This is a genomic window from Mycobacterium sp. (genome assembly GCF_044370595.1).
In the GTDB taxonomy this organism is placed as follows: Bacteria; Actinomycetota; Actinomycetes; order Mycobacteriales; family Mycobacteriaceae; genus Mycobacterium.
The window spans coordinates 1-57,671 of sequence record NZ_JBILVF010000003.1; the positions used below are offsets into that span (position 1 = coordinate 1).

The window sequence follows — 57,671 nt, forward strand, 5'->3', positions numbered from 1 at the left end:
CGTCGCCTACGGCACCGAGGAGCAGAAGCAACGCTTCCTTCCTCCGACGTTCCGCGGCGAAATGATCTGGTGCCAGCTGTTTTCCGAGCCGGGAGCCGGCTCTGACCTGGCCAGCCTGACCACCAAGGCCACCAAGGTCGACGGCGGCTGGCGGATCACCGGCCAGAAGATATGGACCACCGCAGCCCAGTTCTCCCAGTGGGGTGCGCTGCTGGCCAGGACGAACCCGAGCGCTCCGAAGCACAACGGAATCACCTACTTCCTTCTCGACATGAAACAGCCGGGCGTCGAGATCAAGCCGCTGCGGGAGTTGACCGGCAACGCCCTGTTCAACACCGTGTTCATCGACGACGTGTTCGTGCCCGACGAACTGGTGCTCGGCGAGGTTGACAGCGGCTGGGAGGTCAGCCGCAACACCCTTACTGCCGAACGGGTTTCGATCGGCAGCGACGAGCCGTGGTTCCTGCCCAACCTGACCAAGTTCGTTGAGTTCGTCGACGACGGCCACTTCGACCAGGTAGGCCATCACCGGGCCGGTGAACTCATCGCCGAGGGCCACGCCGCCAAACTGATGAATATGCGCTCGACGCTGCTGACCCTGGCCGGCGGCGATGCGATGCCGTCGGCAGCGATCTCCAAGCTGCTGTCGATGCGCACCGGCCAGGGCTACGCCGAGTTCGCAGTCGCGTCGATGGGTATCGACGGCGCGATCTGGGAAGAGGACTCACTTCAGGGCAGGTGGGCCGAGTTCCTCCTGGCCAGTCGCGCGACGACGATCTACGGCGGCACCTCAGAGGTCCAGCTGAACATCATCGCCGAGCGGCTGCTGGGCCTTCCGCGCGATCCCTAACGCGAATTCGATCAAGGAGATACCACCCATGAGCACGACTGCACAGACCGCATTGGTCACCGGCGCCAGCAGCGGCATCGGAGAGCAGTTCGCCCTCCAGTTGGCCGCGCGCGGAATGAATCTCGCGCTGGCCGCGCGCAGTGAGGACCGGATGCGGGCGCTGGCGGCGCGGTTGCGCTCCCAGCATCCCGGCATCGAGGTCGACGTCATCGCCGCGGATCTTGCCGTACCCGAGGGCGCCGCGGCGTTGGCCGACCGACTGGCCACCGACGGAACCCGGGTCGATCTGCTGGTCAACAACGCCGGCTTCGGATCGCACAACCTGTTCGTCGACGAGGACCCCGACAACCTTGCGCGCCAGATTCAGCTCAACTGCTCCTCCCTGGTCACCCTGACCTCGCGGCTGCTGCCGGCCATGCTCGAACGCGGCCGGGGCGGTGTGCTCAACGTCGCCTCGACGGCAGGGTTCCAGCCCATCCCGACCATGGCGGTGTACGCGGCGACCAAGGCGTTCGTGCTGTCGTTCACCGAGGCGCTGTGGGCCGAGACCAGAAAGACCGGCGTCCGGGTGGTCGCGCTGTGCCCGGGCCCCACCGAGACCGCGTTCTTCGACGTCACCGGCAAGGACTTCATGACCAGTGGGCGTCAGTCCGCCGAGGAGGTCGCCGCCACCGGCGTGAAGGCCTTCTTCGAGGGTCGCGGCCCGACGGTCATTCCCGGCACGCTGAATCGGCTGATGGCCGCCGGCACCGGCCTGGCGCCGCGGTCGGTGGTCGCACGTATCGCCGAACTGCGGGTGCGGCCCAGCCGTTGACGGTGGTCAGCCCAGGACCAGCAGGGACGCCACCGCGAGTTCGATGACGAGTCCGGCGACGTTCTCCTTGGAACGGGACTTGTCGACGACCACCGATATCGCCCGCGCCAGGAATGCCCCGCCCCACGCCGCCGCGAGCACCAGTGCCGCGTCGCGGCTTCCGAGGATCAGCGTGGCGAGGCCCGCGCCGATGAACAGCCCACCGTAGGTTGCGCGGAACTCCGAGAGTCCCAGTTTCCCCGGCAGTTGCAGGCCGATGACTGCGCTGACCGGGCGCGGCCAGATCAGACCGAGGCAGCCGGCCACGATCGAGATCACCGCCCCGGCATAACCCGCCGCGTTCACCCGGACCTCGACTTGAGCATCCACAACGGAATGCCCAACGCCAGCGCGAACGGGACATTGAACAGCGCGTGCGCCGGGAAGCCCAGCACCAACGACATCCCGGTGTCGAGGACGAACCAGAGCGCCAGGGACCGGACCAGGATGGGCAGCGCCCAGGCCGATCCGTCGCGCAGCGGTCCCCGAACGATCTGGATCATCATCAGCGACCAGCCGGCAAGCACCGCTCCCAGCACCATGAACGGAAGTTTCAGATAGGCGCCAACACCCCCGGAGTCGACCGGCGACGGCGGCCCGAAACCCAACGCCGAGAACACCGAACCGGCCACTGAACCGGCGAACACGAGAACCAGCGCGTAAACGAACAGTAAGGCCAGGACGGCCTGGAGCCAGGTTATCCAGAAAGATCGGTTCACGACGGTCTGGGCTACTCGATCTCGATCTGACGCAGTTCGCGCTTGAGGATCTTGCCGGTCGGGTTGCGCGGCAGTTCGGACAGGAAGATCACCTCGCGCGGAACCTTGTAGCGCGCAAGGTGGTCGCGGACGTAATCCTTGATGACGTCCTCGGTGGCCTGCGCGCCCTCCTTGAGGACCACGAAGGCCCGCAGTCGTGCACCGAAGTCCTTGTCCTCCACGCCGAGTGCGGTGGCCTCGATGACATCCGGGTGCCCGCTGATGAGGTCCTCGACTTCGGCGGGGAAGACGTTCTCGCCGCCGGAGACGATCATCTCGTCGTCACGGCCGCTGACGTAGAGAAGATCGTCGTCGTCGAAGTAGCCGACGTCGCCGGAGGACATCAGGCCGTCGATGATCTCCTTGCCGCCGCCGCCGGTGTAGCCCTCGAACGGGAAGAAGTTCCCGACGAAGATCCGGCCGACCTGGCCCTTGGGCAGTTCCTTGCCGTGCTCGTCGAGGATCTTGACCTTGACGCCCTTGATGATCGGTCCGACGGTGGCCGGACTCTTCTTCAGGTCCTGCGGACGCGCGATGGACACGAACGCGATTTCCGTTGAGCCGTAGAGGTTGTAGACCACCGGACCGATGTCCTTCATCGCCCGGGTGGCGAGCTCGCCCCCCAGTTGTGACCCCGAGACGAAGATGATCCGCAACGCCGACAGGTCCGGCTTGGACTCCATCTTCTCCAGCGCGTCGAGCATTCGCGACAGCATCACCGGGACCACGACGAGTGCGGTCACCTTGTGCTTGGCGACGTCCTCGAGCACGGTGGCCGGCTTGAACTTGCGGTGCAGCACCAGCGTCGAACCCATCGTCATGGCGATGGTGGCGTGCAGATAGCCCAGCGCGTGGAACATCGGCGACGGCAATGCGGTCACCTCGCGGGCCTTGAACGGCACGTGCGAGAGCACGCCGCCGATCGGCGCCAGCGTCGGCGGCGCGTGCCGGTTGGCGCCCTTGGGGGTGCCGGTGGTGCCACTGGTCAAGATGATGATCGACGACCGCTTGGTGGCCTTGGGCGCCGGTTCCTTGCTGCTGCGCGCGATCAGGTCGGCCAGCGTCTCGTCGGTGCTGACCGAGGGCCCGTCGGCATCGGGGTTGCTGCCCAGCGCCCGCAGTTTGCCCAGTGGAGCGTCGGCCAGAGTCACGGCTTCGCTGTATTCGTCGTCGTAGATGATGACCTTGGCGCCCTCCCGCGCGGCGACGTCGCGGATCTGCGGCCCGGAGAACTCGGTGTTGAGCAGGATGGTGCGGGCCCCCACCCGGGCGGCGGCGTAGTTGGCGATCAGGAACCAGCGGTGATTGCGGGCCAGGATGGCCACCCCGTCGCCACCCGTGACGCCCATCGCCAGCAATCGGTTGGCCACGGCATTGGATGCGTCATTGAGTTCGGCGAAGGTCATCGATCCCTCGTCGTCGATGATCGCGGTGCGGTGAGGATTCCGGCGAGCGTTGAGAGCCGGAATCATGCCGACTTCCCCCCAGCGCCGGACATCGGCGGCCAGTGCCGCGAAGTTTTGCGGGGGCTCCAGCCCGAAGGCGCCGGAGGAGATCATTTTCTGCAGGTAGTGCAGTTCCGCAGACCCGCGTTCGGCGTATTGCCGCGCCTTATCCAGCGCCTTGGTCGTGAGGTCGGAGAAATTCGGCATACGGCCAGACTAGAACCAATCGTCGGGATTCCGGCGGAGTGCCCGCCGGCGGTCCGACCGGATCGGCCGTCAGGTGAAGCGCGGGCCGGAATAGGGTTGGATACAGGAGTGGCCCAGATCAGCCGGTCCCGTACCGTGGCCGCATCGCCCCAGTGGGTGTGGGAGGTGCTCGCCGACTTCGGTGCCATCAGTTCCTGGGCCGCCAACGTCGATCACTCCTGCCTGCTCGAACACGGCCCAGCCGGCACCGCCGTCGGCACCTCACGGCGGGTGCAGGTCGGCCGCGACACCCTCGTCGAGCGCATCACCGAGTTCGATCAGCCGGTTGCACTGGCCTACACCATCGAAGGCCTCCCACGGCGACTGCACCGGGTCGCCAACCGATGGACGCTGACGGCCGTCGCCCCGGCCGCAACCGCCGTCACTCTCACCACCACGGTGGACATCGGCACCAATCCGGTGGCCCGACTCGCCGAACGTGCGTTCTGCCGCTTCATGACCACCCAGTCCGATGCGATGCTCGCCGGACTGTCCGAACGACTGGAAGGTTCGCTGTGACTGATTCTCTTCGCCCGAGCGGCTCATCGGCGACCCGGCCCGACATCGTGATCGTGATGACCGACGAGGAACGCGCGATCCCGCCGTACGAATCCGCCGAGGTTCTGGACTGGCGCCGGCGGGTGCTGGCCGGCCAGCGCTGGTTCGACGAGCACGGGGTCAGCTTCACCCGGCACTACACCGGCTCGCTGGCCTGCGTCCCGAGCCGGCCCACGATCTTCACCGGCCAGTACCCCGACCTGCATGGGGTCACCCAGACCGACGGCATCGGCAAGATCTACAACGACTCGAGGATGCGGTGGCTGCGCCGTGGCGAGGTCCCGACGCTGGGTAACTGGTTCCGGGCGGCCGGATACGACACCTACTACGACGGTAAGTGGCATATCTCCCATGCCGACCTGACCGACCCCGCGACGGGGGCGATCCTGGCCACCAACGACGACGACGGGGTGGTCAACCCCGAGGCGGTGCAGCGCTACCTCGACGCGGATCCCCTGCAGCCATATGGCTTTTCGGGCTGGGTGGGACCCGAGCCGCACGGCGCGGGGCTTGCCAACAGCGGCCTGCGCCGCGACCCGCTGATCGCCGAGAGGGTGGTGGCCTGGCTGCAGGACCGTTACTCCCGCCGGCAGGCCGGGGATCCGGAGGCGCTGCGGCCGTTCTTGCTGGTGGCCAGTTTCGTCAACCCCCACGACATCGTGCTCTTCCCCACCTGGGCGCTGCGCGGACCGCTGCGGCCTTCGCCGCTGGATCCGCCGCATGTTCCGCCCGCACCCACCGCCGAGGAAGATCTGCGGAGCAAGCCCGCCGCCCAGATCGCCTTCCGGGAGGCCTACTACAGCGGCTACGGCCCGGCCGCGGCGATTCGGCAGGTCTATGAGCGCTTCGGGCAGCGCTACCGCGATTTGTACTACCGATTGCACGCCGAGGTTGACACGCCCCTGGACCGAGTTCGGCGCGCCGTCACCGAGGGCTCGGCGAACGCCGTCCTGGTGCGCACCTCCGACCACGGGGACCTGCTCGGCGCGCACGGCGGTCTGCATCAGAAGTGGTTCAACCTCTACGACGAGGCCACCCGCGTGCCGTTGAGCATCGCCCGGATCGGTGCGCAGCCCACCGAAGCCAGGGTGGTCGGTGCCCCGACCTCGCACGTGGACCTGGTGCCCACCCTGCTCGCGGCGGCCGGGGTCGACGTCGACGCGGTCGCCGAGACGCTGCGCGGCTCATTCTCCGAGGTCCACCCGTTGCCGGGCCGCAATCTCATGCCGGTGGTCGACGGCGCACCCGCCGATGACGACCGTGCGGTGTACCTGATGACCCGAGACAACATGCTCGAGGGCGATTCCGGGGCGTCCGGGCTCGGCCGCCGGCTCGGCCGGACCACGAATCCGCCTGCCCCACTGCGTATCCGGATTCCCGCGCACACTGCAGCCAACTTCGAGGGACTGGTGGTCCGGGTCGACGGCCGCCTCTGGAAACTGGTGCGCAGCTTCGACGATCCCTCGACATGGACCGAACCGGGCGTCCGGCAACTGGCCGCCAACGGCCCCGGCGGCGAGGTATACCGGACCAGTCCGTTGGACGACCAGTGGGAGCTTTACGACCTGACCAGTGACCCGAGCGAAGCCGAGAACCGCTGCAGCGACCCCGCCCTGCACGACCTGCGGAATCACCTGCGGATGCGGCTGAAGGAGGAACGGGCACGGTCGGTGCCCGAACGCAACAATCCGTGGCCCTACGCCTCACGACGGTCGTAACGTGGGCTCCGCTCTGCTGTCGCGCCGGGATCTGGACTTCCTGCTGTTCGAGTGGCTGGGTGTCGAGGACCTGACCAAGCGGAGCCGATTCAGCGAGCATTCCCGCGAGACCTTGTCCGGGTTGCTTGATCTCTGCGAGGACCTCGCCACCCGGTACTTCGCGCCGCACAACAAGAAGAACGACGCGCACGAACCGACATTCGACGGGGAACGGGTAAGACTCAACCCGGAGGTCAAAGAGGCGCTGGACGCCTTCGCCAAGGCCGATCTGTTGGCGATGAGCATGGACCATTCCCTGGGCGGATCTCAGGTACCGACCGCCGTCGCCGGAGCAGGTCTGGCCTGGTTCCACGCCGCCAATGTGGGGACCGCCGCCTATGTGCTGCTCAGTGTGGCCAACGCCAACCTGCTCTCCACCTACGGAACACCGGAGCAGGTCGAACGCTTCGTCAAGCCGATGCTGGCCGGCCGTTTCACCGGCACCATGTGCCTGTCCGAACCTCAGGCAGGGTCATCGCTGGCCGATATCACCACCCGCGCCGAACCCTGTGACGACGGCAGCTACCGGCTGTTCGGCTCCAAGATGTGGATCTCCGGCGGCGACCACGAACTCTCGGAGAACATCGTCCACCTGGTGCTGGCCAAGATCTCGGGGGCCCCAGCCGGGACCCGGGGCATCTCGTTGTTCATCGTCCCGAAGTTCCTGGTGAACGACGACGGCTCGCTCGGAGACCGCAATGACGTCACGCTGGCCGGACTCAACCACAAGATGGGCTACCGCGGAACGGTCAACACCGCGCTGAACTTCGGCGAGGGCCGCCATCAGCCGCTCGGCATGCCCGGCGCGGTGGGATACCTGGTCGGCGCACCCCACCGGGGCCTGGCCTGCATGTTCCACATGATGAACGAAGCCCGCCTCGGGGTCGGACTGGGCGCGATCGCGCTGGGATACACCGGGTACCTCAAGTCGTTGCAGTACGCCCGCGAACGGCCCCAGGGACGTCTCGTCACGGCCAAGGATCCGGCCGCGCCACAGGTTCCGATCATCGAGCACCCGGACGTCAAACGTATGCTGCTGGCCCAGAAGTCCTATGTGGAGGGCGCATTGGCCCTGGCGCTGTACTGCGGGCGCCTGGTCGACATCGCCGCCAGCCCGGAAACGCCCGAGGAAGCCGAGTCGGCCGGCCGGTTGCTGGACATCCTCACCCCGATAGCCAAGAGTTGGCCCTCACAGTGGTGCCTGGAGGCCAATAACCTGGCGATCCAGGTGCACGGCGGGTACGGGTACACCCGCGAGTACGACGTCGAGCAGCATTATCGCGACAACCGGCTCAACCCGATCCACGAAGGCACCCACGGCATCCAGAGTCTGGATCTGCTGGGCCGCAAGGTTGTTCAACACGACGGAGCCAACGTCGCCGCGCTGGCGAGGGAGATCGCCGGAACCGTCGCCGCCGCGAAGGGTGCCGGCGGCGAGCTTGCCGCACAAGCCGCACAGCTCGACGGCAGCTGGCAACGGCTCGTGACGGTGACCACAACGATGTTCGCCGCCGGGGATGTCGACGCGGCCCTGGCCAACAGCGTGATCTACCTCGAGGCCTTCGGCCACATCGTCATCGCGTGGATCTGGCTGGAGCAACTCCTGGCCGCCGAGGGCAAGACCGGTGACTTCTATGACGGCAAGCGGCAGGCGGGGCGCTACTTCTTCCGCTACGAACTACCCCGAACCGGTCCGCAGCTCGATCTCTTGGAGAGCCTGGACCGCACCACACTGGAGATGCACGATGACTGGTTCTGAAACCCTGCAGTTCTACTGGCGGCCCGGCTGCCCGTTCTGCGTGACGCTACGACGGGGCCTGCAGCGCCGCGGCATTCCGTTCGAGCCGATCAACATCTGGGAGGACCCCGACGCCGCTGCCCGCGTACGGGCAGCCGCCGACGGCAACGAGACGGTGCCGACGGTCTTCGTCGGCGAGCGTTCACTGGTCAATCCCAGTGTCGCGCAGGTGGAGTCACTGATTCGCGAGGCAGCGCCAAGCCTGGCGGCCGCCCTTGAAAGTCAGACCGGCCGGCGCCGGTGGTGGCAACGGCGAACCGCTGCTACTTGACCCGGATGGCGGCCTCGACTTGATCGGCGGGGATATCCTTGGTGCAGAAGAACCAGTCCTCGCACTCGACGCCGTCGGCCCTGCCCTCCATGCGGTCGTTGGCCACACCGCACGACCCTGCTGTGGGGACGATCACCCGGTCACCGGGCCGCCAGTCCGCGGGAGTTGCGACCTCGAAGTGGTCGGCGGTCTGCAGGGCCTTGACGACGCGCAGCAACTCGTCGAAATTGCGGCCCAGGCTCAGCGGGTAATAGATGATCGCGCGGATCATGCATTTCGGGTCGATGACGAACACCGCACGCACCGCCTTGGTGGAGTCCTCGCCGGGCATGATCATCCCGTAGCGCTTGGCGACCTCCATGGTGATGTCGTCGATCAACGGGAAGGTCACCTCGACATCGGACATGTCGCGGTAGGTGATCTTGTCCTTGATGGTGCGCAGCCAGGCGATGTGGCTGTAGAGGCCGTCGACGGACAGGCCGACCAGTTGGGTGTTGTAGGCCGCGAACTGCTCCTGCATCGACGCGAACGTCATGAACTCACTGGTGCACACCGGGGTGAAATCGGCCGGGTGGGAGAAGAAGATGACCCACCTGCCGGCGTAGTCGCCGGGGAAGTTGACGACGCCCTGGGTGGAGTTCGCGGTGAAGGACGGGGCGGGATCGCCGATCCTGGGCATGCTGGTCACGGGTGTGGGTGTCTCTGACACGGACGGTCCTCCTGATCGGGTGTTCAGGACCTATCTTAGGCGTCAGTGCACACCCTCCATCAGGCGGCTGATCCGCGGCGCCAGCGCCCACACCACGACGCCGACCACCACCGCCGACGCTCCGATGATCCCGAAGTAGGCGGCCTCATGCGCCGGGTCGTAGTACCGCGCCAGCACCCCGGACATCGCAGTACCCAAGCCAACCGAGAAGAAGTACAGGGCCATCATCTGCGCCCGGAAAGCGTTGGGGGCCAGCTGTGTCGTCACTGACAACCCGATCGGCGAGAGCAGCAACTCCGACACCGCGAACACAGCCATGATCAGGGCCACCACCAGTACGGGCACCGAACGTCCCGACGTTCCGGCCATCGAGAGGAACAGCAGGAAGGCCAGCCCCATCCCGATCACACCGTAGGCGAACTTGCGCGGTGTAGTCGGTGCCCGACGGCCGAGTCTGGTCCACATCACCGCGAACACCGGCGACAGCAGGATGATCCACACCGGCTCGATCGAGCCGATCCAACTTGACGGGGCGGTCCAGCCGAAAAGTGTCCAGTTCATCCGCTCGTCGGAGTAGACCGCGAGGACGGTGAAAATCTGCTGAAACAATGACCAGAACACCGCATTGGCGATGAACAGCGGGATGAAGCCCCGAACCCGGCTCCGCTCCAGAGCGGTGACTCGGCTACTGGTCAGCATGGCGGTGAAGTAGGCGATCGAAGCCACGACGATGAGCGCGGTGGTGACCTGGGAGAGGTTGGCCAACTTCACCACCCCGGTAGCCAATCCGGCGCCGATGACCGCGAGCACCGCCGCGGCCACAGCGACCGCACGCAACAACGCCGGCCGGGACAGTGGGTGCGCGACGGTTCGGCCATGCTCGCCGAGGTTGCGCCGGAAGATCACATACTGCGTCAGGCCCAAGGCCATGCCGACGGCGGCCGCGCCGAACCCGAAGTGGAATCCCAACCGGGTCTGCAGCAGACCGGTGATGAGGGGCCCGATGAACGCACCCAGGTTGATGCCCAGATAGAACAGGGTGAAGCCGCCGTCGCGACGTGGATCGCCTTCGTTGTAGAGAGTTCCGAGCAGCGAGGACGCATTGGCTTTCAACGCGCCGGCACCCAGTGCGATGAGCACCAGACCGACCGCAACCCCGGTCAGCCCGGGCAGGATCGCCAGCGAGATGTGGCCGGCCATCACCACCACACCGCCGTAGAACACGGTGCGTTCCATCCCCAGTACCCGGTCGGCGATCCACCCGCCGAGCACCGTGGACAGGTACACGAATCCGCCGTAGGCGCCGACGATCCCGGTCGCGGTGGACTTCGGCAGACCCAGTCCGCCGTCGGACACCGAGTAATACAGGTAATAGCCGAGGATGGTCAGCATCCCGTAGAACGAGAACCGCTCCCACAATTCGACGCCGAAGAGATTGACCAGACCTGCGGGGTGCCCGAACCGGGTGCGGTGGGCCTGCCGGTGCTGATCGAGATCCGTCACCCCGATCACCATAGACTTCGCCGGGTGAAAGTGGTGGCGATCCACATTGCTCCGGGCCGACGGTTGCCGATGCGCGCTGTCGACGATGTACTGGCCGAGGCCGGCAAAGGCCTTGTTGGGGATCGCTACCACGGCAGCCGGCACCGCCACGTCACCGTGCAGTCCCAGCATGCGCTCGACCTGGCTGCCGCCGACCTCGGCCACGACTTTGCCTGCAGCGCAACCCGACGCAACATCACCGTCGATACCGGAGAGCTGCCGACCCAGCCCGGTGCCCGGATCCGCATCGGCGAGGTGGAACTGGAGGTGATTCGGGTCGCGGCCCCGTGCCGCCTGATGGACGACGGGATCGGCCGGGGTGCGGCGGCCGCGTTGCGCGACCGCGCCGGATCGGTGTTCCGCATTCAGAGCTCAGGAACGATCAGGGTGGGCGATCCCGTACACATCGCCGAACCGGCCGGCGTGTTTGGATTGCCATCGTGACCAGCGATGTCGATACCGCGGATCCACCGCGCTTCGCGCAGGTGGGCAGTATCTACTACCCCATCCTGGTCGCCGTCTTCACCGCGTGCGTGATCATCTCCAACGTCACGGCCACCAAGGGGGTGGCGTTCGGGCCGATCATTACCGATGGCGGCTTTCTGGTGTTCCCGCTGACCTACATCATCGGCGACGTGCTGGCCGAGGTCTACGGCTTCCGCGCGGCCCGCCGCGCCATCCTGTTGGGCTTCTTGATGAATGGTCTTGCAGCCCTGTCTTTTTGGATCACGGTGTACCTCCCCGCAGCCGACTTCTACCCCAACCAGGAGCATTTCGCGAATGTGGTGGGCGCCTACACCCAACTGATTGTGGCCGGCCTTGCCGGGTTCATCGTCGGGCAGACCATCAACGCCTGGACCGTCGTGAAAATCAAGCAGCGCACCCGAGAGAAGCACCTGTGGGCACGATTGGTCGGCTCGACCTTCGCCGGACAACTCGGCGACACACTTGTGTTCTGCAGTATCGCCGCCAGCGCGATCGGTATCAGCAGCGTGGGTGACTTCGTGACCTATGCAACCCTCGGCTGGTTCTACAAGACAGCCGTCGAGGTGATCCTACTTCCCGTTACCTATCGGGTGATCGGTTACGTGAAGCGGCATGAACCCACCTACGCCGCCCTGGTCTGATGGTCGGCGACTGTCTCGATAGCGCGGCGATCCGGGACTACGGTGACCGGGCACTGCTGATCGAATGCGCCTCCACCGCAGAGGTTCTCGCCCGCGCGGAGGCGCTCAGACAGGCCGCGCCGCCCGAGGTGGTCGACATCGTTCCCGGAGCCCGCACCCTGCTGGTCAGCCTGTCCGAACCCCGTCATCTCAGGGCGATCCGAGCCCACCTGGCCGACCTTGCCACCGGGCCACCTGCAGATGACACCGTCATTGCGGAGGTGGTGATCGACGTGGTTTACGACGGCGCCGACCTCGGCGAGGTGGCCGACCGGTTGGGTATGACCGCGGCCGGGGTCGTCGACGCGCACACCGCCACGCCGTGGCGGGTCGGGTTCGGCGGGTTCGCTCCGGGATTCGCCTATCTGGTGGACGGCGACCCCCGACTCCGGGTGCCCCGTCGGGACGAGCCTCGGACCCGGGTTCCGGCCGGCGCGGTGGCGTTGGCAGGCGAGTTCAGCGGTGTCTACCCGCGTGCGTCCCCCGGTGGGTGGCAGCTCATCGGGCGAACCGAGGCGGTGCTGTGGGACATCGAGCGACCCCGGCCCGCACTGCTGGCACCCGGCATGCGAGTGCGGTTTCGCGCCGCGGACGTACCGTGATCATCCTGGAGGTGGTGCAGGCCGGTCCGTTGGCCGTCATCCAAGACTTAGGACGCCCAGGGCTGGCCCACGTCGGCGTGGGCCGGTCCGGAGCCGCTGACCGGCGCGCGCACACGCTGGCCAACCGACTGGTGGGCAACCCCGAGGGCAGCGCAACACTGGAAATCACCCTCGGTGGTTTGTCCGCACGAGTACACGGCGGTGCGATCGAGATAGCTATCACCGGAGCCGACCCGAGCCCGGCTGTGGACGGAACTCCGTTCGGCATCAACAGCATTCACCGCGTCAACGAGGGCCAAATTCTCACCGTGGGCAGGCCGGCAGCCGGGCTGCGCAGCTACCTCGCCGTCCGAGGCGGCATCGACGTTGCCCCGGTCCTGGGGTCACGAAGCTTCGACACCTTGTCCGGCATCGGCCCGGCGCCGTTGCGACCGGCTGATCTGATCCCGATCGGTCGACCGGCCGCAACCCTGCCTGGTATCGCGCAGGCACCGGTTGCCCCGGTCGCCGCTGATCGGGTAGACCTCACGGTCGTTCCCGGACCCCGGGAGGGCTGGTTCGTCGATCCCGATGCGCTGATTCGATCCGAATGGGTGATCTCCGAACGCAGCGACCGGGTGGGTGTCCGGCTGACCGGTCCGCCACTGCAGCACCGGTGGCCGGACCGGCAACTGCCCAGCGAGGGTGCCACCCGCGGGGCGATCCAGGTCCCGCCCAGCGGACAGCCGGTGATCCTAGGACCAGACCATCCCGCGACCGGCGGCTATCCGGTCATCGGGGTGGTCATCGACGCCGATACCGACACCCTCGCCCAACTGCGGCCCGGCCAGCAGGTGCGGCTGCACTGGAGCCACCCGCGTATCGCCACGGCGACGACGCCGGGCTGGTACAGCTGAATCGTGACGTCGCCCCCGTCCCGGCAGGTCCACACTGCTCGACTGATCCACACCAGCGACCTGGACGGCGAAACCCTGCTGAACGTGCATCGGCTGCTCACCGAGGCCTACGCCGGGGAGTTCACCGACGCCGACTGGGACCACACGCTCGGTGGAATGCACGCGATCATCGTCTACCGCGGCGCCCTGATCGCCCACGCCGCGGTGGTCCAGCGGCGTCTGATCTACAGCGGCGTTGCGCTGCGCTGCGGTTACGTGGAAGGTGTTGCAGTGCGCGAGGATTGGCGCGGGCAGGGCCTTGGAAGTGCGGTGCTGGATGCCGCCGAGCAGGTGATCCGCGGCGCCTACCCCGTCGGCGCGCTCAGCGCCTCCGGCGCCGGTGCGCGGCTGTACCGTCCGCGTGGCTGGCTGGCCTGGCGGGGACCGACCTCGGTGCTGACGCCAAGCGGAGTCGCCGCGACACCAGGCGACGACGGCAGCGTCTTCGTCCTGCCGGTCGGGATTGAACTGGAGCCAGACGCCGCACTGGTGTGCGACTGGCGAGGCGGGGACGCCTGGTAGTTCGCCAAAGGCGAACGGGGCTTGGGAGTTGAGCGTAGCGGCTTCATCTCTAGCGCCGTCTGCTCAATCAGTGCGTGGGACACTGAGCGCATGACGGTGTGGGCGACGATACGCGCCTCACTTCGTCTCCTAGAGGGCCGTGACCGGCGACTCTTGGGGGCAGCGGTTTTGATCCAGATGACGACCTCGGTTCTGGATCTTGCGGGAGTCGCGCTGATCGGCCTCGCTGGAGCACTTTCGGTAACCACAGTCAGCGGGCAGCCGGCACCGGAGCGGATCAGAACCGTGGCCGCGGCCGTGGGCTTAGGTGATCTCTCCGACGGCGCACTTGTGGCGGTTCTGGCCAGCGCGGCGGCGTTGGCACTGCTGGTCAAGAGCATCATCGCCCCCCTGCTGACGTCTCGTCTGCTTCGCTTCCTGGCCCGGCGCGAGGCCCTCGTGGCGGGCCGACTGACCCGGGAATTGCTGTCCCGGCCGCTCACCTTCGTTCAGATGCGTTCGACCCAGGAGACGTCGAAGGCACTGATCCGGGGCGCGAATGTGGCGACCGTCGTGGTGTTGGGGCAGGCGGCCGTGGCCGCCTCAGAGTTGGCTCTACTGGCTGCGCTCGCGATAGCCATGCTTGTCATCAATCCCACTGTTGGTCTTGGGGTTATCTGCTTTTTCGGAGCAATTTCCTGGGCTCAGCAACGGGTTCTGGGAGCAAAAGCCTCCCGATTCGGCGCGCAGCGGGCCGTGCTGGACACAAAAAGTCTTCAGACCGTGCAGGAAGCCCTCGGCGGCTACCGGGAAATCATCGTCGCAGATCGCCGAAACATGTATGCCGAGCGCCTCGACAACCTCCGGACCAGAGCTGCCATGGCCGCTGCAGGGGGGCAGATGATCGCGATCCTCCCCAAGTACCTGTCCGAAGTCGCCTTGGTCTTTGGCTCGTTCGCATTGGCCGCCGTGCTATTCAGCACGCAACCGGTCTCCGTCGCCGCGGGCACCTTCGCACTGGTCCTGGCAGCGGCTGTCCGGGTGATGCCGTCCCTGCTGCGGCTCCAGGGAGCAGCCCTGTCGATCAGGGCAGCGGGCGGCCCGGCCTCAACGACCTACTCCCTGGCCGAGGATCTCGGATATCCGGTGACTGTCCAGCCCACTGAAGACCAGCGCACCGCCGCGGCGCGTTCCTTGCGCGGCAGCCACCGGGATTTCGTTCCCCGCATCGAGGTACGGGGGGCCAGCTTCACCTACCCGGGTGCAGCTGCACCCGCAATTCGGGACATCACCCTGACGATCGAACAAGACCGATCCGTTGCGCTCATCGGGCGCAGTGGGGCCGGCAAGTCGACACTGGCCGATGTGATCCTCGGGATCCTGCAACCTGACGCGGGCACGGTCACGATAAGCGGAATGATCTCCAGCGACGCGCTGCACCGCTGGCCTGGCGCGATCGCCTACGTACCGCAGGAAGTGATGCTGTTCAACGATTCGGTACGCGCCAATATCGCCATGGGGCTGCCCGCGGATCTGATCGACGACGAGGCCGTCTGGGAGGCACTTGACCTCGCCCATCTCGGGGACTTCGTCCGAACGGTCGAGGGGGGTTTGGACGCGCCGGTTGGTGAGCGGGGATTGCGGCTCAGCGGGGGGCAACGGCAGCGGATCGGCGTCGCCCGCGCGCTTTTCACCCGCCCGAGGCTGTTTGTTCTCGATGAGGCCACCAGCGCACTCGACGCCGAGACCGAGCGGGCAATCACCGACATCCTCGCCGGTCTCAAGGGCGTGACGACATTGATCATCGCTCATCGGTTGTCGACGGTCCGAAACGCCGACCTCGTGGTCTACCTCGAGGATGGCAGGAAGCTCGCAGCGGGAAGCTTCGAGGAGGTCTGCGCTCAAGTGCCCGCGTTCCAGCGTCAGGCTGACCTCATGGGCCTGCGTACCCGATGAGTTACCGTTGGTGAACTACTAGGCGCACAGGTCAGTCGACGTCGTTGAGGTCGAGGTGCTCGCGCGTCCACTTCACCGTCTGCCGCAAGCCCTCCGCAAAGGTGGTAGCGGGACGGTAGCCCAGTATCTGCGTCGCTTTGGTGATGTCGGCCTGCGAGTCGCGCACATCCCCCTTCCGGGGTGGTCCGTAGACGGGATCTCGGAGCGGTCCCATAGTTGCTGCGAGCGTGGCCCAGGCCTGGTTCAGCGAGATCCTCCTCCCAGTGGCCACATTGATCACCTCTCCTGAGGCCGCCGGTGCGTCGACCGCTCGCAGCACGCCATCGACGACATCAGAGACGTAGGTGAAATCGCGAGTCTGCTCGCCATCCCCATAAATGGTTGGAGCGGTGCCCGATAGTGCCGCCCTGATGAAAAGGGAGAGCACCCCTGAGTACGGGGACGAGGGATCTTGTCGGGGACCGAATACATTGAAATATCGCAAGGAGACGGTTCCGAGCCCGTACAGGCGCGTGAAGAGACGGCAGTATTCCTCGCCGACCACTTTCTGCAACGCGTAGGGGGATTCGGGATTGACCGGCATGGTCTCGACATTGGGAAGTTCCGCGCTGTTGCCGTAGGCAGCCGAGGACGCGGCGTACACGACGCGGCGAACACCCGCGTCACGCGCGGCCATCAGGATATTGAAGGTTGCGTTGATATTCGCATCATGTGACGACTGTGGGTCGTCGATAGACCTGGGCACCGACGGGATGGCTGCCTGATGCAGCACAATCTCGCACCCGCGCACGACCGAGGCCGCAACGTCTCGGTCGGCAAGATCGCCGAGTACGAACTCGGCACCTCGCGGAACCTTATCGAGGGAACCGGTGCAGAGGTTGTCGACGATACGCACGTCGCGACCGCCGGCAAGCAGCGTGGTCGCCAGATGAGAACCGATAAATCCCGCGCCGCCCGTGACCAGAAACATCGCCGCACACCCTAACCTTGGCCGTGGGGTTGCTCGCAGTCACTAACCAAGGATCGACCTTCTCGACGTCCTGTAAAATCGTTCACGATGAACTTCCGCGTGGCCGGCACGTTACTCGTGGTCCCGGTTGTGATGGTGCCCGATCAACGCGTCCACCGGATGGTGGACGCAAGTTATCACGTTCTGCCCCCAACATCCGGTCACCGTCTTAACTGAGAACCTGAGGCCGACGTGCGGAATAGAATTCGGAGGCGCCAAGGCAGCCCCCGGCAACGCGTTGACGACGAAGAAGCAGTCGAATCGCGTCCCTTACGCGTTTTGTTCATTGTTCCGAGCCTCTCGGTTGGCGGCGCGGAACGACTGCTTGTGGGTATTGCGTCTTCCCTTGATCGGGCGGATTTTCATGTCTCCGTAGTGTGCACCGGCGAAGAGGGCGAGTTATTCAACCGAATCCAAGAAAACGGCATTACCGCTAAAGCGCTTCACGCTGGCGGCAAACGAAGCGCCCCCAGGGCGCTCTATCGTGTATTCATGCATATCCGAAATATGCAGCCCGACATCGTCATCGTGCATGGAGCGGGATCCTCGCTGATTGGTCGCTTGGGAGCCATGTTGAACAATGTCCCTCATCGCATCGCCTGGATTCACAATTCCATCGATCGGCGGAACTCGGTTCAACGGCTTGCTGATCGCGTGCTGATACCAGCCACCACCACGTACTTGGGCGTTGCGCACACGCAGAGAGAATTCATGGCTGAGGTTTGCCGTTATCCGACAGGCAAAATCCGCATCATCCACAGCGGAGTGGATCTGGGGACGTTCAGGTTCCGAACCGACCGCACTCCACTCACCGAATTCGGGTTCGAACCCGGAACTCGAGTCGTGGGCATGGTCGCACGGCTTCACCCGGTAAAAGATCACGAGACTTTTATCTCTGCCGCCGCGAAAGTGCTTGAGTCACTGCCAGACAGTCGATTTCTCATTGTCGGCGATGGACCAAGGCGGCCGGAACTCGAGGCCCTCTGTCGAGAACGTGGCCTCGGCAAGCAGATCGTTTTCACCGGCATCCGTGAAGACATCGGCCAGTTGCTCAGTGCTATGGACGTTCTTGTTTTGAGCTCTCATTCTGAGAGTCTCCCTCTCGCGGTACTCGAGGCCATGGCTTGCGGTCTACCAGTGGTGTGCACAGACGTCGGCGGTGCCGCGGAGATCATCGAGCACGGCGTTTCCGGTTTCCTCACGCCCCCGGGAGATGCCGATGAATTGTCCTCTCGCCTAGACGAACTGCTGACGAACGCTGACTTGGCTCGCCGTATGGGATTAGCTGGGCGGAGGCGGGTCGAGTCACGATTCGATCTCGCAGAAACCGTCATCTCGATGGAGGAATTTTTCAAAGGCCTGGAATGGTCTGCCGGCGCTAGCGATCCGGACTAAGTCGGCAATGAAGATCCTCTTCTACTGTGACCATTTCAAAGAATACACCGCCACTCTGCTTTCGGCCTTCCCCCGCGAATCCGCTGAAACCGCAATCATTCTTCGAGCAAACACGCCCGAATTCGTCGGTCGCCGCGACGACGAACTCGCCCTCCATTCAATTCTGGACGAGAGTTGCGGGGAATCTCTTGTCCTCACTGGGGGGTACCGGTCCGTGGAAGCCGCGGCGCAGTTACTGCAGTTCTTCCAGCGACGCCGAAACGACGCGAAATACGACGTGTTCCATCTCCAGTCGACCTATGACCCGAGATTTCTGTGGTTAGCGTGGCGCACTCCGACCGTGCTGACGGTCCATGAACCCGGAGACAGGCTGGGTTTGCTCAGGCAACCCGGTTGGCGCGGGGCTGTCAAACACCGCATTCGAGGCCTCTACCGGCGTCTCGCCGATGCACTGGTCGTGCACACCGACTCGGGCTTGGCTGGACTGACGCCCGACGAACTCAGGAAATCGATTGTGATCCCGCACGGGGTTCATACTCGCGATCTTGGACGTGCCGGTCAGTCGCGGACGATTCTGTTCTTCGGCAGGATCGCCAGCTACAAGGGTCTTGACGTCCTGCTCGACGCGATGAACATCGTTTGGACTTCCATCCCGGACGCTCAACTACAGATACTGGCAAGCCCGGGAGACGATTGGGAGGGACGCGACAGCGCGGTCTACGACCCACGCGTACAAGCAAACTGGGCGGGATACACCAAACATGAGCTTGAGAGCGCACTATCGCAAGCACGTGCGGTGTGCATTCCCTACCTGTCCGCTTCCGGCAGTGGCGTAGCGGCGGAGGCGATCGGTGCCGGCAGGCTGGTTGTGGCGAGCGACCTCGAAGACCTGAGGGGTCTTGTGTCCCATCCCGACCTGCTCGCCGAACCCGGCTGCCCGAAAGACCTCGCGCGAGCGCTGTGCGCGGCACTGAGCAATGACTACGAACCGAAGCAGGTGGACACCCAGCGGGCGTGGCCGGAGGTGGCCCGTGCTCACCTGCGCGTCTACCAGGACCTAGTCGGGGACCTGGGTGGGGCAAGGCACATTCGCGGTCAGAACGGTCGCGGCCGAATCAACGGCCGACCGGGTCACCGGATCGATCCCCGACCATCGACAAACCAGTAGTGTGAAACCAGACACATTCTCGGTACCTAGGAGGCCACATGTCCCGCGCCACCGAACTCGCCGAACTGCATCATTTGATCGGCAACATGCGGCGATGCGTGGCCTCGCTGCAACACCGCTACGGCAACGCCCCGGCCATGCGCCGGGTGGTCATCGACACCGAGCGAATACTCGGTGACCTGGAACTTCTTGAGATCGACGCCGGCGAACTCGAGCTCACTCCCCACCACGTGGCCAGCCAGGGTGAAAAGATCTCCATACCCGACACCCCCTATGACCGGGAGATGTGGCGCGACGTCGACGACGAGGGTGTCGGCGGCCACTTCCGTCGCTGATCGCCAGCCCGCCGGGGCGACGCTTACCCAATTTCGGCTGGAAGCGAAGACGTGGGTAGTCTGCGAAGCAGTTGACTCGAAAGGGATCACTGCAGATGAGTGCACCCACCGCCGATCGCCGCGCTACCGGAGTTTTCTCACCCGGACGGGCTCAGATCCCGCAGAAGACTCTGCGCACCGACAACTGGCTGAAATCGCCGATTCTGACCAACCTCGGCTTCGCTGCGTTCATCATCTACGCGACTTTCCGGGCGTTCCAACGTGACCACTTCTTCGTCGAGAAGTACCACTACCTGACGCCGTTCTACTCGCCGTGCCTGAGCGTCAAATGCGGCACGGCAAGCGAATTCTGGCCGCAGATCCTGCCCGCCACCGGCCCGCTGTCGTTGCTTCCCTACGCGCTGCTGTCGCTTCCGTTTCTGCTGCTGTTCCGGCTGACCTGCTACTACTACCGCGGCGCCTACTATCGCTCGGTGTGGCAGTCCCCGACCGCCTGCGCGGTTGCCGAGCCGCACGCCACCTACACCGGGGAGACCCGCTTCCCGCTGATCCTGCAGAACCTGCACCGGTACTTCTTCTACATCGCAGCCTTCATCTCGCTGATCAACACCTGGGACGCGATCCAGGCGATGCATTCCCCGTCCGGTTTCGGCTTCGGCCTGGGCAACATCATCCTGTGGGTCAACGTCATCCTGCTGTGGGCCTACACCGTCTCCTGCCACTCCTGCCGGCACGTCATGGGCGGGCGGCTCAAGCACTTCTCCAAACACCCTGTGCGGTACTGGATGTGGACGAAGATCAGCGCACTCAACGTGCACCACAAGAAGTTCGCCTGGATCACCATCGGCACTCTGATGTTCACCGACTTCTATATCGCCCTGGTCGCCAGCGGCACCATCTCCGATCTGAGATTCATTGGCTGACAAAGCGACAACTGCATCAACATTCCACGACATCAGCAACCTAAGCGAGGACACACATGGTTGAGGTCGAGCGGCATTCCTACGACGTCGTCGTGATCGGAGCCGGCGGCTCCGGTCTGCGGGCCGTCATCGAGGCCCGCCAGCGCGGTCTGAAGGTGGCGGTGGTCACCAAATCGCTGTTCGGCAAGGCCCACACGGTGATGGCCGAGGGTGGCTGTGCGGCGGCGATGGGTAACGCCAACCCCAAGGACAACTGGAAGGTGCACTTCGCCGACACCATGCGCGGCGGGAAGTTCCTCAACAACTGGCGGATGGCCGAACTGCACGCCCAGGAGTCCGCTGACCGGGTGTGGGAGTTGGAGACCTACGGCGCCCTGTTCGACCGGACCAAGGACGGCCGGATCAGTCAGCGCAACTTCGGCGGCCACACTTATCCCCGACTGGCACATGTGGGTGACCGCACCGGACTGGAGATCATCCGCACCCTGCAGCAAAAGATCGTATCGCTGCAACAAGAAGACAAGGCGGAACTAGGCGACTACGACGCCCGGATCAAGATTTACGCCGAATGCTCCGTCACCGAACTCATCAAGGACGGCGATCGGATCGCCGGCGCCTTCGCCTACTGGCGCGAGACCGGCAAGTTCGTCCTGTTCGAGGCGCCGGCCGTGGTGCTGGCGACCGGGGGAATCGGCAAGTCCTTCAAGGTTTCGTCGAACTCCTGGGAGTACACCGGCGACGGCCACGCCCTGGCGATTCGGGCCGGCGCCGGACTGGTCAACATGGAGTTCATTCAGTTCCATCCGACCGGCATGGTCTGGCCGCTGTCGGTGAAGGGCATCCTGGTCACCGAGGGGGTGCGCGGAGACGGGGGCGTCCTGAAGAACGCCAACGGTGAACGATTCATGTTCAACTACATCCCGCCGGTGTTCAAGGGGCAGTACGCCGAAACGGAGGCGGAGGCCGACCAGTGGCTGGCTGAACAGCAGGGCTCCGGTGACGGAACCGCCCGGCGCACGCCGGACCTGCTGCCGCGCGACGAGGTGTCCCGGGCCATCAACGCCGAGGTGAAGGCCGGTCGCGGCGGGCCGCACGGCGGTGTCTACCTCGATATCGCCTCCCGACTGCCGGCCGAGACCATCAAGAAGCGCCTGCCGTCGATGTACCACCAGTTCATCGAACTGGCCGAGGTGGATATCACCAAGGAGCCCATGGAGATCGGGCCGACGTGTCACTACGTGATGGGCGGCATTGAGGTCGACCCGGACACCGGTGCGGCAGCCACTCCGGGTCTATTCGCCGCCGGCGAATGCTCCGGCGGGATGCACGGCTCCAACCGCCTCGGCGGTAACTCGCTGTCGGACCTGCTGGTGTTCGGCCGACGCGCGGGACTCGGCGCCGCCGACTACGTACGGGCGCTGAAGACCCGCCCAGCCGTGAGCGAGGAGGCGGTCAATGAGGCAGCCTCCATCGCATTGCAGCCGTTCACCGGACCGCAGGGTCGGGCGAAGCCGGAAAACCCCTACTCTCTGCACGCCGAACTACAGCAGACGATGAACGACCTGGTCGGTATCATCCGCACCGGCGAGGAGATGCAGCAGGCCCTCGAGAAGATCGAGGAATTCAAGGTCCGGTTCCGCAATATCGAATCCAACGGCGGCCGGGCCTTCAATCCGGGGTGGCACCTGGCGATGGACATGCGCAACATGCTCCTGGTCAGCGAGTGCGTGGCCAAGTCTGCTCTGGCCCGCACCGAGAGCCGGGGCGGCCACACCCGCGACGACTGCCCGTCGATGAGCCCCGACTGGCGGCGCAGCCTGCTGGTGTGCCGCACCGAAGGCAACGACCCGGTCATGCCCGAAGTCAGCGTGACCCGCGAAGAGCAGCCCCCGATGCGGGAGGATCTGCTTGAACTGTTCGACATCGAGGAACTCGGCAAGTACTTCACCGACGAAGAACTCGCGCAGCACCCGGGACGGAAGGGCTGAAATGAGCTACCAGGCGAACCTCAAGGTGTGGCGCGGCGACGATGAGGGCGGCGGCCTTCACGACTTCGCGGTGGACGTCAACGAGGGCGAGGTCATCCTCGACGTCATTCACCGACTGCAAGCCGAGCAGGCGCCCGATCTGGCGGTGCGGTGGAACTGCAAGGCAGGCAAGTGCGGATCTTGCTCAGCGGAGATCAACGGCCGGCCGCGGCTGATGTGCATGACCCGGATGTCGACCTTCGACGAGGCCGAGACCATCACCATCACCCCGCTGCGCACCTTCCCGGTGATCCGCGATCTGGTCACCGATGTGTCGTTCAACTACGAAAAAGCTCGCGAGATCCCGTCTTTCGCGCCGCCGAAGGAATTGCAACCCGGCGAGTACCGGATGGCGCAGATGGACGTGGAGCGCTCCCAGGAGTTCCGCAAGTGCATCGAATGCTTCCTGTGTAACAACGTCTGCCACACCATCCGGGACCACGAGGAGAACAAGAAGTCCTTCGCCGGCCCGCGTTACCTGATGCGCATCGCCGAGTTGGATATGCATCCCTTGGACACCATGGATCGCCAGCACCAAGCGCAGGACGACTTCGGCCTTGGATTCTGCAACATCAACAAGTGCTGCACCGAGGTGTGCCCCGAGCACATCAAGATCACCGACAACGCGCTCATCCCGATGAAAGAGCGGGTTGCCGACCGCAAATACGATCCGGTCGTCTGGCTCGGCAACAAGCTCTTCAAGCGAAGCAGCAAGTAACACCTAGGCCTGCGGGCACCCACCGCCCGCGCGGTCGGATTAGGTAAGCCGACGGAATCCACTGCGGTGGAACACGATTGGCGAAACACCGTCGTGCACGGTGATATCCAGCACCCGCAGTATCACGATGTGGTGATCCCCGACGGGGACTTCCTGCTCGATGGCGCTCTCCAGCCACATACTGGTGCCACTGATGAACACTGCACCGGCCAGCGAAGACACCGTCTCCAACCCGGCGAATCGGTCACCGGTTTTCGCGGCCAACGCCCTCGCGGCCGCTGCGTGCGCCTCACCGAGGACACTGATGCCCAGCGTCGGCAGATTCTTCATCTTCGGCCAGGTCTGGGAGGTGTTCTGCACGCAGAAGGACACCAGTGGCGGATCCAGTGACACAGGGACGAACGTGCTCGCTGTCAGACCGACCCGGCTACCGTCGGCTTCCGCGGCGATGGCGATCACCCCGGAGGGGAAATGGCTGAACGCCTCTCGCAACGAGGCGGGGGTCAACTCGATGTTGCCCATAGGACCATTATTTTGACACGGAACGGCGTCCCATCACCGCACACCTGCCTGATTCGCTCTGCGTGATCGGCCGTTAGTAGCCTGTCGGGGTGGGAGAAGTCTCGATCCTGTCTGTGTTGCGTGAACGCGCTGGTCTGACCCCCGATGACCTGGCCTTCACCTTCACCGACTACGACCATGACTGGGACGGCGTCAGCGAAAGCCTGACCTGGTCACAGCTGTATCGGCGAACCCTCAACGTGGCCGCCGAGGTCAGTCGGCACGGCGCACCCGGCGACCGCGCGCTGATCCTCGCACCGCAGGGGCTGCCCTTCATCGTTGCGTTCCTCGGCGCGATGCAGGCCGGTTTCATCGCGGTGCCACTGGCCGTGCCGGTGCCCGGCTCTGACGACGAGCGGGTCAGCGCCGTTGTGACCGATACGTCGCCGACGGTCGTGTTGACCACGACAGCGGTCTTCGACCTCGTGGCACAGTATGTCGACGACGGCGCGGCGGTGGTCGCGGTGCTGGCAGTCGACACGATGGATATCGACGCCGACCAACCGGTCAGCGAGGACGTACCCAATGGCCCTGACATCGCCTATCTGCAGTACACCTCGGGTTCGACGCGGCTGCCTGCCGGGGTGATGATCTCGCACCGCAACCTGCACGCGAATTTCGAGCAGTTGATGCCGGACTATTTCACCGAGACCGGCGGCCGGTTGCCCCCGGACGGGCGTCTGGTCTCGTGGCTGCCGTTCTTCCACGACATGGGCCTGATGCTCGGTATCGCAGCGCCGATCTTCGACGGGTGCGGCGGGGACCTGATGAGCCCGCTCGCGTTCCTGTCCCGCCCGGTGCGGTGGCTGCAGGCCCTGTCCCGGCACAAGAGGGCGTTCTCGGCAGCACCCAACTTCGCCTTCGACCTGACCGCCCGGCGCGCCACCGACGACGAGGTGTCCACGCTGGATCTCAGCGGGGTCATCGGCATCATCAATGGGGCCGAGCGCATTCACCCGTCCACGTTGGTGCGGTTCAACGAACGGTTCCGCACAGTGGGTTTCCGGCCCGAGATGGTCCGGCCCTCCTACGGTCTGGCCGAGGCGACGGTCTTCGTTGCGAGCGGCAGTCAGGGCCGTGCGCCGGAGGCCATGGAGTTCGACGCCGAGCAACTCACCCTGGGCACCGCCGTCCGAAGCGCCGGCGGTACGCCGTTGATGCGCTACGGGCTACCGGTGTCCCCGCTGGTGGAGATCGTCGAACCGGACACCTGCCGACCGCTTCCGGACGGGACCGTTGGGGAGATCTGGACCCACGGCGAGAACGTCGCGGCCGGCTACTGGCGCAAACCCGAGCAAACCGGTTCGGCATTCGGCGCGACGTTGGTCGACCCGCCCGCAGGGGCCCCGGCGACGAACTGGCTGCGGACCGGAGACCGGGGCTTCACCTCCGACGGCGAGTTGTTCATCGTGGGCCGCATCAAAGACATGCTGATCGTTCGTGGCCGGAACCACTACTCCGAGGACATTGAAGCGACCGTGCAGCAGATCACCCGCGGGAGGGTCGCCGCCATCGCCGTGACCGACGAGCAGACCGAGAGCTTGGTCACCATCGTGGAGATGAAGACCAACGGCGATGCTGACGGGTTCACCACGGTGAAAAGCGATGTGATTGCCGCGATTTCACGTGCGCATGGTCTCCAGGTCGCCGATATCGTGCTGGTGGAGCCGGGTTCGATCCCGACCACAACCAGCGGAAAGATCCGCCGGTCGGCCTGCGCGGAGGAGCTCCGACAAGGGCGGTTCGTCCGTCTGGATGCGTAACTGGATGCGTAGCTGACAGCTCCGATGTGGATCACCCTGATGGTGATGGCCCTTGTGGTCAGCCTGGAGCCGTTCCGCATCGGAATGACCGTCGTGATGTTGAACCGTCCGCGGCCGGTGTTGCAGTTGGCCACCTTCCTGGCCGCCGGCTTCCTGATGGGCCTGTCGGTGGGTGCCGTGGTGCTGTTCGCCGTCGGATCCCGGCTACCGCAGTCCGCGCACCTCACCGTGCCCAAGGTCCAGATCGCGATCGGGTTGGTGTCGCTGATTGCCGCGGCGTTCCTCGCGACCACCAAGGCGCGCACCGGCCACCCACCGGCCTGGCTCACCCGTCTGCTCGACGGCCAGTCGCTGTGGGTCGCCGGCGGCGCCGGGCTGGGGATTGCGCTACCGTCGGTGGACTACCTGGCGGCGTTGGCCGTCATCGCCGCGGCCGGAGTGCCAACAGCCACCCAATTCTCGGCGCTGCTGCTGTTCAACATTGTTGCCTTTGCGCTGGTCGAGATACCACTGCTGGCCTATCTGATCGCCCCCGATCGAACCAGGTCGGCGATGACCAGGTTCCACTCCTGGATCCGGACCCGGCCCCGGCGTGGGGTCGCCGGGGTTCTGGCGGTTCTGGGCGCCGTGCTGGTGACGGCGGGGGTGCTGGGGGCCTGAGACGAGCGTCTCAGCCGGGAGCCTCAGCAGCCAGCGGTGCAGGTGTGCCGACGCCACCGTTCCCTGCGCCGAGACTGCCCAGCAGTGCCAGCATCTGCGAGAGCGGATCGGCGCCGACCTGGTCTCCGTAGGTCGCGTTGGTGGCCGGAGCGGTCACTTCGGCCGGGTCGTAGCCATTGACCGGATCCACGGTGATCGGCGCGGTGGCGGGGTCGTCGTTGCGGGCGTATCCAGCGTCGACGAACGGCTGCAGAACGGCGTCAAGTCGGCTCAGCGTGCCCTGGTCGAAGCCCAGGTACTTCAACGGCATGACCAGGGGTAGGTGCTCTTGGGGGATCATGAACGTGGTCGTCTTGCCGCCGCGCGAATTGACCGTCGTGCGGATGTTGCGGGCCGGAACGTTGCTCGGGTTGGTAAACGCTACGGCGGTGTGTCCGGTGGCTAGGCCTGCGATCGCATTGGCGACTGAGATCCAATTGTCCGGCCGATCCGGCCAGTCGGCGATGCTGTCGTACGGGGAGACGAAAGAGTAGGTGTCGTACTGGCTTTCGACCGGGGGCGGAATGACGAACTCCATCGACGGGACCATCGCTCCCACTGGGAAGTTCCGCCGCAGCCAGCCGTCGCCGAAGGCGTGCTGACCGATCGGATCACCGAACACCGCGAAGGTGAGCTGATCCGGTGGCGGAGCGTTGGGATCGGCGGCCAGCCGGGCCTGTACCGCGTTGACGACCATCGCCCCCTCCGACAGGCCGAGCACGGTGCCGGGGCCGTCCCGGTTGACCGTCTCGATGACATTCCCGGCGCCCTGTTCCACTGACGCGCCGATGCTAGGCCCATCCAGCCCGAGCCCTGGGAAGGCCTGATCGATCCCGGGGAACAGACGCTCCAGGGTACGGCCTTGGATCTGGCCGGCCCAGTAGTCCACCTTCTGGCGCTGCAGACCCGGAAACCACTGCTCTCCCGTCATGCGGATGTACTCGTCGTAGGGAATCCCGGGGACGTGAGCGCCGCCCAGCCCATACCCCCGCGGGGGCGTGCCTTCCAGGGTGGTGGCGGTGCCTGCCGGCGACACGTACTGGGCGGAATCGTCGGGGTTGGGTCCGTCATCATCGGCAGTTGCGGTACCCCCGGAGACCGCAACCGCGGCTGAGGCGGCGCCGAGCGCGGACACCAGTTTTCTCATCAACCTACTCACCAGGCAACGCTCCCTACGACGCAAGACGCGAAGGCCACCAGTTCGCTCTGCCGAGCAGTGTGGCCAGGGCGGGCACCACCACCGTCCGGACCAGGAAGGTGTCCAGCAGAATCCCGGCACCGATGACAAAGCCGCCCTGAACCACGGTACCAATGCTGGAGAACAGCAGCCCCCACATGGACGCGGCGAAGATCAGGCCCGCAGCGGTGATCACGCCACCGGTCGAGGCCAGGGTTCGGATGACGCCATACCGGGTGCCGTTCGGCGACCCGTCGCGTAATCGCGAGGCGAACAGCAGATTGTAGTCCGCACCGACGGCGACCAAGACCACGAACGCCAGCGGGGCGACGGTCCAGTGCAGCGGTTCACCGAGATAGTGCTGGAACACCAGGACCCCGAGTCCCAGTGCGGCGAAGTACGAGATCACGACCGAACCGACCAGATACAGCGGCGCGACCAGAGCACGCAGCAGGATCATCAGGGTCAGCATCACCACCACAATGGTGGCGATCACGATGAACCGGATATCCGAACGGTAGAAGTCCCGGGTGTCCCGCAGTGCCACCGGATAGCCGCCCATCCGGATTGTGGCGTCGGCCAGCGACGTGTTGGGCAGGGCAGCCCGCGCGGTGTCGGCAATCGCGTTGACCTGATCCATGGCAGCGGGGCTGAACGGGTCCAGGTTCGTGAAAACCATGTACCGGGCCGTGCGACCGTCTGGCGAGACGAACGCCTTGGACGCCGCTTTGAAGTCGTCCATGAGGAGCACCTCGGGCGGAATGGTGAATCCCGCCATGGCCGGTCCGACCGCGCTGTCCCTCATGCCCAGCAGGAACTGGGCGGCCTGGTCGAGGCCGACCCGCATCACGTCGATCTGCCGGACCACCTGATCGACCCCCTCAGCTACCTCCCGGCTCCCACTCGCGGCTCGATCGGCCTGACCGAGGAAGCCGTTCAGGGTGTCCTCCGCGCCCTCTGGGGTGTCCATCCCCATCTGCTTCATGACCTCGGTCAGGCTGGCGAACGCGTTGCGCAGCTCCATCAGCGTCGCGCTCAGCGATTCGGTGTCCTGCAGGTCCCTGAACTGCCGGGCCAGATCGTTGATCCGGGCGATGGTGCCGTCGTTGCGGGCGTCGACGAGGCGCTGAAAGTTCCCGCGGGTCTCAGCGCACGACGGGTTGAGATCACAGGTCATGTTGCCGGTGAGTGCCGCCAGCACCGGCCCCACCCAGCCGACGAGGTCCCGGCCGGCCTGATAGGTCAGCCCCATCGAGGTGCCCAGTTCGTTGATGGCTTTGACGAGTTTCGCCCCGACCTCGACGCTTGCCACCAGCCTGTCGTCGTTGTACTGCGCTTTCAGCGCGGAGAAAGCGGCGACCATCCCGCTGAGATTGACTGCAAGGTCGCCGACCTGCCCGCGCACATCACCGAGGCCGAGGGCCAGTTCGTTGGCTCCGGAGGACAGCCGGTTGAGGTCGTCCATGTTCTCCAGGATCGTTGCCGATCCCTCGCCGAGGCGGTCGCCGACCAGGCCCGCCTGATAGGTCGCCCGGAACTCCTCGGGCACCACGCCGAGCGGGCGGGTGACGCCGTTGACCCGCGCGATGTCGGGCAGTTGGGTGATCCGTCCGGCCAGCTGCTCCATGTCGGCCAGGGTCCGCGGGTTCCGCAGATCGCGCGGCGACTGGATCAGGACATAGGACGGGACGAACTGGTTGATGTTGAAGTGCCGTTCCAGCGCCGCGTAGCCGACCGAGCTGGGGGCTGTCGGCGACACCGCCTTGCGGTCGTCGTAGTTGTAGCGGCCCATCGCCGCTGTGCTGGCGAGCAGGAGCAGCACCAGAGCCCCAGCGACCAGATGAAGCCGAGGCCGTCGCACGATCCGGATTCCCGAGCGCCGCCAGAACCGTGCCGTCAGTTCCCGCCGCGGTTTGATCCATCCGCGTCTGCCCACCACCGTGAGGATGGCCGGCAGCAGTGTCATCGCAGCCAGGAACGCGACCGAGACGCCGATCGCCAAAGACAGGCCGACGGTGGAGAACACGCCCATCCGGGCGAAACTGATGGCCAGGAAGGTCAGTCCGACGGTGGCCGCCGACGCGGTGATCACCTTGCCCACCGAACCCAGGGCGTGCCGGACCGCCACGTCGGACTCCTCGCCGCGCCGCACGTAGTCGTGGTAGCGACTGATCAGGAAGACCGCGTAGTCCGTCCCGGCGCCGAAGAGGATCGCCGTGAGCAGGATGATCGCCTGGTTGGACACCCCGAACCCGGTGAGCTCGGAAAGGCCAGCCACCGAAGACTGCGCGATCACCAGGGACATCCCGATGCCGATGAGCGGAACCAGCATGGCGATGGGGTTTCGGTAGACCAGCAACAGCACCACCAGCACCAGGACCGCGATGGCGATCTCGATCGGCAGGCGGTCGCGTTCGCCGGCGACGGTGAGGTCGGCAACAGTGGCAGCCGGCCCGGCCAGGTGGTCCTCCAGCGGTCCGCCCGCGGTGCTCTCCCGCACAATGTCGGACACCCGGGTGAAGGACGCATACGATTCGGGGGTCCCCAGCGCGCCGGACAGTTCCACCGGAATCACCCACGACTTGTCGTCGGCACTGGTAACGAATTCCCGCAGCGACGGCGTCGAGATGAAGTCCTGAACCGTGAGGACGTGACGCTGGTCGCGGCGCAGCGCCTCGACCAGCTTGCGGTAGGTGGCTTCGTTTTTCTTACTCAGACCCTGTTCGTCGGTCAGCACCACCAGCAGCAGGTTGTCGGTACCAGATTCCTGGAACGCATCGGTCATCTCCCGGGCGGCGACAGTCGACGGCGCGTCGGCGGGCAGCATGGCCAGCGGGTTCTTCTGGGCCATGTCGTTGAGGTTGGGCAGCGACAGCGGCAACGCGACGGCCAGTGCCACCCAGAACGCGATGATCAGGACGGGCCAGCGCACAACGACGTCGGCTAGCCGACGCATAGGCTACCCACAGTTATCCACCGCGCCCCCAGTTCCCGGTCGCGGCGACCTGAGCACAGACCGACCGCATCTCCGCGATGTACCGGTCGACCGATTTGCGGGCGATCGGGTTGTCGGGGAACAGCAACTGCATCGAGGTGCCGGCGAGGTGCCGGAAGGTGTAGACGGTGAGTTGGTAGGAGTACCGCCCGTCGGAGTACATCCCGATGTTGTTGGCGAAACCCATCTCAGCGGCGGCGATGACGGAGTTCAGTGGCGCGGCGCCGCCGTGCAGGAAATTCGACACCGGGAAGTTGGGACGCGGCCACTCCAGCCACGGCGCCAATTCCAGGACTCGGTAGTAGGGCACCCGGGACAGGTTCAGCCCCGAATCGAAGGACTGCTGCGCTGCCCAGGCGGCCTCGGCGAAGGAGGTCGCGGCGATCGGCACGGTGATCGGTACCAGCCCGGTGAACCAGCCCTGGGTGGTGAAGCTTTCCGCGGTCCTGCGGGTATCCCGCGGCGTGAGTCCGTAGTAGGTCGCCGCCCCGGTCAACTGGTGTTCCACCCGAGCCTGGCAGGCGAACAGACCGCCGACGAATCGGGTCCCGGCCGCCGCGCAGGCGGCCTCGAATCGCTCGGTCTGCTCGAGGTCCATGATCTGTTCGCCGACCATTTCGGCCAGACACGGTTCCAGCGGATTTCCCAGCGGTAGCGGGAACTCCGGGAGGGTGCCGTTGTTGTTCTCAGCAAACTCGATCCAGGTCGCAACCTCCGGGGAGTCGACCGTCAACTGGGAGGTGAACTCCCGCTCCTGAATGCAGAAATCGTCGAAACTGCCGGCCTCCGGCAGTGGCAATGGCTGACCGGTATCCCGCACGGACATGTAGAGGCCGTGGGCTTCCAGCATCGTGATCCCGATGAGTGCGGCGTCCCCGTGGACGTGGTCGATGCAGGCATAGAAGTCGAAATGGTCCTCACTTTGGACAACGCCGAATGAGAAACACCCCCACTCCATCGGAGTCGGCACCTCGAGGACGTGCTTGCGCGCCTCCTCGGCAGTCACCCGGCCCTGATTGACGGGCTCCAATTCGACATCGGCGGGATCGGCGATCTTGTGCCGCACAATGCTGCCGTCATCGAGATACTCGAACCAACTCCGGTAGGTGTCATGCCGGCGGAGAAAGCCGTTGATGGCTTCGGTCATCGCGGGTATGTCGCACTGACCGGGCACTTCGCAGGTCGCGATGATCTGGCGCGAGTAGTCCAGGCCCGCCGCGTCCTGTTCGTGGATTCCGCGGATGTGCTGAGCCTGCATGAAACTAACCGGCACCGGGCTGACCGGAGCCTGGCGGGCTTTGTCCGCCGCCGCCGGCGTCGGATGCCAGGAGGTCAGCACGCCGGGCGGCGGCGTCCAGTCGTTGATCGTGCTGAATGCGATGTTGCCGATACGCAGCATTTTCTCTCCAGACCCTCCCTGAACTTTGGTCGCACGCCGACAGCACCGGTCGCCAAAGGTGGCGGACAGCTAACCGGCTGCCACTTTACGCCAGCAACGCACGTGCAATACTGGCCGCCGGAAGACAAGCCAGCCTTAGCTGGGCCGCGGCTCTTCGGATTGTCCCGGGCCACGACGTGGTCTCCCGCACTTCAAGAGTCCACCAGCCGTAGCGGGGGAGTACAACCGAATGTCACCCAGCGAGCATTCGCAGGCGGACCGTTTCGCCATCATCGGCTACGCCGCGCGTCTGCCCGGCGCTGCCGATGCCGATCAGTACTGGGAGGTACTGCACAACGGCCAAGATGCGATCTCGGAGGTTCCGCCGGATCGGTGGGACGCCGACGTGTTCTACGATCCCGACCCTGCCGCACCCGGAAAGATCGTCACCCGTCGCGCTGGCTTCGTCGATGACGCGACGGGGTTCGACGCCCCGTTCTTCGGTGTCTCGGCCCGCGAGGCAAACATGATGGACCCGCAGCACCGGTTGTTGCTGGAAACCGCCTGGCAGGCCGTCGAGCATGCCGGAATCGCCCCTACCTCCCTGGCCGGCACCCGGACCGGGGTGTTCGTCGGGTTGTCCACCCATGACTACCTCGGCATGGCTTCCGACGAATTGGACTACCCGGATTTCGAGGCCTATCTCGCGATCGGCACCTCCGGGGCGGCCGGCGCGGGCCGGATCAGCTACCGGCTGGGGCTGCAGGGTCCCGCGGTCACCGTCGATACGGCCTGCAGTTCATCGCTGGTGGCGATCCATCAGGCCTGCCAGGCCCTGCGACTGGGGGAATGCGACCTCGCGCTGGCCGGCGGTGCCAATGTCCTGCTCGGCCCGGCCACCATGATCCTCTTTTCCCAGTCCCGCATGTTGGCGGCCGACGGCCGGTGCAAGACGTTCGACGCGGCCGCCGACGGATATGTGCGCGGTGAGGGCTGCGGTGTCGTTACCATCAAGCGCCTCGAGGACGCGATCCGTGACGGCGATCAGATCCGGGCGGTCATCCGGGGCAGTGCGGTCAATCAGGACGGCGCTTCGGGCGGTCTGACGGTGCCCAATGGTGTCGCCCAACAACGGGTCATCGCCGAGGCGCTCGACCGCGCGGGTCTGGCGCCCCGCGACATCGACTACCTGGAGGCGCACGGGACGGGGACCTCACTGGGGGATCCGATCGAGGTCCGGGCCGCCGCCGCGGCACTGGGTGCCGAGCGCGCCGCTGAGCGGCCGCTGCTCATCGGGTCGGCCAAGACGAACATCGGACACCTGGAAGCCGCCGCAGGCGTGGCCGGTGTCCTCAAGGTCGTGCTGGCTCTCGAACACTCCGAACTGCCCAAACACCTCAACTTCCGTAACCCCTCACCGCATATTCCCTGGGACCGGATCCCGGTGCGGGTCGTCGAGGAGGCGATGGCCTGGGAGCACAGCGAGCGGCCCCGGATCGCCGGTGTCAGCTCGTTCGGGTTCTCCGGCACCAACGCGCACGTGATCATCGAGGAGGCGCCGAGCATCAGCAGCCAGGCGCCGCAGGCCTCCCCGGCACCCGCTGGAGAGCCACCCGACCGGCGATTCATGGTGCTGCCGCTGTCCGCGCGAACCCCGGCGGCTCTGGCCACGACCGCGCAGAACTATCGCGACTGGCTGGGCGATCACCCGGAGGCTTCACTGGCCGACGTCTGCCTCACCGCTGGGGTCGCCCGCGCCCACCTGGAGCAGCGGGCCGCTCTGGTAGTCGACTCGGTGGACTCTGCCCGCGATCTGCTCGGCGCACTGGCCGACGATCGCCCGGCACCCGGCCTGGTGCGCGGAGACTCCGCCGACAAACCCAAGACCGCCTGGCTGTTCCCCGGGCAGGGCAGTCAGTACCTCGGCATGGCCAAGGAGTTGTTCGACGCCGAACCGGTGTTCGCCGAAACCATGACCCGCTGCGCCGAAGCCGTCGCCGAGGTCCTCGAAAAGCCCTTGCTGGACGTCATTTTCGGGACCGGCGACGCCGACAGCGCCCAAGCCGCCGAGACCCTGCAGCAGACCCGCTACGCCCAACCGGCGATCTTCGCCGTGGAGATGGGCCTGGCCCGACTCTGGCAGTCATGGGGCTTCGAACCGGACGTTGTCCTCGGCCACAGCGTCGGGCAGTATGCGGCGGCCTGCGTCGCCGGTGTTTTCAGCCTGGAAGACGGGGCGCGACTGCTGGCCGAGCGAGGCCGACTGTTCGGCGATCTGCCCGCGGGCGGCCGGATGTCGGCCATCTTCGCCGCACCGGACCGGGTTGAGCGTCTCGTCGACGAGTTCCCCACCCTTTCGGTGGCCGCCTTCAACGGCGCCAACACGGTGCTCTCCGGACCCGGTACGGATCTGGAGCAGGCGGTCACCCGACTGAGCGCCGACGGTGTCCGCTGCGAATGGCTCGACACCAGCCACGCCTTCCACTCGGCGCTTCTGGACCCGGCTCTCGACGAATTCGAGGCCTACGCGAGTCGCTTCGAATTCGCCTCGCCGCAAAGGATTTTGGTGTGCAACCGGACCGGGGCGGCCCTCGGGCGAAACGCCAAACTGGACGGCGCCTACTGGCGCCGCCATTCCCGCCAACCGGTCGAATTCGCCAAAGGGGTGGCGACACTGGCAGAACTCGGCTGCACGCTGCTGCTGGAGGTCGGTCCGCAGCCGGTGTTGACCGCCACAGCCCTGCGGGCCTGGCCGGAGCCTGCGACCGCACCCAAGGCGATCGCGTCACTGCGCCGCAACGTCGCCGACAACCGCCAGATCACCGAGGCTCTCGCCGGTGCCTACGTCGCCGGACACCTGCCCGAGTTCGGCGCTGTGGTTCCCCAGCCGGCACACAAGGTGAACCTGCCCACCTACCCCTTTGAGCACCGCCAGTATTGGTTCAACGACAACCAGGGCGCACCCATCCGGACGCCGGTCGCGGAGAGAACCAGCCGCACCGACGCGGTCGGTCTTCTCGAGGACGGCCGGATCGACGAACTCACGGCACTGCTCGATGGCGATCAGGCGACAGCCGATGTGCTCAGAAAGTTTGCTGCCCAACACAATCGGCAGCGCAGCGTTCAGTCGCTCACCGATGCGCGCTACGCGGTTCACTGGGAGAAGTCCGCACTCGCCTCGCCCGCTCCCGCCGGGAAGTTCACCTGGCTGGTCATCGGTGATGACGCGCAGACAGCGGCGGTGGTCAATGCGCTGGACGCGGGCGGTCACCCCTACCGAGTGCTGCCGTTGCCGGCGTCCGACGCCGACGAGGACCGCCTGACCGGCGAACTGCGCAACGCCGACGAGTCGATGCTGCGGATCCTGCATGTCGCTGCGTCCGATTCCGATTCAGCGTCGATGCGGTCGCTGCTGCGGATGCAGCACAGCATCCTGGGCGGGACGCAACGGCTCTTCCGCGCCGGCGCCGCCGCGCAGCTGCGTGTCCCCATCTGGGTGGTCACCCGGGGCGCGCAGCGAGTCATCGATTCCGACCGGGTGTCGCCCGAGCAGAGCAGCCTGTGGGGATTCTGCCGCGCCGCCGCCCTGGAGTATCCCCAGGTGTGGGGTGGTGTGGCGGATCTGTCCGGCAGCGGCGCCGAAGACTGGTCGCCGCTGATCGCACAGGTTGCCGCGGCGTCGCCGGGCGAGGATCAGATCGCCCTCCGCGGGACCACGGTCTATGTTCCCCGGCTGGTTCGGCGCAGCGGGCAACCGAAGCCGGAACAGCTGCAATTGCGTTCCGATGCCACCTATCTGGTGTCCGGTGGGCTGGGCGCGATCGGCCTGGAGATCGCCGAGTATCTGGCCGCACACGGCGCGAATTATCTGGTGCTGACCAGTCGGCGTACGCCCGACGACGCCGCGCAACGCCGCATCACCGCACTGGGCGACAGTTACGGCTGCACCGTCCGGGTGATCTCGGCCGACGTCGCCAACCCGCACGATGTCGCTCGCGTGATGGCTGAAGTGCGGGCGCAACTTCCGGCACTGGCCGGCGTTGTCCATGCCGCGGGCGAGAACGGCACTACTGCACTGGCCACGCTGGAGAGCGCCGAAGTGGATCGGGTTTTCGCCGGGAAGGTCTGGGGCGCTTGGTATCTGAGTGAGGCGGTCAGCGATCTCCCGCTGGATTTCTTCCTGTCCACCTCCTCGATTTCCTCGGTGTGGGGCAGTTTCGGACAGTCCGCCTACAGCGCGGCCAATGCCTTCCTCGACGGGCTGACCTGGCGCCTGCGCGAACAGGGCATCCCTGCCGTCAGCGTGAATTTCGGGCCGTGGTCGGCCGGTATGGCCGATGCGGACGCCCGCGCGCAGCTGGAACTGCGGGGGGTGCAGACCCTTTCCCCCGCCGACGCTCTGGCCGGAATGGCCGATGTCATCGTCTCGGCCGGTTCCGATGGCCCGCCACAAGCCGTGGTGGCCCGGATCGACTGGGCCCGTTTCCTGCCGATCTATCTGCAGGCCGGCCGACGGGCACTGCTGAGCGAGGTCGCCCGGGAGGTGCCCGACTCGAGCCCCGCGCCGGGAGCGTCCGGCAGCACCGCACTGGTCGACCAACTCACCGCCGCACCGGTCCAGCAGCGCCGGAAACTCGTGCTCAACTACCTGCGCGACGCTGTCGCGGCGGTGACCCGCGTCGACGCGTCCGAGATCCGCGAGGAAGCCGGGTTCTTCGATCTCGGCATGGATTCGCTGATGGCCATCGAACTGCGCCGCCGACTGGAACAGGGGGTCGGCAAGGAACTGCCGGCGACACTGGCCATGGACTACCCGCGGCTGTCGGATGTCGCGGACTACTTGCTCGGCGACGTGCTGAACCTCAACGAGAGCGCCGGTGCGAAAGCTGCCGCCCCGCCGGCCTCGCTGGCGACTTCGGCGACCGACGAGCCGATCGCCATCATCGCGGTGGCCTGCCGGTTCCCCGGCGCCGCCGATCCTGACGCGTACTGGGATGTGCTGGCCGGCGGGGTGGATGCGATCCGGGAAATCCCGGAGGACCGCTTCGACGTCGATGAGTTCTACGACCCCGATCAGCAGACGCCGGGCAAGATTTACACCCGCAGCGGTGGATACCTCGACAGCGTCGACGGATTCGATCCGGAATTCTTCGGCATTTCTCCCCGCGAGGCCGTCTGGATCGACCCCCAGCAGCGCCTCATGCTCGAAGTCACCTGGGAGGGATTGGAAAGGGCGGGCTACTCCCCCGCCTCGCTGCGGGGCAGCCGCACCGGCGTCTTCGTCGGGGTGGCCGCCAATGAGTATGCGCATCTGCTGTCGGGCGACTCCATCGAGAACCTCGAAGGCCACTTCATCACGGGCAATGCGCTCAACGCCATCGCCGGTCGGGTCGCCTTCACCCTGGGTCTGGAAGGCCCGGCGGTCGCGGTGGACACCGCGTGCAGTTCCTCGCTGGTGGCCGTCCACCAGGCCGTCCAGGCGCTGCATTCCGGCGACTGCGATATGGCCCTGGCCGGCGGGGTGAACGTGCTGTTGAGCCCCGCGTCGATCGTCGCGGCTTCCCGGGCGCGGATGCTCGCCCCCGACGGCCGGTGCAAGACCTTCGACGCCGCAGCCGACGGCTATGTGCGCGGCGAAGGCTGCGGAATTCTGGTCCTCAAGCGACTCGGCGATGCACAGCGCGACGGCGACCACATCTGCGCGGTGATCCGCAGCAGCGCGGTCAACCAGGACGGCGCCTCCAGCGGTTTGACGGTGCCCAACGGTGGCGCCCAGCAGCGACTCATCTCCGCCGCACTGGCGCGGGCCGGTCTGGCCGGCGAGGATGTCGACTACCTGGAAGCACACGGCACCGGCACACCACTCGGTGATCCGATCGAGGTGCAGGCGGCCGCCGCGGTCTACGGCGTCGGACGTGACCCGAACCGGCCGCTGCTGATGGGAACGGCGAAGACCAACATCGGGCACTTGGAGTCCGCTGCCGGTGCCGCCGGCCTGATCAAAGTCGTGCTGTCGCTGGAGAATGAGCTTCTCCCGCAGAATCTGCACTTCCAGAGTCCCAATCCGCACATCCCGTGGGATTCGCTGCCGGTGCAGGTCGTCGAGAAGCCGACGCCGTGGCACGGCAACGGCCACCCCCGCCGGGCCGGCGTCAGTTCCTTCGGGTTCACCGGTACCAACGCGCACGTCCTGATCGAGGAGGCGCCGCAACCGTCGCCATCGGACCAGATGGTCGACGGCACCGCCGACGAGGCCGGAACGCCCCGCGAACCATGGGCGGTGCTGCCGTTGTCGGCCCGGTCCGCGCAGGGTCTGACGGCGTTGGCGCAGCGCTATTCGACCTGGCTGGAGGTGCACCCCGAGGCCTCGATCTCCGACGTGTGTTTCACCGCGGGGGCGGGCCGGTCCCATTTCGAGCACCGCGCCGCCGTGGTCGCGAACTCGGTGCACGAGGCCAGGATGCTGCTGGAGGATCTGGTGGCCAACCGGCAACGCCCCGGTGTGCTGCGCGGCGAGTGCACCGACCCGCCGGCCACCGCGTGGTTCTTCCCCGGGCAGGGCTGCCAGTACCCGGGTATGGCCCGGGAGTTGTTCGACACCGAACCGGTGTTCGCCGACACCGTCGGTCAATGCGCCGAAGCGGTGGATCCGATGCTGCCGCGTCCGCTGCTGGAAGTGCTGTTGTCCACCGACCGTGAGGCTGCGGAAACGTTGCGGCACACGTCTTTTGCCCAGCCCGCGATCTTCGCCGTGGAGATGGGTCTGGCCCGGTTGTGGCAGTCCTGGGGCATCGAGCCTGATGCGGTGCTGGGCCACAGTGTGGGCCAGTACGCAGCGGCGTGTGTGGCGGGGGTGTTCAGTCTGGAGGACGGTGCACGGCTGATCGCCGAACGCGGCCGGCTGTTCGGCAGCCTGCCGCCGGGCGGTCGGATGGTGGCGGTGTTCGCCGACCCCGACTACGTGGTGCGCGCCGCCGAGGCGTTCCCGAGGGTCTCCGTCGGCGCCTACAACGGGCGCAACACGGTGCTGTCCGGGCCCGGCGAGGATCTGGAACAGATCGTCGCCGCCTGCAGCCAGGACGGCGCCCGCTGTACCTGGCTGGAGACCAGCCACGCGTTCCATTCCGAACTGCTCGACCCCGTCCTCGACGAATTCCAATCCTTCGCCGAGCAATTCACCTACGCCCCGCCGACCCGGCCGTTGGTCTGCAACAGGACCGGAGCTGTCCTGACGGCCGACACCCCGATCAACGCCGAGTACTGGCGTCGGCACTCCCGCCAGCCCGTCCAGTTCACCGAAAGCGTCGCGACGGTGGCGCGATTGGGCGCCACGGTACTGATGGAGATCGGCCCGCAGCCGATCCTCACCGCCGCCGCGCTGTCGGTCTGGCCGGAGTCAGCGGCGGCCCCGACCACGATTGTGTCGCTGCGCAAGGGCGCCAACGCGCAACGACAGATCACCGAGGCCCTGGCTACGACCTATGTCTGCGGACACCGGCCGGACTTCACGGCCAGGCAGCACACCCCGGGCCGCAGGTTGGAACTGCCGACCTATCCGTTCCAGCGCCGCCGTTACTGGCCGAAAGCGTCCGGGATGGTGGGCGGGGGTGCCGACGGCGTTCGGATGTCCGGCATCCTCGGCAGTGCCAAGGATCTGGCCTCGGGGGACACCGTCTACAGCACCGTGCTGTCGGTCAAGACGCAGCCGTGGCTGGCCCACCACGTCATCTACGGCACGGTGGTCGTGCCGGGTGCGACCTACGCGGCGATGGCACTGGCTGCGGCGGGGGCACCGGCGCGGGTCAAGGAAGTGTTTTTCTATGAGCCGATCATCCTGCCGGAGAAGGCCTCCCGTGAGGTTCAGCTCACGCTGCGGCCGCTGGAGGCCGGTGGCGGCTGGAAGTTCCAGGTGCACAGCCGCCCCTCCGGTGTCCGCGAGTCCGAGTGGTCGCTGAACGCCGACGGCAGCCTGCTGTCGGGGGCGGACACCGACGCCGCGACACCCGAGACGGCGGCTCCCGAGGCCATCGAGACCCCGGTGGACGAGGCGATCGAACGGTTGAGTCGGATCAACCCGCAGCAGTTGTTCGAGACGTTCCACGATATGGAATTGGCCTGGGGGCCGACGTGGTCGACGTCGCTGAAGTCGCTGTGGATCGGCTCCGGTGACTTTGCCGGTGAGGCGATCGGGGACGTCTCGGTCGGAGAGGAACTCGCCGAGCATCTGGGCAGCGAGCCCATCCACCCGGTTCTGCTGGACCTGTGCACCGGCGTCGCGTTCCCGGCGTTCCCCGCGCTACTGGCAGTCGAACACGGAGTCTCGGATCTGTTCTTGCCGTTGCGCTACGGGCAGGTCGAATTGCGCGAGCGGATGCCGCGGCGGTTCTACTGCCGGGCCCGTTGGCACGCCGGCGGCGTCGACGGCGAAACGCAGGTCTTCGACATCGATTTCCTCGATCGCGACGGCCACCGACTGGGCGGTATCACCGAGTTCACCGTGAAGCGGGCACCCCGGGAGGCGCTGCTGCGTGGGCTCGGTGGGGACGCGACCCGGCTGCTGTACACCCTGGGTTGGCATGAATCCGCCCCGCCGGCAGCCGCCGAACACGGCGCGGCCACCACGGCCGACGGCACCTGGCTGATCGCCGGATTCGACGATCTGGCAACCGGACTCGACGGCGCAGTCGTCATCGACCCCGCCGACGACCCGGACGCCTGGCAGCAGGCCTTCGCTGTCGCCGCCGAAGGTGGTAGACCGGTCACCGGGATCGTCTGGCGCGGCGCGGGGCATCCCGATGCCGACGGACCGACGACCGAACTGGCGGCGCGTCTCGAAGCCGAGATCAGCGTTGTGCTCGGCGCCGCGCAGACCGCGCTGGGCCAGGAGAAGCTCAACCTGGCCGGCGGGCTGTGGATCGTCACCGAACACGCCGTGGCGACCGAACCCGGCGAGCCGGTCAACCCGGTCAACGCAGCACTGTGGGGCCTTGGCCGCACCATCATCGCCGAGCAGCCGACGCTGCGCTGCCGACTGGTTGACTCCGACGGCTCCGAGGAGTCGCTGAGTTGGCTGGCCGGCGCCCTCGGCACACCGGTGGTTGAACCCGAAACCGCGGTGCGGCAGGGGAGATTCCTGGTGCCCCGACTGCTGCACTGGGCCCGCAGCGGACATCTGCCGATGCCACGCTCCGACGACTACGTGCTGGCCCCGACCGAGCGCGGCGCGATCGACAACCTGCGCCTGACCGAGGCCGAGGTGACACCGCCGGCTCCCAATGAAGTCCAGATCCGGGTGGAGGCCGCCGGCCTGAACTTCCGCGACGTGCTCAACGTGCTGGGCCTGTACCCGGGCGATCCCGGCCCGATCGGTGGCGACCTGTGCGGCATCGTCACCGAACTCGGGTCCGAGGTGTCCGGGTACCACATCGGTCAGCGCGTCTTCGGGTCCATGCAGGGCGCGTTCGCGAGCCGACTCAATGTGCCCCAGCAGTTACTGGCGCCGGTTCCTGACGGCATCGACCCGGTGGGCGCGGCGACCATACCGGCTGCCGCGCTCACGGCCCGACTCGCCTTCGATTGGGCCCAACTGCGGCCCGGGGATCGGGTGCTCATCCACGCCGCCAGTGGTGGCGTGGGCATGGCGGCCATCCAGTTGGCCCGGCACCACGGAGCAGAAGTCTTCGCCACGGCCAGCGCGCACAAACGCGCAACGCTGCGCGCCATGGGCGTCGACTACGTCTACGACTCGCGAACGACGGATTTCGCCGACCAGATCCTGGCTGACACCGATGGTGCAGGCGTCGACGTAGTGCTCAACAGCCTGACCAATGAGGGCTTCATCGAGGCGACGGTGCGGGCCACCGCCCAGGCCGGCCGGTTCGCCGAGATTGCCAAGCGGGACATCTGGACTCCCGAGCAGATGGCGGCGGTTCGTCCGGACATCGACTACGGGGTCATCGCACTGGACGTGACGATGATGACCGACCCCGATCACATCCAGAAGCTGATGGTTGAGGTCTCCGAGGGGTTAGCCAAGGGTGAGTGGACGCCGGTGCCCGCCGAGGTCTATCCGCTGACCGAGGCCAAGACCGCGTTCCGGCGCATGCAGCAGGCGCGGCACATCGGCAAGATCGTGGTGCAGATGCCCAAACCGCTTCAGCCCCGGGCAGATCGGAGCTACCTGGTCACCGGCGGGCTCGGTGCACTCGGGCTGCATACCGCGGCCTATCTGGCCCAACTCGGCGCCGGTGACATCGTGCTGACCAGTCGCAGCGGCCCCGACGCCGATGCCGAACGTGCCATCGCGGCGATCGCCGAGCGTTTCCACTGCCGGGTCCACGTTTTCGCAGCCGATGTCGGTAGCGAGTCCGAGGTGGCCGAACTGCTGGGCCGGATCCGTTCGGAGTTGCCGCCCCTGGGCGGTGTGGCGCATCTGGCCGGCGTCCTCGATGATGCGCTGCTGCCCCAACAGAACCTGAACCGGTTCCGGACGACGTTGCGGCCCAAGGCTCTGGGCGCCCACCATCTGCACCGGTTGACGCTGGACGACGATCTGGAGTTCTTCATCCTGTTCTCGTCGGCATCGGCGGTGCTCGGTTCCCCGTCCCAGGCCAACTACGCATGCGCCAACGCCATGCTCGACGGGTTGGTCGCCCATCGCAGGTCGCGCGGGCTGCCCGCGACCGCCGCCAACTTCGGGCCGTGGGGAAGCGGCGGCATGGCCAGTTCACAGGCAGCAGTGGCCAATCTCAGCGCCCAGGGCATGATGCCGCTGGAGCCTCCGGCGGCGCTGGCTGCGTTGAGCGAGATCATCCGGCACGGAACTGCGCAGGCGACGGTCCTCAAAGCCAACTGGCAACGCACCGCGAAGATGCTGGGCGGTATCCGCCCGCCGCTGCTGGACCAGGTGCTGCCGACCGACGACGCGTCGGCGTCCGGAGACAGCGAGTTGCTCCGGCAACTTCAGGAGATCCCGGTGGCCCAGCGGACGGCGTTCATCACCGAGTTCCTGCAGCGCGAGGTTCAGGGTTTCCTGCGGCTGGCGCAACCTCCTGCCGCCACGAGCAGGTTCTTGGACCTCGGCACCGATTCGCTGATGGCGGTCGAACTGCGCAACCGGCTGTTCGGACAGTTCGGCGGGAAATTCGACATCACCCCGACCGCCGTATTCGACTACCCGACGATCGGCGAACTCGCCGCGCATCTGGTCTCGCAACTGCCTGATTCGGAGTCACCCGCCGAGGTTTCCGCAGCGGGCGCAGACCCCGAGGCCGCGACGCAGGACTGACCGCTCGTGCGGTGGATCACAGCCGCTTGCAATTAGGTCCGAAAGTGGATAGCTTAACCATGTTACTGGTGGGTAACTTGTATCGAGTACCCAACCCCTGTGTGGCGTTCTCACCGAGGAGGAATCGTGGGCCACTACAAGAGCAACGTTCGCGACCAGGTCTTCAACCTGTTCGAGGTTTTCGAGGTCGACAAGGCCCTCGGCGAGGGTCAGTTCGCCGACCTCGACGCTGACACCGCCACCGAGATGCTCGGCGAGATGGCCCGACTCGCAGAAGGCCCGCTTGCCGACTCCTTCGTCGAGGGTGACCGCAACCCGCCGGTGTTCCACCCCGACACCCACACGGTGACACTGCCGGAGAGCTTCAAGAAGTCTGTCCACGCCTTCATCGAGGGCGGCTGGGACAAAGTGGGACTGGTCGAGGAACTCGGCGGCATGCCCGCCCCCAAGGCTCTGCTGTGGGCACTGCATGAGCACGTCCTGGGCGCGAACCCCGCGGTGTGGATGTACGCCGGCGGTGCCGGTTTCGCCCAGATCTTCCATCACCTCGGCACCGAGGAGCAGAAGAAGTGGGCTGTGCTGGCAGCCGAACGCGGCTGGGGAGCGACCATGGTGCTCACCGAACCGGACGCCGGTTCCGACGTCGGTGCCGGCCGCACCAAGGCGGTCAAGCAGGAGGACGGTTCCTGGCACATCGAGGGTGTGAAGCGGTTCATCACCTCCGCCGACTCCGACGACCTGTTCGAGAACATCCTGCACCTGGTCCTGGCGCGCCCCGAGGGTGCCGGCCCGGGCACCAAGGGCCTGTCGCTGTTCTTCGTTCCCAAGTTCCTCTTCGATCCCGAGACGGGCGAGCCCGGCGAACGTAACGGCGCTTTCGTGACCAACGTCGAGCACAAGATGGGTCTGAAGGTGTCGGCCACCTGCGAGCTGACCTTCGGCCAGCACGGCATTCCGGCCAAGGGCTGGCTCGTCGGTGAGGTTCACGAGGGCATTGCCCAGATGTTCGACGTCATCGAGCAGGCCCGGATGATGGTGGGCACCAAGGCGATCGCCACGCTGTCCACCGGCTACCTCAATGCGTTGGAGTACGCCAAGGAGAGGGTCCAGGGCGCCGACCTGACCCAGATGATGGACAAGACCGCTCCGCGGGTGACCATCACCCACCATCCGGACGTGCGCCGCAGCCTGATGACTCAGAAGGCCTACGCCGAGGGGATGCGGGCGCTGTACCTGTTCACCGCGACCTATCAGGATCCCGAGGTCGCCCAGGCGGTCAACGGCGTCGACGCCGAACTGGCGATGAAGGTCAACGACCTGCTGCTGCCGATCGTCAAGGGCTGCGGTTCGGAGCAGGCTTACGAAAAGCTCACCGAGAGTCTGCAAACCCTGGGCGGTTCGGGCTTCCTGCAGGACTACCCGATCGAGCAGTACATTCGCGACGCCAAGATCGACTCGCTGTACGAGGGCACCACCGCCATCCAGTCCCAGGACTTCTTCTTCCGGAAGATCATCCGGGACAAGGGTGTGGCGCTGGCCCATGTCGCCGGGCAGATCGAGGAGTTCGTCAAGAATGAGTCCGGTAACGGCCGGCTCAAGACCGAGAGGGCTCTGCTCAAGACGGCGCTGGAGGATGTCCAGGGCATGGCGGCCGCGTTGACCGGCTACCTGATGGCCGCGCAGGAGGATCCGAAGAGCATCTACAAGGTCGGCTTAGGTTCGGTGCGCTTCCTGATGAGCGTCGGTGACCTGGTGATGGGCTGGCTGTTGCTTCGCCAGTCGGCGGTGGCCATGGCCGCCCTGGATGCCGGCGCGGCGGGCGCCGATCGGTCCTTCTACGAGGGCAAGATTGCCGCAGCGTCGTTCTTCGCGAAGAACTTCCTCCCGTTGCTCAGCGGTACCCGCCAGGTGGTGGAGGCGCTGGACAACGAGGTCATGGAGCTCGACGAAGCCGCTTTCTGAGTCACACCGACGCGTTACACCGACGCGTTACACCGATGACGGCCCCGGGATCGCTGATTCCGGGGCCGTCGCCGTTACACAGGCCGACAGCTGGATCCGCTGCGGCGGCAGACAACGAAGTGGCAGCCACCGCCAACCGTCCTGACCTGCCAAAATCTGTGGGCCTACGGCCCTTCCGTTACGCCACGGATTTGCTACCGTCGGGGCCGTGTCTGCTCCGCAGAGCAAGTCTGACAACGGCAAGCCACCGGCCGGTCGCAACCCGCTCACTGACATCGTCGGCCCCTTCACCGGGTCCTTCGTAAAGGCGGGCGGTTTCTACGCGCGGTCATGGAGTGCCTATCTCGGCGGCACTCAGGGCGATCTTCCCAAAGCACGGCCAACGCTGTCCCTGGCTACTCACGCACTGCGCGACGAACTGGTACTCGTCGGCCTGCTGTGGCGACGCCCGTTGAGCGACCCGGCCGCCTACGAGGAAATCAACCGCGAGGTTCACGACGCGGTCGAGTTCTACTCCGACGGTGGCTGGTTGGACAAGCCGCAGAGCTATTTCACCGCTCCGCCGGCACCGTCGGACGTGTCGATCCGATCATTCACCACCCGCGGTCGGACCCACGAACGGATCACCTTCGACAGCGGCTATGAACCGCACCCCGGCGAACCTGGGGCGCAGCGCTGGATGAGCTACCCCGGCAACCGCCGCGATTACGCGCTGATGCTGCGGCACCGCGATGAGGAACCCGGACAACCGCGGCCATGGCTGGTATGTGTGCACGGCACCGAAATGGGTCGCGCCGCACTCGATTTGACCCTGTTCCGGGCCTGGCACCTGCACGAGGACTTCGGCCTCAACGTCATCCTGCCGGTACTGCCGATGCACGGACCGCGGGCCAGGGGCCTTCCTAAGGGAGCGGTATTCCCCGGCGAGAACGTCATGGACGACATACACGGCACTGCCCAGGCAGTCTGGGATGTGCGCCGGCTGATCGCCTGGATCCGATCCGAGCACCCGGGCGCTCGAGTCGGCCTCAACAGCATCTCGCTGGGCGGTTACATCGCGGCACTGGTGGCCAGCCTCGACGATGATCTGACGTGCGCCATTCTCGGGGTACCGCCGTCCAATCTGGTCGAATTACTCGGCCGGCATTCGGGCCTGCCGAAGAGTGACCCACGCCGGCGGACAATCGAATTGGCCAAACCGATCGGCCAGATGGTTTCACCCCTGTCGATGGAGCCGAAGGTGCCGCCGCAGGGCCGGTTCATCTACGCCGGGGTGGCCGACCGTATCGTTCATCCCCGTCAGCAGGTCATCCAGTTATGGGAGCACTGGGGCCGACCGGATATCGGCTGGTACCGCGGCGGTCACACCGGGTTCTTCCAGGCTCGGCCCGTACAGCAGTACATCGAGGCCGCCCTCGTGCAGTCCGGCCTGGTCGACAGCCCGCCCGACGGTGGCCCGCGGCACCCCGAAACCAAGAAGTGACCGGCGCTGGAATCCCCTCCGCTCCAGCGACGGCCACCCTCTGGCCCACAAAGGATGCCCTGCACCACCGCCGGGTCGGGGGATCAGACGGTGATGCAGACCACCAAGAACTCGGTTACCCGGATTTCAGCATGACCAAACCTCGTCATGCTTCCAGGATTGCCGTGACACCCTGTCCGCCGGCAGCGCAGATGGAGATCAGCCCCCGGACAGTTCTGGACGTCCCGGAGGGGAGTTCGGCCTTCTTCTCGGCAAGCTGCTTGGCCAGTTGGGCGACGATCCGGCCACCGGTGGCCGCGAAGGGGTGGCCGGCTGCCAGCGAGGACCCATTGACGTTGAGCTTGCTTCGATCGATCCCACCGAGTGCTGCGTTCAACCCGAGGCGTTCCTTGCAGTACTCCTCAGACTCCCAGGCCTGCAGATGGCACAGCACCACTGAGGCGAACGCCTCGTGGATTTCGTAGAAATCGAAGTCCTGCAGGCTCAATCCGTTGCGGGCCAACAGCCTTGGTACCGCGTAGGTGGGAGCCATCAGCAGCCCGTCATCGCCGTTGACATAGTCCACCGCGGCGGTTTCGGCGTCGACGAAGTAAGCCAGCGGATTCAGCGCATGCGCGCGCGCCCACTCCTCGCTGGCGAACAGCACCGCCGAGGCGCCGTCGGTCAGCGGCGTCGAGTTCCCGGCCGTCATGGTGGCATCACCGGCCTTCACACCGAATACCGGTCGCAGCGCGGCCAGCTTCTCGGCCGAGGAGTCCGCCCGCAGGTTGTTGTCGCGATACAGGCCGAGGAAACCGGTGACCAGGTCATCGAAGAAACCCCGGTCGTAGGCGGCAGCCATGTTGCGGTGACTGGCCGCCGCCAACTGGTCCTGATCGATACGCTTGATACCCATCCTTTTGGCCGTGACGGCAGCATGTTCGCCCATTGACAAGCCGGTGCGAGGCTCACCGTTGGTGGGGATCTCCAGGCCCACCGCGGCCGGCAACCGGCCGACGAGTTTAATCCGCTCCGCGGTGGACTTCGACCGCCGCAGTCCCAACAGGGACCTGCGCAGGGTGTCGCCCAATCCGATTGGCGCGTCGGAGGTGGTGTCCACCCCGCCGGCGGCGGCGACCTCGTAACGCCGGGCGGCGATTCCGTCGGCCGCGGCGATCGCGGCCTGCAGACCGGTCCCGCAGGCCTGCTGAAGATCGAATGCCGGGGTGTAGGGCGACAGAGCGGTCCCCAGGACGCATTCGCGCATCAGATTGAAGTCACGGCTGTGTTTGAGGACGGCTCCACCGATGACCGCCCCCAGCCGCTCACCGGCAAGACCGAACCGGTCCACCAGGCCGGTCAGCGCCTCGGTGAACATGTCCTGATTCGATGCCTCGGCGTAGGCGCCGTCCGCCCGCGCGAACGGGATACGGTTGCCGCCGAGGATGGCAACCCGGCGCCGGCCGGGTTCATCTCGGGTGGGATCGGCCACGTCAAACCTCCGCTGCTCGGGGCGCGAAACTGGGTACCGCACCCATACTACGCGCCGTTCTTACTCTGGAGTAAGTTCGTACCGAGGCGTTCCCGCTACCCGGGATCGGCAAACGCCAGAGGCACTCCCCGAAAGGTGGTCGACGTGGCTTCCGACCTTCTCTCCCAGGTCATCAACTCCACACCGGGTTCCTTCCTGGCCAGACAACTCGGCGTCCCGGCCCCCGAGACGCTGCGCCGCTACCGGCCCGGGGATCCGCCGCTGGCCGGATCTCTGCTGATCGGCGGTGCCGGCAGGTTGGCCGAACCGGTGCGGGCGGCTCTGGCCGACGACTACGACATCGTCGGCAACAACCTCGGCGGCCGGTGGGCGGACACCTTCGGCGGCCTGGTGTTCGATGCCACCGGGATCACCGAACCGGCCGCCCTCCGCGGTCTGCACGAGTTCTTCACTCCCCTGCTGCGCAACCTCGGCCCTTGCGCGCGGGTGGTGGTCCTGGGCAGTACCCCCGAGGAGGTGAGCGACACCTCCGGGCGCATCTGTCAACGGGCACTCGAGGGCTTCACCCGTTCGCTGGGTAAGGAACTGCGCCGCGGAGCCACCGTGGCACTGGTCTACGTCTCCCCGGACGCCAAGCCGGCGGCGACCGGGTGTGAGTCCACCCTGCGGTTCCTCCTCTCGGCCAAATCGGCCTACGTCGACGGGCAGGTGTTCGGAGTCGGTGCCGCCGACTCACACCGGCCCGCAGACTGGAACAAGCCACTGGCCGGCAAGGTGGGCATCGTCACCGGCGCGGCCCGCGGGATCGGCGCCACCATCGCGGAGGTCTTCGCGCGTGACGGTGCCCGGGTGCTTGCCATCGACATCGATGCTTCGGCGGACGCCCTCAAGCAGACCGCCGACCGGGTCGGCGGAACCGCTCTACCCCTGGACGTCACCGCCGAGGATGCCGTCGACCGCATCGCGGCCCACCTTCGACAGCATTACTCCGACGTCGGGGGCCGGGCCGACATCCTGGTCAACAACGCCGGGATCACCCGCGACAAACTGCTCGCCAACATGGACGACGCCCGATGGGACGCTGTGGTGGCAGTGAATCTCATTGCGCCACTGCGCCTCACCGAGGGCCTGGTCGCCAACGGCAGTATCGGAGAGGGAGGACGGGTGATCGGCCTGTCCTCGATGGCGGGTATCGCCGGCAACCGCGGTCAGACCAACTATGCGACCACCAAGGCCGGGATGATCGGTGTCACCGAGGCGTTGGCGCCACGCCTGGCTGAAAGGGGCATCACGATCAACGCGGTCGCCCCGGGGTTCATCGAGACCGCGATGACTGCGGCGATCCCCCTGGCCACCCGGGAGGTGGGCCGTCGACTCAACTCGCTCTACCAGGGCGGTGAACCGGTCGACGTCGCCGAAACCATCGCCTATTTCGCCAGTCCGGCCTCCAACGCAGTCACCGGCAATGTGGTCCGGGTGTGCGGACAAGCCATGCTGGGGGCGTGATGCCGATCATCGATCCGGGTTCCGGGTTGTTGACCATGGCACGCGCCGCAGTGGGCGCATTGCCTTTCGTGCCTCGCGGGGACCGCCTCCCCGACCGGGTCGCCGACGTTGACGACCTGCAGATCGAGCGCGCCAACGTCGCCGCCTACGCCGCTAGCACCGGCCTGCGCTACGGTGCCTACGTTCCGCTGACGTATCCCTTCGTGCTGACGTTCCCGTCGGTGATGTCGCTGCTCACCGGTTTGGACTTCCCGTTTCCGGCGCTTGGTGCGGTGCACGTGGAAAACCACATCACCGCCTACCGGCCCATCGCGGTGACCGACAGTCTGCAGGTGAAGGTGCACGCCGAGAATCTGCGTGAACACCGCAAGGGTCTGCTCGCCGACCTCGTCAGTGAGGTCGCCGTCGGCAACGAACCGGCCTGGCATCAGGTCGCCACATTCCTGCATCAACAGCGCACCAGCCTGTCCGACGAGCCCAAACCCGCGCCGGCACCGCAGCCGCGGAAACTTGGCGCCCCCAACGGGGTCCTGCGTGTCACCGCCGGGCAGATCCGTCGCTACGCTGCGGTCAGCGGGGACCGCAATCCCATTCACACCAGCGCGGTGGGCGCCAGATTATTCGGTTTCCCAAGAGCGATCGCGCACGGGATGTTCAGCGCGGCGGCGGTTTTGGCCAATATCGAGGGGCAGCTGCCCGAATCCGTGCGGTATTCGGTGAAGTTCGGCAAACCGGTGGTTCTGCCGGCCAACCCCGGACTGTATGTCGACCGGGTCACCGGCGGCTGGGATATCGCACTGCGCAATGTGGCCAAGGGATATCCGCACCTGACCGCGACGGTTCGCGCGCTCTAACCGGCGGGCCGTCAGTGCGCCGGCACCGAATCCTTCTCCGCCGGTGCCCCTTTGAGTCCCCGCCAGAACAGATTGATCAGCAGTTCGGCGGCCTCGTCGACGTCGGCGTCACCGACGCTGACCCGCGCCGCCACCGCCTCACCAGCCCCCACCAAGGCGACGGCGGTCATATGGAAGTCGCTGCGGGGGTCGGGATTACGGGTACCGGACTCCAACAGCCGGGCCACCAGGTCGATGATCTTCTCGCGGCCCTCCCGCACCGTGTGCGCATAGGCCTGGGAACTGGTCGCCTGGGTGTAGAGGACGATCCAGGACGCGCGGTTGGCGTCGATGTAGTGCAGCACCGACCCGATGGTGCTGCGCAGCAACTCCCGCGCGGTCTGCTTGAGGGCCCCGTTGGCGTCCACATCGGAGCGCACCGCGTCGATGAAGCGGCCCAACTCCCGGTTCAGGCAGGCGCCGAACAGTTCCTCCTTGGAGCCGTAGTACAAATACAGCATCGGCTTGGAGATCTGCGCCTGAGCGGCGATGGCGTCCATCGAGGTCTCGTGGTAGCCATTGGCGGAGAACATCTGCACGGCGGCATCCAGCATCTGCTGCTCGCGCACCGCGCGCGGCAACCGCTTGGTTCCACCGGCAGCCATTCCAGGGAGCTTTCGGGCCGACCGGGCTACCCGCCGCAGCGCGCGCTGGGACCCTTGATCCCGGCCATCCGCAGCACCGAACCCTCCACGGCCGGCAGCGCCAACTCACCGGCCGTGACCGCGCTCTCCAGCCGGTCCAGCACCCCGGGCACCTCGTCGGTGGTGATCCACAGCGCGACGTCGTTGCCGGCCTGCAGCGCGCGCAGCACCGCCTCGGCCACTCCGTAGCGCGAGTTGATGGCGGCCATGCTGGACAGGTCGTCGGTGAAGATCGGCCCGTTGAAGCCCGGTCCGCCGTAGCCGCCGCTGCGCAGCAGATTGACCGCGGCCGCACTCAAGCTGGCTGGGGTGTTCCCGGTCAGGCCGGGCACCTCGAGGTGGCCGAGCATCACCCCGACCGGGCCCTGGGTGGTCAGCGTCTGGTAGGGCACCAGATCGCGGCTCATCAGTTCATCCAGCGGCGGTGTGCTCACCACACCCGCGGTGTGCGAGTCACCGGAGCCCTGACCGTGGCCCGGGAAGTGTTTGAGCACCGGCATCACACCGGCGTCGCGCAGGCCGCGGGCGAACGCCCCGGCGTAGGCGGTGACGGTTGCCGGGTCAGCCGAGAAACTCCGATCGCCGATGACGGTGTTGTCGGCCTGATCGGAGACGTCCACGACGGGCGCGAAGTCGATGGTGATACCCATGCCGCGCATCTGCCGGCCCCGGGTCAGGCCGAGCTGATAGACCTCCTCAGGGGTGCTGGTCTGCGCCAGGGTGCGGGCCGGGGGAATCGCCCCGATGATCGAGGACAGCCGCGAAACCCGGCCGCCCTCCTCATCGACGCTGACCGCCACTGGCAGCGGACCCAGGTTCGATATCTCGTTGATGGTGCCGTCACTGAGCATCGACAGGTCGGTCCAACTACCGATCATGATGCCGCCGACGTGATGGGTGCCCACCACCGCGCGGGCATCGTCGGCGTTGCGGACGCCGACCATGAGAGTCTGGGCCAGTTTGTCGCGGGTGGACATCGCCGCCAGCATCGCCGCGCCGTCCCCGCATGCCGGGGGCGCGGGCGCAGCCGGCGGCGACAGCGGGCCGGACAGCGGCGTCACGCTGGCCGATTCGGCGGCGGTGACCTCAGCAGATGACGGCGCGGCAGCGCGCTCTGCGGGTGCCGAGCAGGCCGCCAAAACCATCGGCACGGCCGCGCACGCCGCCACGGTACGAAGCGAAAGCAGACTAGTGAGCATCCGAACATGCTGTCATGACCTCGGCTTGAGTCAAACCGAGGTGGCTTCGGCGGGCTCCTCTCATGCTAGGTTCACCGGCAGGGTTTCCTCGCATGACATGCCCTCGACCAGCCCATCATCAACAGCCAAGGAGAGCCGACGATGACCCGGTTCGTGGTGCCCGCCGCCGCCAGCGTTGTGGTCGGCTTGCTGCTCGGCGCCGCCTCGGTGTTCGGAGCCACCCTGATGATCCAGCAGGACACCAAACCGGCCCTGCAGCCAGGTGATCCGGCGTCGTCGGTCCTCAATCGCGTCGAGTACGGCAACCGCGGCTAGCCTGAGCATCCTGATCACGGAGGAACCCGCCGCCGACCGTTCTCCGCTGTCCCGGCGCTGGCTGGCCGCGGTGTTCGCGGCCGCGCTGCTGCTGTGTTTTCTCCAGGCACCGGGTCTGATCGCCCCGGACACCAAACTCGACCTCACCGCCAACCCATTGCGATTCCTGGAGCGGGCAGCCAATCTGTGGAACAGCGACCTGCCGTTCGGCCAGGCCCAGAACCAGGCCTACGGATACCTCTTCCCGCACGGCGCCTTCTTTCTGCTCGGCGACACCGTGGGTTTGCCCGGATGGGTGATCCAGCGACTGTGGTGGGCGCTGCTGCTCACCGCCGGCTTCTGGGGGCTCATGCGGGTCGCCGAGACGCTGGGCATCGGCACCCGCACTTCGCGGTTGGTGGCGGCGGCCGCCTTCGCGCTCTCACCGCGGGTGCTGACCACCCTCGGGTCGATCTCCTCGGAAACCCTGCCGATGATGCTGGCGCCGTGGGTTTTGCTGCCGGTGATTCACGCCCTGCGCGGCGACACGGGGACCGCGCTGCGGGTATACGCCGGCCGGGCCGGGATCGCGCTGGCGCTGATGGGGGCGGTCAATGCGGTGGCCAGCCTGGCGGGTTGCCTGCCCGCGCTGATCTGGTGGGCCTGCCATCGGCCCAACCGGTTGTGGTTGCGTTTCACCGCCTGGTGCGCACTGGCGACCGCGCTGGCGGTCACCTGGTGGGTGGTTGCGCTGGTGCTGCTCGGCCGGATCAGCCCGCCGTTTCTGGACTTCATCGAGTCCTCCGGGGTGACCACCCAGTGGACCTCGCTGACCGAGGCGCTGCGCGGGACCTCGGCCTGGACTCCGTTCGTCGCCCCCAACGCCACCGCGGCGGCGTCATTGGTCACCCAACCGGTCGCGGTGCTGGCAACCGTGCTGGTCGCCGCCGGTGGTCTGGCTGGGCTGGCGCTGCGGTCGATGCCGGCCCGCGGACGGCTGGTCACCATGCTGCTGATCGGCATCGTGCTGCTGACCGCCGGATACTCCGGCGGCCTGGGCTCACCGGTGGCGCAGACGGTGCAGCACTTCCTCGACGACGCCGGTGCACCGCTGCGCAACGTCCACAAGCTCGAACCGGTGATCCGCATCCCTATCGTCCTGGGGGTGGCCCACCTGCTGGGGCGAATCCCGTTGCCTGGCAGCGCCCCCCGGCCGGTGTGGATCCGGGCCGTCTCCCATCCCGAGGACGATAAGCGGATCGCGGCCGGCATCGTGGTGCTCACTGCACTGGTGGTGGCCACGTCACTGGCCTGGTCGGGCAGGCTCACTCCGCCCGGTGCCTTTCGCGCAATCCCGGACTACTGGCATCAGGCGGCCGACTGGCTGACCGCCAACAACACCGGTGAGCCGACCCCGGGCAGGGTGCTGGTGGTGCCCGGGGCCCCGTTCGCCAAGCAGATCTGGGGCAACAGCCACGACGAGCCGCTGCAGGTTCTCGGCGAATCACCCTGGGGCGTCCGCGATTCCATCCCACTGACCCCACCGCAGACCATCCGCGCGCTGGATTCGGTGCAGCGACTCTTCGCCGCCGGCAGGCCGTCGGCGGGGCTGGCCGACACCCTGCTGCGCCAGGGCATCTCCTACATCGTGCTGCGCAATGACCTGGATCCGGAAACCTCGCGCTCGGCCCGCCCCCTGCTGGTGCACCGCGCCATCGACGGGTCGCCGGGTCTACGTAAGGTCGCCGAGTTCGGCGAGAAGGTCGGGCCGGGCATCGTCGACGGCTTCATCAGCGACAGCGGTCTGCGCCCACTGTTCCCAGCGATCGAGATCTACCAGGTGACATCACAGTCGGCGACCACCAATCCGGGGGCGCCGTATCTGGTCGACGCCACGGCGATGACACGGGTGGCCGGCGGGCCGGAGTCGTTGTTACGCATCGACGCGCGACGCCGGCAACTCGGCCTGCCTGCGCTGGGGCCGATGTTGCTGACCGCCGACGCCCGCCGGGCCGGGCTGCCCGAACCTGTCAGCCGCGGCGTGATCGTCACCGACACGCCGGTGGACCGGGAAACCGACTACGGGCGCGTCGACGACCACTCCTCGGCGGTGCGGGCCGACGGTGACCGGCGCAACACCTTCAACCGGGTACCCGACTACCCCGTTCCCGGCGCCGATCCGGTCCGGGGACAGTGGACGGGCGGACGGCTCAGCGCCTCGAGCTCGTCCTCGGATGCCACCACACTGCCCAACGTTTCGCCGGCCAGCAGCCCGGTCGCCGCCGTCGACAAGGACTCGGCGACCGCATGGGTGTCCAACTCGCTGCAACCGGCCATCGGCCAGTGGCTGCAGATCGACTTCGACAAACCGGTGACCAACGCCACGCTGACCATCACCCCGAGTGCCACCGCCGTCGGCGCCCAGGTGCGCCGCATCCAGGTGTCCACCGTCAACGGAACCACCACCGCAAGTTTCGACGTGCCGGGTAAGCCGCTGATCATCGCGCTGCCCTACGGGGAGACGCCGTGGGTGCGGATCACCGCGGTAGGTACCGACGACGGGTCCTCCGGCGTCCAGTTCGGCATCACCGATCTGGCGGTGACCCAATATGACGCTTCCGGATTCGCCTACCCGGTGGACCTGCGGCACACCGTCGTCGTGCCCGCCCCGCCGGCCGGTTCGCCGGTCGCCGAATGGGACCTGGGTTCGGAACTGCTGGGGCGGGACGGATGCGCGGACTCCCCCGACGGGGTGCACTGCGCGGCGTCGATGGCGGTGGCCCCCGAGGAACCGGTCACCTTGAGCCGGACCCTGACCGTGCCGTCGCCGATCGAGGTGTCCCCGACCGTCTGGGTGCGGGCCCGGCAGGGACCCCGACTGGCCGACCTGATCGCTCAGCCCGGTACCGCGCGCGCTGGAGGCAATGCCGACCTCGTCGACGTGCAGGGCTCGTCCTACGCGGCCACTGACGGCGACGTGCGTACCTCCTGGACCGCACCGCAGGGAGTGGCCCAACATCAGGCCGCACCGACGCTGACCGTGACCCTGCCGCGCCCGGCGCAGGTGACGGCGCTGCGGATCACCCCCAGCGGATCGGCACTGCCCACCCATCCGACCCTGGTCGCCGTCGACCTCGGCGACGGCCCCCAGGTCCGCAGCCTCGGCGACGGCGAGACCACCGTGACACTGCACCCTCGGGTCACCGACACCATCCAGCTGAGCATGCTGGATTGGACCGACGTCATCGACCGCACCGCCCTGGGCTTCGACCAACTCAAACCCCCGGGCTTGGCGGAGGTCACCGCCCTGGGACCGGGCGGCGCCCCGATCGCCGATGCCGACGCCGAGGCCAACCGCACCCGACGTATCGACCTGCCATGCGGTCAGGGGCCGGTGATCGGGGTGGCCGGGCGGTTCGTGCAGACCTCGGTGTCGACGACGGTGGAGGCGCTGCTGGACGGCCGCCCGATACCGGCTACGACATGCGACCCGGCCCCGATCGCCCTGCAGACCGGCGCCCAGGAACTCCTGGTCAGCCCGGGGCCGGCGTTCATCGCCGACGGCGCGCAACTGACCGCCGCACTGGCGAAGGACCTGACTCCGGCCGCGACGTCGGCTGCGCAGGTGACCGGCTGGGGGCCGGATCGCCGCACGATCACCGTGCCGCGGGCGCCAGTCAGCCGGGTTCTGGTGGTACCCGAGAGCGTCAACCCCGGTTGGGTCGCCCATACCGACGCCGGCGCGAAGCTGACCGCGGTTGTCGTCAACGGCTGGCAGCAGGGCTGGGTGCTGCCGGCGGGAGTGCAGGGCGCGGTGACGCTGAGTTTCCCGTCCAACGGGGTCTATCGCACCGGACTCACGGTCGGCGTGGCGCTGCTTCCATTGCTTGCGGTGATGGCGCTGCTGCCGGCACGCCGGCCGGTGCGGCCCTACCCGCCGGCCACACCGTTGCGCCCGGGGTGGCTGGGGGTGGCCGGCCTGCTGGCGGCGGGCACGGTGATCGCCGGAGTGGGCGGGCTGGTCGTGTTCGGGGCTGCGCTGGTGCTCGGTTCCCTGCTGCATCGGCGTCAGCCGGCCTGGGACCGGCTGACGCTGGCGGTGGTCCCGGCCGGATTGATCCTCGCCGGGGCGCTGCTATCGCGGTATCCCTGGCGCTCGGTCGACGGGTACATCGGGCATTCGGCGTGGGTGCAGGTGTTCGCGCTGATCGGTCTTGCCGCCTTGGCGGCCTCGCTGCTGCCGATGCCGAGACGTCCCGTCGACGACCCGGGTTCCGGGGCGGCGCCTGCGCCGTAAGGTCGCTGCTATGAGCGTGGAAACCGTCCGCGGCCAGATTTCCCCTGCGGCTCTGGGCGTGACGCTGATGCATGAGCACGTCTTCGTGCTGTCCCCGGAGATCATGGCGAACTTTCCGCAAGGCTGGGGCGACGAGCAGGCCCGCGAGCAGGACGCCGTCGACAAGCTCAACGCCCTCAAACAAGCCGGGGTGGACACCATCGTCGATCCCACCGTGATAGGCCTGGGCCGCTACATCCCGCGGATCCAACGGGTGGCCGCCCAAACCGAACTGAACATCGTGGTGGCCACCGGCGTGTACACCTACAACGACGTGCCGATGTACTTTCACTTCAACGGTCCGGGCACCGCGCTGGACGGTCCGGAACCCATGGTCGACATGTTCGTCCGCGATATCACCGAGGGTATCGCCGACACTGGGGTCAAAGCCGCAATCCTCAAGTGCGCCACCGACGAACCGGGCCTCACCGCCGGCGTGGAGCGCGTCCTGCGGGCGGTCGCCCGCGCCCACCACGCCACCGGTGTGCCGATCACCACCCA

41 protein-coding genes (1 of these 41 running past the window's edge) are annotated in these 57,671 nt (G+C 66.7%); 28 read left to right on the forward strand and 13 right to left on the reverse strand.

Annotated elements, in window-relative coordinates; translation table 11 throughout:
* On the forward strand, positions 1-850 hold an 850-nt coding region (locus ADBZ5N_RS00835; RefSeq protein WP_526255589.1), incomplete at its 5' end, for an acyl-CoA dehydrogenase family protein.
* Between the two features lie 28 nt (positions 851-878).
* Positions 879-1,664, forward strand: a complete 786-nt coding sequence (locus tag ADBZ5N_RS00840; protein WP_526255590.1) for an SDR family NAD(P)-dependent oxidoreductase — start codon at positions 879-881, stop codon at positions 1,662-1,664.
* A 6-nt stretch (positions 1,665-1,670) separates the two neighbouring features.
* On the opposite strand, the gene ADBZ5N_RS00845 is transcribed toward ADBZ5N_RS00840, so the two are convergent.
* The 3 genes from ADBZ5N_RS00845 to fadD2 are packed head-to-tail and all read right to left on the reverse strand — an operon-like array spanning position 1,671 to position 4,113.
* Complete coding sequence (locus tag ADBZ5N_RS00845; RefSeq protein ID WP_526255591.1) at positions 1,671-2,033, reverse strand: DUF4345 family protein; 363 nt, start codon at positions 2,031-2,033, stop codon at positions 1,671-1,673.
* Positions 2,006-2,422, reverse strand: a complete 417-nt coding sequence (locus ADBZ5N_RS00850; protein ID WP_526255592.1) for a hypothetical protein — start codon at positions 2,420-2,422, stop codon at positions 2,006-2,008. Before ADBZ5N_RS00850 ends, ADBZ5N_RS00845 begins: the two co-directional genes overlap by 28 nt.
* A gap of 11 nt (positions 2,423-2,433) precedes the next feature.
* A complete protein-coding gene (fadD2, locus tag ADBZ5N_RS00855; protein ID WP_526255593.1) occupies positions 2,434-4,113 on the reverse strand; it encodes a long-chain-fatty-acid--CoA ligase FadD2 in 1,680 nt (559 codons plus the stop codon).
* 90 nt (positions 4,114-4,203) lie between these two features.
* Between fadD2 and ADBZ5N_RS00860 the strand changes: the two genes are divergently transcribed.
* From ADBZ5N_RS00860 to ADBZ5N_RS00875, 4 genes are read left to right on the forward strand one after another with little or no spacing between them, the layout of a single operon-like run.
* Complete coding sequence (locus tag ADBZ5N_RS00860; protein WP_526255626.1) at positions 4,204-4,671, forward strand: SRPBCC family protein; 468 nt, start codon at positions 4,204-4,206, stop codon at positions 4,669-4,671.
* A gap of 56 nt (positions 4,672-4,727) precedes the next feature.
* Entirely contained in the window at positions 4,728-6,428 is a 1,701-nt protein-coding gene (locus tag ADBZ5N_RS00865; RefSeq protein WP_526255627.1) for a sulfatase-like hydrolase/transferase, read from the forward strand.
* A gap of 1 nt (position 6,429) precedes the next feature.
* Positions 6,430-8,226, forward strand: coding sequence for an acyl-CoA dehydrogenase C-terminal domain-containing protein (locus ADBZ5N_RS00870; protein WP_526255594.1), 1,797 nt, complete (start codon positions 6,430-6,432; stop codon positions 8,224-8,226).
* Positions 8,213-8,536, forward strand: coding sequence for a glutaredoxin domain-containing protein (locus tag ADBZ5N_RS00875; protein WP_526255595.1), 324 nt, complete (start codon positions 8,213-8,215; stop codon positions 8,534-8,536). The genes ADBZ5N_RS00870 and ADBZ5N_RS00875 overlap by 14 nt, the downstream gene beginning before the upstream one ends.
* Here ADBZ5N_RS00875 and ADBZ5N_RS00880 read toward each other — a convergent pair.
* Together ADBZ5N_RS00880 and ADBZ5N_RS00885 are read right to left on the reverse strand one after the other, a co-directional pair.
* Positions 8,529-9,215, reverse strand: coding sequence for a peroxiredoxin (locus tag ADBZ5N_RS00880; RefSeq protein WP_526255628.1), 687 nt, complete (start codon positions 9,213-9,215; stop codon positions 8,529-8,531). The genes ADBZ5N_RS00875 and ADBZ5N_RS00880 overlap by 8 nt on opposite strands.
* Positions 9,216-9,287: 72 nt before the next feature.
* Positions 9,288-10,748 carry a peptide MFS transporter gene (locus tag ADBZ5N_RS00885; RefSeq protein WP_526255596.1) on the reverse strand — a complete coding sequence of 487 codons (1,461 nt, stop codon included), beginning with the start codon at positions 10,746-10,748 and terminating at the stop codon, positions 9,288-9,290.
* Positions 10,749-10,772: 24 nt separating this feature from the next.
* Here ADBZ5N_RS00885 and ADBZ5N_RS00890 point away from each other — a divergent pair, with 24 nt between their 5' ends.
* The 6 genes from ADBZ5N_RS00890 (at position 10,773) to ADBZ5N_RS00915 (ending at position 15,947) form a co-directional block, all read left to right on the forward strand.
* Positions 10,773-11,231 carry an MOSC domain-containing protein gene (locus ADBZ5N_RS00890; protein WP_526255597.1) on the forward strand — a complete coding sequence of 153 codons (459 nt, stop codon included), beginning with the start codon at positions 10,773-10,775 and terminating at the stop codon, positions 11,229-11,231.
* A complete protein-coding gene (locus tag ADBZ5N_RS00895) occupies positions 11,228-11,914 on the forward strand; it encodes a queuosine precursor transporter (protein WP_526255598.1) in 687 nt (228 codons plus the stop codon). The genes ADBZ5N_RS00890 and ADBZ5N_RS00895 overlap by 4 nt, the downstream gene beginning before the upstream one ends.
* A complete protein-coding gene (locus ADBZ5N_RS00900; protein WP_526255599.1) occupies positions 11,914-12,555 on the forward strand; it encodes a 5-oxoprolinase subunit B family protein in 642 nt (213 codons plus the stop codon). Before ADBZ5N_RS00895 ends, ADBZ5N_RS00900 begins: the two co-directional genes overlap by 1 nt.
* Complete coding sequence (locus ADBZ5N_RS00905) at positions 12,552-13,451, forward strand: 5-oxoprolinase subunit C family protein (RefSeq protein WP_526255600.1); 900 nt, start codon at positions 12,552-12,554, stop codon at positions 13,449-13,451. The genes ADBZ5N_RS00900 and ADBZ5N_RS00905 overlap by 4 nt, the downstream gene beginning before the upstream one ends.
* A gap of 3 nt (positions 13,452-13,454) precedes the next feature.
* Entirely contained in the window at positions 13,455-14,012 is a 558-nt protein-coding gene (locus ADBZ5N_RS00910) for a GNAT family N-acetyltransferase (protein ID WP_526255601.1), read from the forward strand.
* A 285-nt stretch (positions 14,013-14,297) separates the two neighbouring features.
* Positions 14,298-15,947, forward strand: coding sequence for an ABC transporter ATP-binding protein (locus ADBZ5N_RS00915; RefSeq protein WP_526255602.1), 1,650 nt, complete (start codon positions 14,298-14,300; stop codon positions 15,945-15,947).
* 31 nt (positions 15,948-15,978) lie between these two features.
* On the opposite strand, the gene ADBZ5N_RS00920 is transcribed toward ADBZ5N_RS00915, so the two are convergent.
* Positions 15,979-16,917 carry an SDR family oxidoreductase gene (locus ADBZ5N_RS00920; RefSeq protein WP_526255603.1) on the reverse strand — a complete coding sequence of 313 codons (939 nt, stop codon included), beginning with the start codon at positions 16,915-16,917 and terminating at the stop codon, positions 15,979-15,981.
* Between the two features lie 231 nt (positions 16,918-17,148).
* On the opposite strand from ADBZ5N_RS00920, the gene ADBZ5N_RS00925 reads away from it, so the two are divergent.
* The 6 genes from ADBZ5N_RS00925 to ADBZ5N_RS00950 all read left to right on the forward strand — a co-directional run bounded on the left by ADBZ5N_RS00925 (position 17,149) and on the right by ADBZ5N_RS00950 (position 23,522).
* Positions 17,149-18,351: a glycosyltransferase gene (locus ADBZ5N_RS00925; RefSeq protein WP_526255604.1), complete on the forward strand. Its 1,203-nt coding sequence runs from the start codon at positions 17,149-17,151 to the stop codon at positions 18,349-18,351.
* A gap of 7 nt (positions 18,352-18,358) precedes the next feature.
* Entirely contained in the window at positions 18,359-19,519 is a 1,161-nt protein-coding gene (locus tag ADBZ5N_RS00930) for a glycosyltransferase family 4 protein (protein WP_526255605.1), read from the forward strand.
* 38 nt (positions 19,520-19,557) lie between these two features.
* Positions 19,558-19,854, forward strand: coding sequence for an Rv0250c family protein (locus ADBZ5N_RS00935; protein WP_526255606.1), 297 nt, complete (start codon positions 19,558-19,560; stop codon positions 19,852-19,854).
* A 95-nt stretch (positions 19,855-19,949) separates the two neighbouring features.
* Positions 19,950-20,777: a succinate dehydrogenase subunit SdhC gene (gene sdhC, locus ADBZ5N_RS00940; RefSeq protein WP_526255607.1), complete on the forward strand. Its 828-nt coding sequence runs from the start codon at positions 19,950-19,952 to the stop codon at positions 20,775-20,777.
* A gap of 56 nt (positions 20,778-20,833) precedes the next feature.
* Complete coding sequence (locus ADBZ5N_RS00945; protein ID WP_526255608.1) at positions 20,834-22,765, forward strand: fumarate reductase/succinate dehydrogenase flavoprotein subunit; 1,932 nt, start codon at positions 20,834-20,836, stop codon at positions 22,763-22,765.
* A gap of 1 nt (position 22,766) precedes the next feature.
* Entirely contained in the window at positions 22,767-23,522 is a 756-nt protein-coding gene (locus tag ADBZ5N_RS00950) for a succinate dehydrogenase/fumarate reductase iron-sulfur subunit (RefSeq protein ID WP_526255609.1), read from the forward strand.
* Between the two features lie 39 nt (positions 23,523-23,561).
* On the opposite strand, the gene ADBZ5N_RS00955 is transcribed toward ADBZ5N_RS00950, so the two are convergent.
* Entirely contained in the window at positions 23,562-24,044 is a 483-nt protein-coding gene (locus tag ADBZ5N_RS00955) for a flavin reductase family protein (RefSeq protein ID WP_526255610.1), read from the reverse strand.
* A gap of 89 nt (positions 24,045-24,133) precedes the next feature.
* On the opposite strand from ADBZ5N_RS00955, the gene ADBZ5N_RS00960 reads away from it, so the two are divergent.
* Both ADBZ5N_RS00960 and ADBZ5N_RS00965 read left to right on the forward strand, forming a co-directional pair.
* On the forward strand, positions 24,134-25,846 hold the full coding sequence (locus ADBZ5N_RS00960; RefSeq protein ID WP_526255611.1) for a fatty-acid--AMP ligase: 1,713 nt from the start codon (positions 24,134-24,136) through the stop codon (positions 25,844-25,846).
* 24 nt (positions 25,847-25,870) lie between these two features.
* Entirely contained in the window at positions 25,871-26,506 is a 636-nt protein-coding gene (locus tag ADBZ5N_RS00965; protein ID WP_526255612.1) for a GAP family protein, read from the forward strand.
* Between the two features lie 10 nt (positions 26,507-26,516).
* On the opposite strand, the gene ADBZ5N_RS00970 is transcribed toward ADBZ5N_RS00965, so the two are convergent.
* Genes ADBZ5N_RS00970 through ADBZ5N_RS00980 form a run of 3 tightly spaced genes read right to left on the reverse strand, consistent with a single transcriptional unit; the run spans position 26,517 to position 32,113 of the window.
* Positions 26,517-27,692, reverse strand: a complete 1,176-nt coding sequence (locus tag ADBZ5N_RS00970) for a PE-PPE domain-containing protein (protein ID WP_526255629.1) — start codon at positions 27,690-27,692, stop codon at positions 26,517-26,519.
* A 25-nt stretch (positions 27,693-27,717) separates the two neighbouring features.
* The gene (locus ADBZ5N_RS00975) at positions 27,718-30,678 is read right to left on the reverse strand and encodes an MMPL/RND family transporter (protein WP_526255613.1); all 2,961 of its coding nucleotides are present in this window, start codon (positions 30,676-30,678) and stop codon (positions 27,718-27,720) included.
* A gap of 13 nt (positions 30,679-30,691) precedes the next feature.
* A complete protein-coding gene (locus ADBZ5N_RS00980; RefSeq protein ID WP_526255630.1) occupies positions 30,692-32,113 on the reverse strand; it encodes a condensation domain-containing protein in 1,422 nt (473 codons plus the stop codon).
* A 232-nt stretch (positions 32,114-32,345) separates the two neighbouring features.
* Between ADBZ5N_RS00980 and ADBZ5N_RS00985 the strand changes: the two genes are divergently transcribed.
* The 3 genes from ADBZ5N_RS00985 to ADBZ5N_RS00995 all read left to right on the forward strand — a co-directional run bounded on the left by ADBZ5N_RS00985 (position 32,346) and on the right by ADBZ5N_RS00995 (position 46,827).
* Complete coding sequence (locus ADBZ5N_RS00985) at positions 32,346-43,382, forward strand: SDR family NAD(P)-dependent oxidoreductase (RefSeq protein ID WP_526255614.1); 11,037 nt, start codon at positions 32,346-32,348, stop codon at positions 43,380-43,382.
* A gap of 126 nt (positions 43,383-43,508) precedes the next feature.
* A complete protein-coding gene (locus ADBZ5N_RS00990; protein ID WP_526255615.1) occupies positions 43,509-45,344 on the forward strand; it encodes an acyl-CoA dehydrogenase C-terminal domain-containing protein in 1,836 nt (611 codons plus the stop codon).
* Between the two features lie 274 nt (positions 45,345-45,618).
* A complete protein-coding gene (locus ADBZ5N_RS00995) occupies positions 45,619-46,827 on the forward strand; it encodes an alpha/beta hydrolase family protein (protein ID WP_526255631.1) in 1,209 nt (402 codons plus the stop codon).
* Between the two features lie 145 nt (positions 46,828-46,972).
* On the opposite strand, the gene ADBZ5N_RS01000 is transcribed toward ADBZ5N_RS00995, so the two are convergent.
* Positions 46,973-48,298 (reverse strand): acetyl-CoA C-acetyltransferase, encoded by a 1,326-nt coding sequence (locus ADBZ5N_RS01000; RefSeq protein ID WP_526255616.1) that lies wholly within the window; start codon positions 48,296-48,298, stop codon positions 46,973-46,975.
* Between the two features lie 144 nt (positions 48,299-48,442).
* Between ADBZ5N_RS01000 and ADBZ5N_RS01005 the strand changes: the two genes are divergently transcribed.
* Positions 48,443-49,804, forward strand: coding sequence for a 3-oxoacyl-ACP reductase (locus ADBZ5N_RS01005; protein ID WP_526255617.1), 1,362 nt, complete (start codon positions 48,443-48,445; stop codon positions 49,802-49,804).
* Complete coding sequence (locus ADBZ5N_RS01010; RefSeq protein WP_526255632.1) at positions 49,804-50,658, forward strand: MaoC/PaaZ C-terminal domain-containing protein; 855 nt, start codon at positions 49,804-49,806, stop codon at positions 50,656-50,658. The genes ADBZ5N_RS01005 and ADBZ5N_RS01010 overlap by 1 nt, the downstream gene beginning before the upstream one ends.
* Positions 50,659-50,669: 11 nt before the next feature.
* On the opposite strand, the gene ADBZ5N_RS01015 is transcribed toward ADBZ5N_RS01010, so the two are convergent.
* Together ADBZ5N_RS01015 and ADBZ5N_RS01020 are read right to left on the reverse strand one after the other, a co-directional pair.
* The gene (locus tag ADBZ5N_RS01015) at positions 50,670-51,302 is read right to left on the reverse strand and encodes a TetR/AcrR family transcriptional regulator (RefSeq protein WP_526255618.1); all 633 of its coding nucleotides are present in this window, start codon (positions 51,300-51,302) and stop codon (positions 50,670-50,672) included.
* A gap of 26 nt (positions 51,303-51,328) precedes the next feature.
* Positions 51,329-52,540 carry a glycoside hydrolase family 3 N-terminal domain-containing protein gene (locus ADBZ5N_RS01020; protein WP_526255619.1) on the reverse strand — a complete coding sequence of 404 codons (1,212 nt, stop codon included), beginning with the start codon at positions 52,538-52,540 and terminating at the stop codon, positions 51,329-51,331.
* A 141-nt stretch (positions 52,541-52,681) separates the two neighbouring features.
* Here ADBZ5N_RS01020 and ADBZ5N_RS01025 point away from each other — a divergent pair, with 141 nt between their 5' ends.
* The 3 genes in view from ADBZ5N_RS01025 to ADBZ5N_RS01035 are tightly spaced (at most 46 nt apart) and all read left to right on the forward strand, a layout consistent with a single transcriptional unit that may run on beyond the window.
* On the forward strand, positions 52,682-52,855 hold the full coding sequence (locus ADBZ5N_RS01025; RefSeq protein ID WP_526255620.1) for a DUF2613 family protein: 174 nt from the start codon (positions 52,682-52,684) through the stop codon (positions 52,853-52,855).
* Between the two features lie 46 nt (positions 52,856-52,901).
* Positions 52,902-57,131, forward strand: coding sequence for an alpha-(1->3)-arabinofuranosyltransferase domain-containing protein (locus ADBZ5N_RS01030; protein ID WP_526255633.1), 4,230 nt, complete (start codon positions 52,902-52,904; stop codon positions 57,129-57,131).
* Positions 57,132-57,141: 10 nt separating this feature from the next.
* Positions 57,142-57,671: the 5' portion of a phosphotriesterase family protein gene (locus ADBZ5N_RS01035; protein WP_526255621.1), read on the forward strand. The gene runs 445 nt beyond the window's last position; the window shows 530 of its 975 coding nt (coding positions 1-530); its start codon is at positions 57,142-57,144; its stop codon lies off the right edge, out of view.

Excerpts from the sequence above, each read along its gene's own strand:
- ADBZ5N_RS01010 (WP_526255632.1), top strand. The coding sequence starts at position 49,804 with ATGCCGATCATCGATCCGGGTTCCGGGTTGTTGACCATGGCACGCGCC.
- ADBZ5N_RS00985 (WP_526255614.1), top strand. The coding sequence starts at position 32,346 with ATGTCACCCAGCGAGCATTCGCAGGCGGACCGTTTCGCCATCATCGGC.
- fadD2 (WP_526255593.1), bottom strand. The coding sequence starts at position 4,113 with ATGCCGAATTTCTCCGACCTCACGACCAAGGCGCTGGATAAGGCGCGG.
- sdhC (WP_526255607.1), top strand. The coding sequence starts at position 19,950 with ATGAGTGCACCCACCGCCGATCGCCGCGCTACCGGAGTTTTCTCACCC.
- ADBZ5N_RS01015 (WP_526255618.1), bottom strand. The coding sequence starts at position 51,302 with ATGGCTGCCGGTGGAACCAAGCGGTTGCCGCGCGCGGTGCGCGAGCAG.
- ADBZ5N_RS00865 (WP_526255627.1), top strand. The coding sequence starts at position 4,728 with ATGACCGACGAGGAACGCGCGATCCCGCCGTACGAATCCGCCGAGGTT.
- ADBZ5N_RS00975 (WP_526255613.1), bottom strand. The coding sequence starts at position 30,678 with ATGCGTCGGCTAGCCGACGTCGTTGTGCGCTGGCCCGTCCTGATCATC.
- ADBZ5N_RS01020 (WP_526255619.1), bottom strand. The coding sequence starts at position 52,540 with ATGCTCACTAGTCTGCTTTCGCTTCGTACCGTGGCGGCGTGCGCGGCC.
- ADBZ5N_RS01025 (WP_526255620.1), top strand. The coding sequence starts at position 52,682 with ATGACCCGGTTCGTGGTGCCCGCCGCCGCCAGCGTTGTGGTCGGCTTG.
- ADBZ5N_RS00930 (WP_526255605.1), top strand. The coding sequence starts at position 18,359 with ATGAAGATCCTCTTCTACTGTGACCATTTCAAAGAATACACCGCCACT.
- ADBZ5N_RS00965 (WP_526255612.1), top strand. The coding sequence starts at position 25,871 with ATGTGGATCACCCTGATGGTGATGGCCCTTGTGGTCAGCCTGGAGCCG.
- ADBZ5N_RS00900 (WP_526255599.1), top strand. The coding sequence starts at position 11,914 with ATGGTCGGCGACTGTCTCGATAGCGCGGCGATCCGGGACTACGGTGAC.
- ADBZ5N_RS00935 (WP_526255606.1), top strand. The coding sequence starts at position 19,558 with ATGTCCCGCGCCACCGAACTCGCCGAACTGCATCATTTGATCGGCAAC.
- ADBZ5N_RS00955 (WP_526255610.1), bottom strand. The coding sequence starts at position 24,044 with ATGGGCAACATCGAGTTGACCCCCGCCTCGTTGCGAGAGGCGTTCAGC.
- ADBZ5N_RS00950 (WP_526255609.1), top strand. The coding sequence starts at position 22,767 with ATGAGCTACCAGGCGAACCTCAAGGTGTGGCGCGGCGACGATGAGGGC.
- ADBZ5N_RS00945 (WP_526255608.1), top strand. The coding sequence starts at position 20,834 with ATGGTTGAGGTCGAGCGGCATTCCTACGACGTCGTCGTGATCGGAGCC.
- ADBZ5N_RS00840 (WP_526255590.1), top strand. The coding sequence starts at position 879 with ATGAGCACGACTGCACAGACCGCATTGGTCACCGGCGCCAGCAGCGGC.
- ADBZ5N_RS00920 (WP_526255603.1), bottom strand. The coding sequence starts at position 16,917 with ATGTTTCTGGTCACGGGCGGCGCGGGATTTATCGGTTCTCATCTGGCG.
- ADBZ5N_RS00880 (WP_526255628.1), bottom strand. The coding sequence starts at position 9,215 with ATGCCCAGGATCGGCGATCCCGCCCCGTCCTTCACCGCGAACTCCACC.
- ADBZ5N_RS00875 (WP_526255595.1), top strand. The coding sequence starts at position 8,213 with ATGACTGGTTCTGAAACCCTGCAGTTCTACTGGCGGCCCGGCTGCCCG.
- ADBZ5N_RS00970 (WP_526255629.1), bottom strand. The coding sequence starts at position 27,692 with ATGAGAAAACTGGTGTCCGCGCTCGGCGCCGCCTCAGCCGCGGTTGCG.